This window comes from Achromobacter sp. 1012554356, assembly GCF_059760815.1.
The window spans coordinates 1-57137 of record NZ_JCBANC010000017.1 but is presented as its reverse complement, the minus strand read 5'-3'; the positions used below and the strand labels follow the sequence as shown (position 1 = coordinate 57137).

The following is a 57137-nucleotide window of genomic DNA, read 5'->3' as shown; positions in this document are numbered from 1 at the left end:
CGAACGCGCCGAACTGGGCGAGGCCAACGTGTTCATCGTGACCGTGCCCACCCCCATCGACGAGTACAAGCAGCCGGACCTGACCCCGCTGGTCAAGGCCAGCGAAACGATCGGCGCGGTGCTCAAGCGCGGCGACATCGTCATCTATGAATCCACCGTCTACCCTGGCGCCACCGAAGAAGACTGCGTGCCGGTTCTGGAGCGCGTGTCGGGCCTGAAGTACAACGTGGACTTCTTTGCCGGCTACAGCCCCGAGCGCATCAACCCGGGCGACAAGGAACACCGCGTCAGCACGATCAAGAAGGTCACGTCGGGTTCCACGCCCGAAATCGCCACGCTGGTGGACCAGTTGTACAAGGAAATCATCACCGCCGGCACGCACAAGGCGTCCAGCATCCGCGTGGCCGAGGCCGCCAAGGTGATCGAAAACACGCAGCGCGACGTGAACATCGCGCTGATCAACGAACTGGCCCTGATCTTCAACAAGATGGGCATCGACACCGAAGCCGTGCTGCAGGCTGCCGGCACCAAGTGGAACTTCCTGCCGTTCCGGCCGGGCCTGGTCGGCGGTCACTGCATCGGCGTGGACCCCTACTACCTGACGCACAAGGCGCAATCCATCGGCTACCACCCCGAGATCATCCTGGCGGGCCGCCGCCTGAACGACTCCATGGGCAGCTACGTGGTGTCGCAGCTGGTCAAGTGCATGACCAAGCGCCGCATCCACGTGCAGGGCGCCCGCGTGCTGGTGATGGGCCTGGCCTTCAAGGAAAACTGCCCCGACCTGCGCAACACGCGCATCGTGGACATCGTCCGTGAACTGGGCGACTACAACGTCGACGTGGACATTTACGATCCGTGGGTCGACGCCGACGAAGCCATGCACGAGTACGGCCTGACCCCCGTGTCCAAGCCCGAGGAAGGCAAGTACGACGCCGTGATCCTGGCCGTGGCGCACAACCAGTTCAAGGACATGGGCGCCGAAGGCATCCGCAAGCTCGGCAAGCCGCAACATATCCTGTACGACCTGAAGTACGTGTTGTCGCCCGCTGAATCCGACCTGCGTCTGTAAAAGGATTTCGCCATGACCACACGATTCGAGACTGTCACCCAGGAACTGGCCGCCGCGCCGCGCAAATGGCTGGTGACCGGCTGCGCCGGCTTCATCGGCTCGAACCTGCTCGAGACCCTGCTCAAGCTCGGCCAGTCCGTGACCGGCCTTGACAACTTCGCCACCGGCCACCAACGCAACCTGGACGAAGTCCAGGCTTCCGTTTCGCCGGAGCAATGGTCGCGCTTCACGTTCATCGAAGGCGACATCCGCGATCTGGATGCGTGCCGCCGCGCCGCTGAAGGCATGGACTACGTGCTGCACCAGGCCGCGCTGGGTTCGGTGCCGCGTTCGCTCAACGACCCCATCACGACCAACGACGTCAACATCGGCGGTTTCCTGAACATGCTGGTGGCGGCGCGCGACGCCAAGGTGAAGTCGTTCGTCTATGCGGCGTCCAGCTCCACCTATGGCGACCATCCGGCGCTGCCCAAGGTCGAGGAAAACATCGGCAAGCCGCTGTCGCCGTACGCCGTGACCAAGTACGTCAACGAGCTGTACGCCGACGTGTTCGCGCGTTCGTATGGCTTTGAGACCGTGGGCCTGCGTTACTTCAACGTGTTCGGCAAGCGGCAGGATCCGGACGGCGCCTACGCCGCCGTGATCCCGAAGTGGACCGCCGCGATGATCCAGGGCGAAGACGTCACCATCAATGGCGACGGCGAGACCAGCCGCGACTTCTGCTTTGTGGACAACGCGGTGCAGGCCAACATCCTGGGCGCGCTGGCCGCACCCGAGGCCCGCAACCAGGTCTACAACGTGGCCGTCAGCGGCCGCAGCACCCTGAACCAGCTGTACAGCTTCCTGGTGCAGGCCCTGGGCAACCAGGGCGTGGACTACGGCAAGCAGCCGGTTTACGGTGATTTCCGCGCGGGCGATGTGCGCCACTCGCAGGCCGACATCGGCAAGGCCAGCCGCCTGCTGGGCTACGCGCCCACGCATACGGTGCTGCAAGGCCTGGAAGTCGCCATGCCCTGGTACACGCAATTCCTGCGTTGAAAGCACTCGTCCGAAAACTCGGCAACATCCACCCGGATCATCAGCGCATCTTCAAGGGCGCGTTCCGGGTGGCGGTGTTTCTGCTGCTGGGCAAGGCAGCCGGCGCCATCAAGGAGATGGCGGTGGCGTACCGCTACGGCGTCAGCGACGCCGTGGACGCCTACCAGTTCACGATGACGATGGGCACCTGGCTGCCGGTCACGATCGTGGGCGTGCTGTCGGTGGTGCTGATCCCCGTGCTGGTGCGCCTGGCGCGCACCGGCGGGGCCGAGAAAGAACTCTTCATCCGCGAGCTTCAGGGCTGGGTCGCCGCCGCCGGCGTCGCACTGGCCTTGCTCACGTGGTTTGGCTGGCCGTACGTGGTGGATTGGCTGGGGCAGGGCCTGTCGGCGCAAGTGCGCGCCATGACGGGCGACCTGCTTGTCGCCTTCGCGCCCGTGTCGGCCTTGCTGCTGATCGCGGGCATCAGCGCCGCGCGGCTGCGCGCGCAGGAGCGCCACGTCAATACGCTGCTGGACAGTGTTCCGGCCGTGGCGACGCTGGCCTGGGTCATGCTGGCCGCCAGCGCCGAGAGCGTCGGCCCCCTGTTGTGGGGCACGCTGGTCGGCTACGCCATCCAGACCGTTTGGCTTGCTTGGCTGGCCGCGCGCGCCGATGGCGGCTTCTGGGGCGCGCCGCGCCTGTCGCTGACGTCGCCGCACTGGCCCGAGCTGATGAGCGCGGCCGGCGTGATGCTGATCGGCCAGGTCGCCATGAGCTTCGTCGGTCCGCTGGACCAATATGCGGCCGCCAACCTGGGCGCCAATGCCAACGCCACGCTGGGCTACGCCAGCCGGCTGCTGTCGCTGCTGCTGGGCATCGGAGCAGTGTCGGTGGGGCGCGCCGCGCTTCCCGTGCTGGCCGACGTGCAGGCGCGCGGCGATACGGCGCGCGCGCGCAGCATGGCGCTCAAGTGGTCGTTGCTGATGGTGGGGGCGGGCGCCGCCGCCGTGGCGCTGGGCTGGGTCCTGGCGCCGTGGGGCGTGTCGGTGCTGTTCCAGCGCGGCGCGTTTACCGCGGAAAACACCGAAGCCGTCGCCCACGTCTTGCGCTGGGGCCTGTTGCAGTTGCCGTTCTACTTTGGCGTGCTGATCCTGGTGCAGCTTCTGGCCAGCCAGAACCGCTACCGCATCATGGCCGCCATCGCGGTCGCCAATTTTGCGCTGAAGGCCGTGCTGAACACCGTGCTCGCGCCCCGCATGGGCGCGGCCGGCATCATGCTGGCCACCAGCCTCATGTATGTGCTGTCCTTCGCGTGCTACCTGGTGGTGGCGATGCGCAAGGCCGAACCCAAGGGGACCGATTGAATGTCCGTAGCCGACTCCGTCCGTCCGGCGCGCGTGTTGCTGTTCATCCATTCTCTGCATGGCGGGGGCGCTGAGCGCGTCGCCGCGGACCTGAGCGCTCATTGGGCCGCTGAGGGCAGCGAGGTCATGGTGGTCACGCAGGCCAGCGCCGACGGCGACGTGTACGCGCTGCATCCCAAGGTCCGGCGCGAGGTCCTGCACACGGCGGGCGAGGGCGGCGGGCTGCGCGGCATCCTCAGCAACCTGCAGCGCGTGCGCGCGCTGCGCCGCGTCGTCAAGTCGTTCCGGCCAGACATCGTGCTGGGCATGATGACCACGGCATCCGTGCTGTCCGTGCTGGCCTGCGCGGGGCTGAACTGCCGCGTCATCGCCACCGAACATACCCATCCACCGTCGCAGACCCTGTCGGGCTTCTGGCAGCGGCTGCGCCGGCTGACGTATCCGCGTGCCGCGCGCGTGGTCGCCTTGACGCGCGGCACCGCCGACTGGCTGGCACAGCACGTGCCGGGCTCGCGGCTGGCGGTCATTCCCAATCCCGTCCACTTTCCCTTGCCGCGCGCCGAGCCCATCGTGCCGCCTGCCGCGCGGGATGGCCGCAAGCGGCTGCTGGCGGTCGGACGGCTGCATGGCGACAAGGGCTTCGATCTGCTGATTCAGGCCTTCGCGCGTCTGGCGCCGTCGCATCCCGGCTGGGACTTGGTTATTCTGGGCGAAGGCAGCGAACGCCGGGCGCTCGAAGCGCAGGTGCGCGAGGCCGGCCTGGAATCGCGCATCTCGATGCCGGGACGCGCCGGCAATGTGGGCGACTGGTACGACAGCGCCGATCTTTATGTACTGACCTCGCGCTTCGAAGGCTTGTCCAATACCCTGCTCGAATCCATGGCCAGCGGCCTGGCTGCGGTGTCGTTCGATTGCGATACGGGCCCGCGCGAGATCGTGCGCGAAGGCATCGACGGCGTGCTGGTGCGGCCCAATGGCGACGTGCCCGCGCTGTGCAAGGCGCTGGACGCGGTCATGGGCGATGACAATGGCCGCGCGCGCATGGCGCAGGCGGCGACCGACGTGCGCGACCGATTCTCGGCCGCGCGCGTGCTGCAGAAATGGCAGGAACTTTTTGACGGCGTGCGGGCGACGGGCCGCTAGGGCCCCCCGCGCGCCGTTGCCACGGTGACCACGAGAACAACATCATGTGTGGAATAGTCGGAATTTGGGGCCCCCTGGGGAATAAGGCGCAGGTGCTGGCAGATAGCTGCCGGCGCATCCGCCACCGCGGGCCGGACAGCAATGGCTTCTGGGAAGACGCGGATGCGGGAATCGCGCTGGCGCACGTGCGCCTGGCGATCCTGGACCTGACCGAAGCGGGCCACCAGCCCATGACGTCTGCCTGCGGCCGCTACGTCATGGTGTTCAACGGCGAGGTCTACAACCACCTGGACATCCGCAAGCAGCTCGAGGAATCGGCGCTGGCGCCGGTGTGGCGCGGGCATTCGGACACCGAAACCCTGCTTGCCGGCTTTACCGCGCTGGGCATCGAAGCCACGCTGCAAGCCTCGGTCGGCATGTTCGCCATCGCATTGTGGGACAAGGCCTCGCGCAAGCTCGTGCTGGCGCGCGACCGCATGGGCGAAAAGCCGCTCTACTACGGCTACTCCAACGCCGAGCTGGTGTTCGCGTCGGAACTCAAGGGCCTGATGCCGATTCCGGGCTTCGGGCGCAACCTGAACCGCAACGCGCTTGCGTCGTTCATGCGGCACAACTACATTCCCGCGCCGCAATCCATTTACGAAGGCATCGCCAAGCTGCCGCCCGGCACGTGGGTCGAGTTCTCGGCCGACGACACGCGCAACCGCCACATGCCCGAGCCGCGCGTGTACTGGTCGGCCCGCGAGGCCGCGGATGCCGCAGGGCAATCGCGCCTCTCGTTCGACTCGGACGCGCAGGCCACCGACGCGCTGGAAAAGGTGCTGTCCAAGGCCGTGGGCGGCCAGATGCTGTCCGACGTGAGCCTGGGCGCCTTCCTGTCCGGCGGCATCGATTCGTCGACCATCGTGGCGCTGATGCAGGCGCAAAGCTCGCAGCCGGTGCGCACCTTTGCCATCGGCTTTCACGAAAAGGGCTACGACGAGGCGCAGCACGCAAAGGCCGTGGCCACGCACCTGGGCACCGATCACACCGAACTCTACGTCACCGCGGACGACGCGCTGGCGGTCGTGCCGTCACTGGCCGACATGTACGACGAACCCTTTGCCGACTCGTCGCAGATCCCCACATCGCTGGTCACGCGCATGGCGCGCCAGCACGTGACCGTGGCCTTGTCGGGCGACGGCGGCGACGAACTCTTCGGCGGCTATTCGCGTTACTTCCGCGTGGACAACTGGTGGCGCCAGTTCGAGCGCGTGCCAGGCCTGCTGCGCAAGCCGGCCGGCGCGATGCTCAGCGCCTCCACACATCTACCCGGCCGTGGCGCCTGGCGCGGCAAGGTCGGCAAGCTGGGCGAACTGCTGCGCGCCGATACGCGCGGCGAGTTCTACCGCCTGTTCGTGTCGTACTGGGCGGACCCCGCCCGCGTCGTGAAGGGGGGCGTCGAACCCGAGTCGGTGTTCGAACGCGCCATGCAGGGATCGTTCTTCGAGTCGATGATGAAGCTCGACACGGTGACCTACCTGCCCGACGACATCCTGGTCAAGGTGGACCGCGCGGCGATGGCTGTCAGCCTGGAAACCCGCGTGCCGCTGATCGACCACCGCGTCTATGAATTCGCCTGGAGCCTGCCGCACCAGTACAAGGTGCGCGGCAACACGGGCAAGTGGCTGCTGCGGCAGGTGCTGCATCGCCACGTGCCGCAGGCGCTGGTCGACCGCCCCAAGCGCGGCTTTGCCGTGCCGCTGGCCGCATGGCTGCGGGGTCCCTTGCGCGAATGGGCCGATGCGCTGCTGGATCCGGCGCGCCTGCGCCAGGAGGGCTGGTTCGAACCCGAGCCCATCCTGCGCAAATGGCGTGAACACACGTCGGGGCATCGCAATTGGGACAGCCATCTGTGGGGCGTGCTGATGATGCAGGCCTGGCTGGACCGCTACCGCGCGGGCATGGACCAAGGGGGACCGATTGAGGACCGTTGACGAATGAAAATACTGATGCTGGTCAGCTCCATGCACGCCGGCGGCGCGGAACGCGTCGCGGCGACCCTGGTCAACGCATGGTCCGAGCGCGGAGACACCGTCATCCTGACGCCCACCTACTCGTCCAAGGGCACCTGCTTTTATCCCCTGTCGGACAAGGTCCAGCTTTCCTGGCTGGCTGATCTGGCCGGCACCCGGGCGTCGGGTGCGATGGCGGCCTTCAAGCGGCTGCTGGCCCTGCGCAAGCACATTCGCGATTCACGGCCCGACGTGGTGGTGTCGTTCCTGACCAACGTCAACGTGGCCGCCATTCTGGCCACGCGCGGCCTGAACGTTCCGCTCATCGTCTGCGAACGCACCAATCCGGTCGCCGAAACCACCACGGGCTCCGTCTGGCGCAAGCTGCGCCGCGTGCTGTATCCGCGCGCCGACATGGTGACGGTGCAGGCGGAAGACACCGCAGGTCCGTTTGCGCGCCAGGTGCCCGGCATCCGGCGCCTGGCCGTCATCCCGAATCCGCTGCCCGCGCCGCTGCTCGATGCGCCGCTGGTGCAGCAGCGCCAAGAGGCCGGTCCGCGCGAGCTGATCGCGATGGGGCGGCTGGTGCCCGACAAGCAGTTCGGCCTCCTGATCGACATCTTTGCGCAGATTGCGCCGGAATTCCCGGACTGGAACCTGCGCATCTGGGGCGAAGGCCCCGAGCGCGAAGCGCTGCAGCAGCAGGTGGCGCGTCTGCGCCTGCAATCGCGGATCAGTTTGCCTGGGCGCACCGAAGCGCCTTGGGAAGAACTGGCGCGCGGCCAGGCCTTCGTGCTCAGTTCGCTGGTCGAAGGCTTTCCCAATGTGTTGCTCGAAGCCATGTCGCTGGGCTTGCCCTGCGTGGCGTTCGATTGCCCCAGCGGTCCGCGCGAGATGACGCGAGACGGCCAGGATGCGCTGCTGGTGCCGGCGGGCGACCGGGTCGCGATGACCGATGCCCTGCATCGGCTGATGGGCGACGTGTCCCTGCGCGAGCAGCTGGGCGCGCGCGCCGCCGCCGCCGTGCGCCAGCGTTATGCGCTGTCCAGCGTGCTGACCGAATGGGATGAACTGTTTGAAGCGGTGCGGGAGGGGCGATGAGCACCCGGCCGCTGCGCATTCTGCATGTCATCACGGGGCTGGGCCAGGGCGGCGCCGAATCGGTGCTGACGCGCCTGGCGACCTGGCCGCAGGTGGATGTCGAGCACACCGTCGTGTCGCTGACCGATGAAGGCCTGTACGGCGAGCGCCTGCGCGCGGCGGGCGTCGCGGTGCATGCCCTGGGCATGAAGCGCGGCCGCGTCAGCCTGGGCGGCTTCCTGGCGCTGCGGCGCCTGATCGCCACGTCCCGCCCGGATGCCGTGCAAACCTGGATGTACCACGCCGACCTGATCGGCGGCCTGGCCGCCCGCCTGGCGGGCGTTCGCGCCATCGCCTGGGGCATCCGTAATTCTGGCGCGCACCTTGAACGCAGCAGCCGCTCGGCGCGGCTGGTGCTGCGCGCGTGCGCGATGCTGTCCGGCAGCGTGCCGCGCGCGATCGTCTGCGCGGCGCAGAATGCCGCCGAGCGCCACGCCGAAAAAGGCTACCGCCGCGACCGCATGGTCGTGATCCCCAACGGCTACGACCTGTCGCGCTACGCGCCGGATCCGCAGGCGCGCTCGCGCGTTCGCGCCGCATGGGGGCTGTCCGAAGACGTGCCGGTGATCGGATGCGTGGCGCGCTGGGATCCGCTCAAGGACCACGCCAACCTGCTGCGCGCCGTGGCCGCGCTGGTGCGCGATGGGCGCGATGCGGGGCTGCGCTGCGTGCTGATCGGCCGCGACATGATTGACGGCAACGCCCAACTGGGCGCCTTGCTCGACAAGCTGGACTTGCGCGACCGCGTGGTGCTCAACGGCCCCAGCGACGACGTGCCCGCCGTCATGAACGGGCTGGACCTGCATGTGCTCTCGAGCTGCGCCGAAGGCTTTCCGAACGTGGTGGCCGAGGCCATGGCGTGTGGCGTGTATTGCGTGGTGACCGACGTGGGCGACGCCGCCTACATCGTCGGCGACACGGGTGTGGTGGTGCCGCCCGAGCAGGCCGAGGCTCTGGCCCGCGGCATCGAATCCGCGCTGGGCGACGTGGCTGCGCGCGGCCGCGAGCGCGCGGGCGAGGCAGGACGCGCCCGCGTCCTGGAACACTTTGATCTTGCACGCATGGTGCAAAGCTATATCGCCGTCTGGCGCCGCATTTCTGGAGTCCAAGCATGAGCGCCGGACGCTGCCTGCTGTTTGTCGTCAACAACCCGGCGTTCTTCATGTCGCACCGCGTCCCGGTCGCCTTGGCCGCACAGAAGGCGGGCTACGACGTCCATGTCGCGACGATGGAGGGGCCCGCCGTGGCTGACATCCAGGCGCTGGGCATGACCCATCACCCCATTCCGATGACGCGTAGCGGCAAGCATCCGTTGCAGGAGCTGGGCACGCTGCTGGCGCTGGTGCGCCTCTTCCGCCGGCTGCGCCCCGATGTGGTGCACCTGGTCACCATCAAGCCCGTGCTGTACGGCGGCATCGCTGCGCGCATCGCACGCGTGCCGGGCATGGTCGCGGCGATCTCCGGATTGGGCTTCGTGTTCCTGTCCAGCTCGCTGAAGATGCGGCTGGTGCGCGCCGTGGTGGCGCGCCTGTACCGCATTGCGCTCGGCCATCCGAACAGCCGGGTGATCTTCCAGAACGCCAACGACCGCGACCTGCTCAAGTCGCTGGGCGCGGTGCGCGAGGATCAGGTGGTCATCATCCGCGGTGCGGGCGTGGACCTGAACGCTTACCGTCCGGCGCCGGAGCCGCCCGCGCCGCCCGTCGTCGTTACGATGGTGGCGCGCCTGCTACGCGACAAGGGCGTGCAGGAGTTCGTGCAGGCGGCCAGGCTGCTGCGCGAACGCGGCGTGCCGGTGACGATGCAACTGGTGGGCGGGCTGGACCCGGGCAACCCGGCGTCCGCCACGCAGGCCGATGTCGATGCCTGGCAGCAGGACGGCTGCGTGCAGGCGCTGGGCGAGCGTTCGGACGTGGCGGCGCTGTATGCGGCCGCGCACATTGCGGTGCTGCCGTCCTACCGGGAGGGCCTGCCGAAATCCTTGATAGAGGCCGCGGCCTGCGGGCGGGCGGTCGTCACGACCGACGTGCCAGGTTGCCGCGACGCCATCGAACCCAACGTGACCGGCCTCCTGGTGCCGGTGCGCGACGCCGCAGCGCTGGCTGACGCCATTGCGCGCCTGGCCGACGACGCCACGTTGCGTCAGGCGATGGGCACTGCGGGCAGGGTGCTTGCGGAGCGCGAGTTCGACATCAATCAGGTCGCGCGCATCCACGTCGCGCTGTACGACGCGCTCAGCGCCTGATCGCGTCGATCCAGAAGCGCGTGGACGGATCCTGCTGGCTGGGCTGGGGCGCGTCCAGCTCGCGCATGATGTTCTTGGCCAACACCTTGCCGAACTCCACGCCCCACTGATCGAACGGGTTGATGCCCCAGATCACGCCCTGCGTGAACACCTTGTGCTCGTACAAGGCCAGCAGCGCGCCTAGCGTGTAGGCCTCAAGACGCGGCAGCACGATCAGCGACGACGGCCGTCCGCCCGGATGCACGCGGTGCTGCGCCAGCAAACGCGCGCGCGCCGGATCGCGTTCCGTGGTGGAGGTCTCGGCCAGGGCTTCTTCGAAGGTCTTGCCGCGCAGAAGCGCCGAGCGCTGCGCCAGGCAGTTGGCGACCAGCAGCTCGTGATGCCGGGCATAGGCATGGTCCGGCTGTTCGCACAGGATGAAGTCCACCGGCGCGCCGGCCGCGTCTTGGTGCAGCCATTGGAAGAACGTGTGCTGGCAATCCGTGCCCGGCATTCCCCACACCGCCGGTCCGGTCGGTACGCCGGCGGGACTGCCGTCGGCCGTGGCGACCTTGCCCAGCGATTCCATTTCAAGCTGCTGGGCCCAAGGCACGATGTGATGCAACCGGGAGTCGTAGGGCGCGATGACCAGCGAGTCGTAGCCCAGCACGCTGCGGTTGGCCACGCCGGCCAGCGCCAGCTGCACGGGCGCGTTTTCGGCAGGCGGCGCGGTGCGGAAATGGTCGTCCATGGCCGCCGCGCCGGCCAGGAGCCGGTCGAAGGTGTCGTTGCCGAACGCCAGGGCGATCGGCAGGCCGATGGCGGACCACAGCGAATAGCGCCCGCCCACCCAATCCCAGATCTGGAAGATGTGGTCGGGCAGGATGCCCAGGTTGAGCGCTGCCTCGACGTTGCAGGTGATTGCCACGACCTGTTTGATGGGATCGGCAACGCCGGCCTCGCGCAGCCAGTTCATCGCGACCTCGGCGTTGGCCAGCGGCTCGGTCGTGGTGAAGGATTTGGAGGCGACGATGACCAGCGTGTTGTGCGGGTCCAGGTGGCTCATGGCTTCAGCGACCGAATGCGAATCCACATTGGAGGCAAAGCGCACGTCGCGGCGCGCGCCCTCGTGGCGCAAGGCGCGGGTGACCAGGCGCGGTCCCCAGTCGCTGCCGCCGATGCCCAGATGCAGCACGCCGCTGTAGCGGCCGGCCGCGTCGGCGGTGCGCACGAAGTCGCGCAGGCGTTCGCGCTCGGCCAGCACCGCTTTCGCCACCATGGCGGGCGGCTCGGCCGCGCGCAAGGCGGTGTGCCAGGCGGCGCGTCCTTCCGTCCAGTTGGCCTGGCCGCCGTCAAAGAGCCGCGCGCGGCAGGCCTCGAAGTCCTGCTGCTCCAGCAGTGCCTGCGAGGCGGCCAGCAGTTCGGGCGACTGCGCCTGGGCGCTTAGATCCAGGCGCAGTCCGGGCGCATTGATAAGGCGCAGCTTTTGGCCGTCCCGGGATGCCGTGCGTGTTGCGGCGATGAACTGCTGCCACGCGGGGCTGTTGGCTAACGACATGGGCGGATCAGAAAGGCAGTGTGGCGTTCGGGGCGAGCTTGCCGAGTTCGCGGCGGAAGTCGGCCTGGATGCGCGCAAGCGCCGCTTCGCTTTGCGCTTCAAAACGCAGCACGACGACCGGCGTGGTGTTCGACGGCCGCGCCAGGCCAAAGCCGTCGGCGTATTCGGCGCGCACGCCGTCGATCGTGATCACGCGCTCGGCGCCGGGGAACTGGCCCTGGTCCTGCAAGGCCTTGACCAGCGAGAAAGGCTGGCCTTCTTCCATTTCCAGTTTGAGTTCGGGCGTGGACACGTCCTGCGGCAGGGCTTCCAGCGGGGCGCAGGCGTCGGCGAAGCGCGACACGATTTCGAGCAGGCGGGCGCCGGTGTACAGGCCATCGTCAAAGCCGTACCAACGCTCCTTGAAGAAGATGTGGCCGCTCATTTCGCCGGCCAGCGGCGCGCCGGTTTCGGCCAGCTTGGCCTTGACCAGGGAGTGGCCCGTCTTCCACATCAGGGCGGTGCCGCCGGCCGCTTCGACCGACAGGCCGACGTGGCGGCTGCACTTCACGTCATAGATGATGGTGGCGCCGGGGTTGCGCTCGAGCACGTCGCGCGCAAACAGGACGAGTTGGCGGTCGGGCCAGATGATCTGGCCGGACTTGGTGACCACGCCCAGGCGGTCGCCGTCGCCGTCGAAGGCCAGGCCAAGCTCGCAATCGGTCTCGGCGACGTGCTTGATCAGGTCCTGCAGGTTCTTGGGTTCGGCGGGATCGGGGTGGTGGTTGGGGAAGTTGCCGTCGACCTCGCAGAACAGTTCGTCGACCTCGCAGCCCAGCGCGCGGAAGAGCTGCGGCGCGACCGCGCCGGCCACGCCGTTGCCGCAGTCGATGGCGATCTTCATGGGGCGCGCCAGCTTGACGCCGGCGGCCACGCGCGCAATGTAGGTTTGCGCCAGGTCGAGCTGGCGGCGCGTGCCGGCCTCGGAAGCGGGCGCCGGCGCGTCGCCGTTCATGGTCTGCGCCAGTTGCTGGACGTCGTCGCCGTACAGCGCGCGGCCGCCCATCATCATCTTGAATCCGTTGTACTTGGGCGGGTTGTGGCTGCCGGTGATGGCTACCCCCGACCCGGTCTGCATGATGTTGGCCGCAAAGTACACAAGCGGGGTCGGGACCATGCCAACGTCCAGCGTGTCCACGCCGCCTTCGAGCATCCCTTCCTGCAGCGCAAGCGACAGCATTTCGCTGCTGAGGCGTCCATCGCGGCCGACCACGAGCGTCTGCACGCCTTGCTCGCGGGCGCGGGCGGCAAGCGCCACACCGAGCGAACGCGCGAAGGCGGCGTCGATCAGGTCCGGCACCGTGCCGCGAATGTCATACGCCTTGAAAACGGAGGCCGGAAATTGTGTATGGTTGCCCACGACGGTTCCTTGTTGAGGGGGACAGCGCGGCGGCTGCCGGGTAATGGTAAACCCGTACATCCAAACCGCTATGGCAAGGGTCAAAGCTGGATTATCCCCCATCGGCGAGGGGGGCTTCATCCTTCAGGCGGAGTAGGGCGCGGAGTAGAGCGTTTACCCGGTGCCGGCCTGCCCCGCCATGGTGCGGCGCACAGGGCGGCGCCGCCTGTTTCCGGTGCACACCCGCGCTCAAGACAGCCGCTTCCCGGGCTGCCGCGCATGGCACAAAAGTTGCTCGTCATCCGAAGGTGATACGCTTGCCGGGCAAGCAGAAAGACCAGGAGGGGCCATGGGCGCCAAAGTATCCACAGTCATGTCATCGGGCGGCGCCACAAGCAGGCGGGGACCACCCACGGACTTTGCCGGTCCGGCGGCCGGCCGCGAACGCAGGCTCGATATCCACGTCTTTGCCGCGGCAACGGGCGAACTGGCAACTGGCCGCGCCTGGGAACGCAGCGTCTGGCGCGATGCGCGCGTCCTGATCGCCGAGTGCCCGGCGCCGCATCTGGCGGCCTCGATCGAAAGCGCATTGCGCACGGTCGCCGCCAGTGTGGCGCGTGACCGCGGCTGGCCGGCCGCCGGCACCGTGTCCTTCTCGCTCGACGACCGCAGCGGCGTCTTCCGCGTCATCGACGCGCAGGCGCGGGCCCGCACGCCGGACATGCCGGTCGCCGAACACGATCCCATCGCGCCGCACGTGCTGGAAGTGCGCATCGACGGCTGCGGCGATCGCCGCCTGCCGTGCACCCATCTCATGGTCTGCGGCGCCACCCGCGGCGAAGTCCTGCGCCGCGCCTACCGCGCCTTGTCCGAATTGCCCGGCCCCGCCGGCGTGGACCGCGCCTTCCTGATGGAGCGCATCGCCTCCCGCGCCTTCTGCTCGGGCATGACGGGCACCCGGCTGGACCAGGCCGTCGGCTAGACAGGCCCAACAGACACCCGCAAGGGGGCTTCGGCAGGCGCCGCCCAGCCCCTACAATAGTCCGCACATCCCATGAACAGCGCCCGGTCCTGGCGGCCGGGCCGACTTTCTGTGCGGCATCCATGACTCTGCTGACCGATCTCCAGGCCCTCTTGGGCGACTCCCACGTGCTGACCGGCGCGGATGCGGATTCCTATGTGCTGGATTGGCGCCGCCGCTATCGCGGCGCGGCCTTGGCGGTGATCCGCCCGGGCTCCACGGCTGAAGTGGCCGACGCCATCAAACTGTGCGCGCGGCACGGCGTGCCCGTGGTGCCGCAAGGCGGCAATACCGGCCTGTGCGGCGGCGCCACGCCGGACGACACCGGCACCGCGGTCGTCCTCTCCACCGCCCGGCTCACCGCGGTGCGCGCGCTGGATACCGACAACGACACCATCACTGTCGAGGCCGGCTGCATCCTGCAGGCCGTGCAGGAGGCCGCCGCCGCCGCGAACCGGCTGTTCCCGCTGAGCCTGGCGGCCGAGGGCAGCTGCACCATCGGCGGCAACCTGGCCACCAACGCCGGCGGCACGCAGGTGCTGCGCTATGGCAATACGCGCGACCTGACACTGGGCCTGGAAGTCGTGACCGCCGAAGGCGAGATCTGGGACGGGCTGCGCGGCCTGCGCAAGGACAACACCGGCTACGACCTGCGCGACCTGTACATCGGCAGCGAAGGCACCCTGGGCATCATCACGGCCGCGACGCTCAAGTTGTATCCGCGCCCCGTGGCATCCTGCACGGCGCTGCTGACGCTGGACAGTATCGACAACGCCGTGGAGGTCCTGTCCCGCGCCCGTTCCGGCTTCGGCGCCTCGCTGACCGGATTCGAACTCATGAGCGGCGCCTGCCTGCAAGGCGTGGTGCGCCTGTTCCCGCAGCAGCGCCTGCCCTTCGAGGGCGAGTCGGCCGCCTCGCCGTGGTTCGCGCTGCTGGAGCTGTCCGACAGCGAAAGCGAGACGCACGCCCGCGAGCGCTTCGAGGCCGTGCTGGGCGACGCCATCGAGGCCGGCCTGGTGAACGACGCCGCCATCGCCGCCAATGTCTCGCAGAGCAAGGCGCTGTGGCACCTGCGCGAAAGCATTCCGCTGGCCGAGGCCGAGCTGGGCAAGTCGGTCAAGCATGACGTGTCCATTCCCATCTCGTCGATCGCCGGATTCGTGCACAAGACGAACGCCTTGCTGCAGGCGCGCTTTCCGGGCGTGCGCCACGTGATCTTCGGCCATCTGGGCGACGGCAACCTGCACTACAACGTGGCGCATGCGCCCGGCCAGACCGAAGCCGAGCTGCTGGCGCTGCAAGGCGAGATCTATGGCGTCGTGCATGACAGCGTGCACGCGCACAAGGGATCCATCAGCGCCGAACACGGCGTGGGCCAGCTCAAACGCGACGAACTGCCGCGCTACAAGAACCCCGTCGAACTTGCGCTGATGCGCCGGATCAAGCACGCGCTGGATCCACAGGGACTCATGAACCCCGGCAAGGTGCTGCAGGCATAACGCGGGCAGGATCGCAGACCATGGCAACCCCTCCCGCAGCGGGCGCGAATCACCGGGTGCTGATCGTCGAGGACGACCACATCATCGCCGGCAACCTGTACAGCTTCCTGGAGGCGCGGGGCTTTCTGCCCGACGTGGCCTACAGCGGACCCGCGGCCCTGCAACGGTTGCAGGAACAGCGCTTTGACGCCGTGCTGCTGGACATCGGGCTGCCCGGCATGGACGGCAACGCCGTGCTCCACGCCATGCGCACGGAACGGCGGCTGGATGTGCCGGTGCTGATGCTGACCGCGCGCGACAGCCTCGAAGACAAGCTGGCGGGCTTCTCGCACGGCGCCGACGATTACCTCACCAAGCCCTTCGCGCTGCTGGAAGTGGAAGCGCGCCTGCTGGCGCTGATCCAGCGTTCCAAGGGGGCGACGGTGGACGCCGCGCGCACCTTCGGCCCGCTTCAGTTCGACGCGCGCAGCCGCGTCGTGTCGGTCAGCGGCGTGCCGGTGCACCTGACCCGCAAGGCGAGCCTCATCATCGAAGTGCTGCTGCGCGATCCAGGCCGCGTGGTGACGCGCGAAGAACTGGAATCGGTGCTGTGGGGCAACGAGCCGCCCTCGTCCGATGCCCTGCGCAGCCAGGTCCACCTGCTCAGGCGCGCGCTGGCCGATGCCGGCTTTGACGGCATCGAGACCGTGCACGGCACCGGCTGGCGCCTGACGCTGCCCGGCGCCGCATCATGAGCCGCGCCGCCGCCGGCACACTGACCCAGCGCGTCGTCTGGGCGCTGACGGGCACGGTTGCGCTGTTCGTCACGGCGCTTGCCCTCCTGGCCTACCTGACGTTCGACCAGATGGAAGACGACCTGGTCAACGACATCCTGAACACCGAAATGGACCGCCTGGTCCAGCACGCGCGCACCAGCGACGAGTTCCTGCCGCGCCATGGCGCGCGCGAGCTGGGCGGGTCCATGCGCGCGTGGTTGAGCGTCGATGGCCAGCCGCCTGCCGGCATGCCGCCCGAACTGCTGGCGCTGGAAAACGGCCTGCATCTCATCGAACCGGGGTCCTACACCTGGCACGTGATGGTGGCGGAGACCGGCCGCGGCACGGTGTACCTGCTGTACGACGCGACCGACAACGAAGAGCGGGTGCACGACTTCGGGCTGATCGTGCTGGGCGTGGGCGCGATCTGCGTGGTGCTGGCGTATGCGCTGTCGCGGCGCGTGGCGGCGGTGGCGGTCGGACCGCTGCTGGAATTGACGGACCGGCTGTCGACGTGGGCGCCGGGGTCGCCGGACATGGCGGTCACGCGCGACGACGAGGCCGGTCGCCTTATCGAGGCCTTCAACCGCGTGCAGAACCAGGTGGACCGGTCCATCGCCCGCGAGCGCGAATTCGCGGGCAACCTGAGCCACGAGGTGCGCACGCCGCTGGCGGCGATCCGCTCGGACAGCGAGCTCATGCTGCTGACGCAGGCGTTGACGCCGGATCAGCACCAGCGCCTGACTCGCGTGGTCGACAACGTGGACGACGTCATCGTCAGCCTGGAAAGCGCGCGGGCGATGGCGCGCGACCAATTGCGCGCGCCGGAAGCGGTGGACATCGCCGAGTGCATGGAAGATGCGTGGCGCGGGTACGCCGCGCAGGCCCGGGTGGCCGACTTGCGCTTAGACAACCGGCTTCCCGCCGGGCAGGTGCTGACGCTGGACCGCTACGCCTTGCTGACCGTGCTGCGAAATCTCGTGCGCAATGCCATCGAACACGCCGCGCCGGCCACGCTGACCGTGGCGCTGGACGCGCAGGGCGGCCTGGAATTGCGCGATGACGGCAAGGGCATTGCCGCGAGCGACCTGCCGTTCCTGTTCCGCCGCTATTTCAGCGGCCGCCTGCGCGACTCGGGCGTGGCGGGCGGCGACGAAACGGCGCGCGGGCTGGGCCTGGCGATCGCCAAGCGCGTCTGCGACATGCAGGGCTGGTCGCTCAGCGTCGAATCCTCGCAAGCCGAAGGCCCGGCGCGCGGCACGCGCTTTTTGCTGCGTTTCGAGCCGGCTGCGTCGCCAGCGCCTGCCGCGCAAATTTGACGAATTTTCGACTGCCGGGCCCGTAAAGTGCGCTGGCCCGTATCGTCCGGAAATCCCGTCCATGCCGTCCCCTTTGCCACTGTCTCCAGTGCTGCCCGCGCCGCACGCGCCGACGCGAGCCGGTTATCTGCTCACCCACGTTGCGGGCGTGACGCTGCTGCTGGCTTGCCTGGCGTGGTGGATCCAGGTATCGGGACTGGACATGCGAATTGCGCGTGGCCTGTTCGACCCGCTGCTCGATGACTTTCCGCTGCATGGCAGCCGCTGGCTTGAACTGCTGGGCCACCGCCTGGTGCTGGCCTTGCCGGTCAGCGTGGGCCTTGCCGCGGCCGGCGTGGCGGCGGCCAGTTACCGTATCGCGGCCTGGCGGCGCTGGCGCGGCGTGGCGCTGGCCGTCGCGGCCACGTGCCTGTCGGGGCAACTGCTCATCACGCAGCTCAAGCATCACACCATGCTGCCGCGTCCCTACGATCTGGAAACACTGGGCGGCTACACGCCGTATCCGTTGCACTGGTGGACCTGGGCGCGTGCGCGCGCCGGAGGCGCTTTGCCCAGCGGCCATGCCGGCGCGGGCTACGCGTTGCTGAGCCTGTACTTCGCCGGATGGGCGCTGGGCCGCCCGGCATGGCGCTGGAGCGGACTGGCGATCGGCTTGGGGGCCGGTGTGGGGTTTTCCGTGGTGCGCATCCTGCAGGGCGCGCATTTCCTCAGCCAGACGATCTGGTCCGCCGCCTTGATGTGGCTGCTGGCGGCGGTCTTCTTCTATCCATTGATCGCGGGGCGGGCGGCCAGCCGCTCACCCCGCGCGTGCCGCATCAGTTGAGCAGCACGCCCGGCAGCCACAGCGAGAACGCCGGCACGTAGGTGACCAGCGCCAGCGCGGCCAGCAGCGCGCCGTAGAACGGCCAGATGGTGCGCATCACCGTGCCCACGGAGACCCCGCCGATGGCGCACCCCACGAATTGCGTGGTGCCCACCGGTGGCGTGTTCAGCCCCAGGGCGCAATTCAGCAGCAGCACCATGCCGAACTGCACCGGCCCCATGCCGTACTGCATGCAGATCGGCAGGAAGATCGGCGTGCAGATCAGGATGGTGGCGGCCATGTCCAGGAACGTGCCCAGCACGAACAGGATGATGTTGACCATCAGGAAGATGGCCCACGGCTCCGTCGAGATGGATGCCATCAGTTGCCCGGTCTTTTCGGCCACGCCATAGAAGCTGATCAGGTAGCCGAACGTCGCCGAGATACCGATCAGCAGCAGCACCACGCCGGTGGTCTTCACAGCCTTGCTGGCCGCGCGCACAAACTGATCCCACGTCAGCGATCGGTAGACGAAGATCGTCAGCGCCAGCGCGTACAGCACCGCCACGGCCGCGGATTCCGTCGCGGTGAAGACGCCGCTCAGGATGCCCGCGATGATCAGCACCACCACGAACAGCCCTGGCGCCGCCGCAACCAGCGAGCGGAACACGATGTTCCAACCCGGGAAGGTGCCCGCCGGATAGCCGCGGCTGCGCGCCACGAAGTAGGCGGCGGCCAGGTTGCACGCGGTCAGGATCAGGGCGGGAACCACGCCTGCCGCGATCAGCGCCGCGATGGACACCTTGCCGCCCGCGGCCAGCGTGTAGATGATGATGTTGTGGCTGGTCGGCATCAGCGCGCCCACCAGCGCCGCGTGCGTCGTGACGTTCACCGCGTAGTCGGCGTGATAGCCCTCGCGCTTCATCATCGGGATCATCACCGAGCCCATCGCCGACACGTCCGCCACCGGCGATCCGGACACGCCGCCGAACAGCGTGCAGGCCACCACGTTGGACATGCCCAGGCCGCCCCGTACATGGCCCACCAGCGATTTGGCGAAGTTCACGATGCGGTCGGCGATGCCCCCGTACAGCATCAGCTCGCCGGTGAAGATGAAGAAGGGGATGGCCAGGAACGAAAACGCGTTCATGCCCGAGGTCATCTGCTGGAAGGCCACCGCCAGCGGCAGGTCCTCGTACATGATGGCCGTGATGGACGACAGGCCGATGGCAAAGGCCACCGGCACGCCGATCACGAGGAACCCCATGAAGGTGAAGGAAAGCAATGTCAGCGCCATGCCGGGACCACCTTCTGGTTGCGCAGGATCGCGATGATGTGCTCGATGGAAAAGAGCGCGATCAAGGTGCCCGACAGGGTTGCAGGGATGTACTTCCACGCATTGGAGATGCCCAAATTGGGAATCTTGTAGGCCGCGACGGACTCGGCCAGCACGCCGCAATTCCAGGCCATCAGCACGCCGAACAGCAGCACGAGCAGATGGATGAAGATGCGCAGCCGCCGCTGCCCAGCGGCGGGCAGGGCGTCCAGCAGGGACTCGAAGCCGATGTGTCCGGCATCGCGCACGCCGACCGCGGCGCCCAGCATGGTGACGTACAGCACGAGCAGCAGGGCGAGGCTTTCCGCCCAGGTCGGCGTGCTGTTCAGGACGTGGCGGCCGAAGATCTGCAAAGAGACAGCGATGATCAGGCAGATCAGCCCGAAGACGCTGGTCCACATGCAAGCCCGCGCCAGCCGGGCGCAGGCGCGGGAGTAGGCATCCAGCGGGGCAGCCAGGGCTTGCGCCCGGCCCCCCGCGGCGACATCTGGTTCATTCGTGGGTGTGGCCAACATGATGTCCTCACTGCACGGCCTGGATCTTCGAGACCAGGTCCTTCATCTCAGGGGTGGTGACGAAGCGTTCGTACACCGGCTTCATCGCACCCTGGAAGGACGGCTTGTCGACCTGCGAGATCTGCGAACCGGCCTTCTCGACCACCGCGCGCGACTTCTGCTCGCGTTCGTCCCACAGCTTGCGCATGTACGGCACCGATTCGCGCGCGGCCTCGCGCAGGATCTTCTGGTCCTCCGGCGGCAGCTTGTCCCACTGGCGCTTGGAGAAGATCAGGATCTCGGGCGTCATGGTGTGCTCGGTCAGCGAATAGAACTTGGCGACCTCGTAGTGATGCGCGCTCTCGTAGCTGGGAAAGTTGTTCTCGGCCGCGTCCACCAGTCCGGTCTTGAGCGACGTGTAGACCTCGCCCATGGGCATCGGCGTGGCGTTGCCGCCCATGGCCTCCACCATCGCGACGGACAGGTCCGACTGCTGCACGCGGATCTTCAGGCCCTTGGCATCGGCCAGCGTCTTGATCGGCTTCTTGGTCGTGTACATGGAACGCGACCCGCTGTCGTACCACGCCAGTCCGACGAACCCCGCGGCCTCGCACGAGCGCAGGATCTGGTCGCCGATCTCGCTGTCCAGCACCTTGTGCAGGTGCTCTTTGGAGCGGAACAGGAACGGCAGCGACGGCACGCGCGTGGTCTGGCAGATATTGTGCATCGCCGCGCTCGACACGCGGGACATGGCCAGCGCGCCCAGTTTCACCTGTTCGATCGAGTCGTCTTCGTTGCCGAGCGCACCGCCGGCAAACACCTTCACGGTGATGCGGCCGTTGGTCCGTTGCTTGACCAGTTCGCCGAAGTGGCGCACGGCCTGCACAGTGGGGTAATCGTCGGGATGAATGTCCGCGGAGCGCAGCTCGGCGGCGTGGGTGGCGGGAATCAGCGTCAGCAAGGCGGCCGCGGCCAGAACGGCGCGGCTCAGGTGAGGGTGCAGCATGTCTACCTCCGGATGGGGTACGGCGTTTCGTTGAGGGCCGTGATGGCCCCGAAGCTCTTTGATATGCACTGCCTGCTCGGGGTGGGCGCGCGCGAAGCCGCCCGTCGGGTGCTAACCGGCGCTGGCGGTTTCCTCCAGGCCCTGCACGCCGGGGTGCAGGGCAAATACCGCGCCATCCAGCGCGCCGGTTGCGGCGTTCGCGGGGCGGATCGACGTGACGAAAAGGGTGTCCATGCCGGCGCCGCCGAAGGCGCACATGGCGATCTTCGCGGCGGGCACGTCCAGGGTGCGGTCCAGGCGTCCGTCGGGGGTGTAGCGGTACACCTTGCCGGCGTCGTTGCCGCAGATCCAGTAGCAGCCCGCCGCGTCCACGGCGGCGCCGTCGGGGCGGCCGGCGGGCAGGGCGGGGATGAAGACGCGGCGATTGGATGGCACGCCGGAATCGGTGTCGTAGTCAAAAGCCCAGACGGTCGCGCGCGACGGGTGCGAATCGGACAGGTACATGGTCCGGCCATCGGGACTGAAGGCCAGGCCGTTGGGCACGATCAGGTCGTCGAGCAGCACGGACGTGCCGCGCGCATCGTGGCGGTACAGCGCGCCGGCGGGCCGGGCAAGGCTCATGTCCATCACCATGGTGCCCGCCAGGAACCGGCCCTGCCGGTCACAGCGGCCGTCGTTGAACCGCATGCCGGGCGCGGTGTGGGCCACGGCGGCGAGTTGCCGGGGTAGGCAGGCCTCGCCCTCGCGCAGGGCGTCGCAGGCGTAAAGGCCGTCTTCCATGGCCAGCAGCCAGCCGTCGCCGCGCATCGCAATGCTGCCTGCCATCTGCGGCAGCGCCCAGTGCGCAAACGCGCCGGTTTCAGGTGTCCAGCGCCACAGCGTCTTGCCCGGGATGTCGGTCCAGTAGAACGCCTTGTCCGCGGGCCGCCAGAGGGGGCTTTCTCCGACGCCGCACAACAAGGTTCCAAGACGTTCGGCGGTGATGGACATGAAAGGCTTCAGGCGTTCGGGAAGGGGAAGGGGCCGGCCTTGACGAAGGCGCCGCCCTGATAGCGCGCCGCGGGATCGTCCGCGGCCAGTGGGGGCTGCGCCTCGACCTGCGCGCGGAACCGCTCGGAAGAATCCTTGGGCGCAAAGCCCAGCAGGGCTGCGCCGCTGTTGTCCCACCAGCTGTCGCGGTTGGCCGACGCGCCATACACGATGAGGTGGCCGACGTCGGGGGTGAAGAGCGAGCGGATGACCAGGTCGGTCAGGTCGTCATGGCTGAGCCAGGTGACCAGCATGCGCCGGTCCTTGGGTTCGGGAAACGACGAGCCGATGCGCAGGCACACGGTCTGGATGCCGTAGCGGTCGAAATAGAAGCGCGACAGGTTTTCGCCGTAGGCCTTGCTCAGCCCGTAATAGCCGTCCGGCCGCAACGGCACGCCGGCGTCCAAGGTCTGTCCCTGTTCATAAAAGCCGATGACGTGGTTCGAGCTGGCAAACACCACGCGGCGCACGCCGTGCAGGCGAGCCGCCTCGTAGACGTTGTAGACGCCCTGGATGTTGGCGGGAAGGATTTCCTCGAAGGGGCGCTCGACCGACACGCCGCCAAGATGCACGATGGCGTCCGTGCCGCGCACCATTTCCGATACCGCAGACGCGTCGGCCAGGTTGCATTGGACGACCTCTTCGCCGTCTTCCGCGGGGGCCATCGCCGCTACGTCGGAGACGCGCAGGATATCCGCATGGGCTTTCAATCGGGGACGTAGTACCAGGCCCAGGTTGCCGGCGGCGCCGGTCAATAACAAACGATGACACCGATAGGATGCAGGCATGTTGTTGACAGCTCGGCTCATGACGCAACGCTCTGTGATTGGCGCGGTGGAGTGGACTTGTCTGGTACGTTATCGTACAACTTTCGCAAAGTATAATGAACGCCATTTTTCAGCGTCAAGCGCTGAACAACCGCTTTCGGATAATCCCTGATGAACGCTCCCGCCGATACCCCTGTCTTGCCGCAGCGTCGTCCCCGCAACCTGGCGCAAGGCCTGGTCGAAAATATTTCCGAACGCATCCGCAGCGGTGAAATCCGCCCCGGCGACAAGCTCCCCACCGAATCCGCCATCATGCGTCAGTTCGGCGTCAGCCGCACCGTCGTGCGCGAGGCGCTGTCGCGTTTGCAGGCCTCGGGCCTGGTTGAAACGCATCACGGCGTGGGCACTTATGCGCTGGAGCCCAGCGGCGGCGGCGATTTCCGCGTGGATCCGGCCGACATTGCCACCGTGCGCGATGTGCTGGTCCTGCTGGAGCTGCGCATCTGTCTGGAAAGCGAGGCCGCAGGTCTGGCCGCCATTCGCCGCAGCGACGAACAATTGCAGGCGATGCGCCGGGCGCTCGATGCCTTCAAACAGGCGCTGGACACGGGCGGAGACACCATCACGCCGGATTTTCAATTCCATCTGCTGGTGGCGCAGTCCACCGACAACCGTTACTTCGCGGACCTGATGGCACACCTGGGTTCGGCCATCATCCCCCGCACCCGCATCAACTCCGCCAAGTTCGCGCTCGAAGACCGCGCAGCCTATCTGGCCCGCGTGAACCTTGAGCATGAAGACATTTACAGCGCGATCACGCGCCAGGATCCCGAGGCTGCCCGCGCCGCGATGCGCACGCACCTGAGCAATAGCCGCGAACGGCTGCGGCGTGCGCAGTAGCGCTCTCGCAGGGGTAATGGTTCACGTGTGATGTCGTACAACGTTTGAGCCGCTTGCGCCGCCATCGGCAAACCTGAAAACCGCGTTACTCTTGGCGCGGTTATTTTTTTGGCTATCGAAACGGCATGGTTCAGCGCGGCACATCAGGCAATACGCATTCTTCATCGGCACAGGCATTTCCCCACGCGCGGAGGGCCCTGGCATGCGTCGCCTGACACTTCGATTCATCGTTGCGATCCTCGCGCTGCTGACTCTGTCGCGGCTGGGCCTGGCCTTCTGGATGTGGGACCGCGTCGAAGCGGCCGGCGGCCTCGGGCCGCTCCTTTTTGGCGGACTGCGCATCGACGTGTGCCTGCTGTCGATGGTGATTGCGTTGCCGGCGGTGTTTTCGCCATGGTTCGGTCACCGTCCGCTTGCCGCGCGCATCACCGCGTGGTGGTTCCGCGTCTGGTGGATGCTGTATGTCCTGCTGGAAGTGTCGACCCCGCAGTTCATTGCCGAATACGACACCCGGCCCAACCGCCTTTACTTCATCTATCTGCTCAATCCGAAGGAAGTGGGCTCGATGCTGTGGCAGGGCTACAAGGGCGTCCTGCTTGCCGCCTTCGTGGCGCTTGTCCTGGCGGCCTGGCTGGCGGTCAAACTGTTCCCCACGCGCACGCGCGATCCGTTCATGGGCTGGTGGAAACGGCCCGTCGCGTCCTTCGTGATTCTTGCGCTGGTGTTCCTGGGTGCGCGCGGCACGCTGGAACACCGCCCCATCAATCCCGCCAAAGTGGCCTTCAGTTCGGACGCCATGGTGAACGCGCTGGCGCTCAATTCGCTGTATAGCGTGTTCGATGCGGCGTATCGCATGCGCGATGAGCGTTCGTCGGCGGCGATGTATCCGAAGATGGCGGTTGAAGAGATGAACACCATCGTGCGCGAGAAGGCTGGCATGACCGGCGCGCCCCTGGATTCGAAGCTGCCCAGCCTGCATGAGCAGAAGGCAACCGTGCGGCGGGACAAGCCGCTGAATGTGGTGATCATCCTGCAGGAAAGCCTGGGCGCGCAGTACGTCGGCAGCCTGGGCGGCCGCGACCTCACGCCAAACATCGACCGGCTGGGCAAGGAGGGCTGGATGTTCCACCGCGCCTACGCCACCGGCACGCGCTCGGTGCGCGGCATCGAAGCCGTCACGGCGGGCTTTTTGCCCAGCGTGGCCGATGCCGTGGTCAAGCTGCCGCGCTCGCAGACGGGCTTTTTCACGCTGGCGCAGTTGCTGGGCAAGCACGGCTATCACTCGCGCTTCGTGTATGGCGGCGAGTCCCACTTCGACAACATGCGCGCCTTCTTCCTGGGCAACGGCTTTGACGAAATCGTGGACCGTCCCAAGTTTGTCGACCCCGTGTTTGAAGGATCCTGGGGCGCCTCGGACGAGGACATGTTCAACCAGGTCGACCGCCTGCTGCGCGCGGACGGCGACAAGCCGGTGTTTACGCTGGCGTTCTCGGTGACCAACCATTCGCCGTGGGAATACCCGCCCGGGCGCATCCAGCCCGTGGGCGATCCGGCCACGGTGGACAACACGGTGCGCTACGCGGATTGGGCGTTGGGCCAGTTCTTCGACAAGGCGCGCAAGACGCCGTATTGGGACAACACGGTGTTCCTGGTCATCGCCGACCATGACTCGCGCGTCTACGGTTCCATTCCCGTGCCGGTGCGCCATTTCCAGATCCCCGCGCTGATCCTGGGTGCTGGCATTGCGCCGCGGCAGGACGATCGCCTGGTCAGCCAGATCGACATGGCGCCGACGCTGCTGTCGCTGATCGGCCTGGACAACGTGAACCCCATGCTGGGCGCGGACCTGACGCAACGCGATCCGAACCGCGCGATGATGCAGTACGCGGACAACTTTGGCTATCTGCGGGGTGATCAACTGCTGGTGCTGGAGCCCTCCAAGGCGCCGCGCCAGTTCCGATACCAGGCGGCGCCGGTCGGCAAGGACGAAACGTATGCGCCGGTGGAGCCGGCCGATCCGGCGCTGACGCAGGAGGCGCTGGCGCACGCGTTGTGGGCAAGCTGGGCGTATCGCGAAGAGAAGTACCGCCTGCCATGAAGCCGATGACGATCAGAGCGGCTACCCCGGCCGCCTGCCTTGATCCTGCTCAATCCGCATTCCGCGGGCCAATAGCACACTGGCGGCCATGACAACGCCCAACCCTTCCTCGGGAGCTCCCCGCAGCGCATCCCCGGCGCTTTCCAGTGCCCCACAAGCCGCGCCGCGCCAGCGGCCCCGTCAGGCGATCCCCGTGCCGCGGGGCCGCCTGGCATGGATCACCGGCGTATTCAGTTCCGTCTGGCTCGCCGCCAACACGCTGTTCTGGTGCCTGCTGCTGTTGCCGGTCTCGCTGCTGAAACTGGCGTTGCCCTTTGCCGCGGTCAGGCGGCGCATCGATCCCATCCTGAACGGCATCGCCACCGCGTGGGTGTCGTGCAACACCGGCTGGTTCGTGCGCATCCAGCCGCAGGCCTGGGACATCCAGGGCAACAAGGACTTGCGTTACGCCGACTGGTATCTGGTCAACTGCAACCATCAGTCGTGGGTCGACATCTTCGTGTTGCAGTACTCGCTGAACCGGCGCATCCCGCTGCTCAAGTTCTTTCTCAAACAGCAGCTCCTCTACGTGCCGGTCATCGGACTGGCGTGGTGGGCGCTGGACTTTCCCTTCATGAAACGGCACGGCAAGGCAGCCCTGCGCAAGAACCCGGACCTCGGGCGCCAGGACCAAGAGGCCGCGCGCCGAGCCTGCGCCAAGTTTTCACTGGTGCCCACCAGCGTGATGCTGTTTGCCGAAGGCACGCGTTTCAGCGAAGCCAAGCGCGCGGCGCAGAACTCGCCTTACCGCCATCTGCTCAAGCCCAAGGCGGGCGGGCTGGCGGTGTCGCTGAATGCGATGGGCGCGCGGTTCCGCTCGATGATCGACGTCACCATCGCTTATCCGGATGGTGCGCCGAGCTTCTGGGATTTTGCCTGCGGGCGCGCAGGGCAGGTGGTGGTGCGCATGCGGCAATTGCCCGTGCCGCCCGCCTTCTGCGAGGCCGATTACTCGCGCGACAAGGCGTTCCGCACCACATTCCACCAATGGCTCGGCCAGCAATGGCAGGCCAAGGACGACGAGATCGAGGCGCTGGTTGCGCGTCCGGGGGCGCCGGCCGCGAGGGCGCCCGCCGCGGGATCGCCCGCCGCGGGATCGCCCGCCTCCACAAACCCGCCCGTCAACTAAAAAAGCCACGCAGCGGGCGCGCCGCTGCGTGGCTTTGTCTATGCCGTTTACGCCTCAGACGCGCGCGGGCAGCACCACGCCCGAGCACTCGCCGAAGCCAATACGTGGATAGCCCGCCTTCACGCATTCGGCGCGGATGATGATCTGGTCGCCGTCCTGCAGGAAGGTGCGCTTTTCGCCCCACGGCAGATCGAACGCGGTTTTGCCGCCATTGCTCAGTTCCAGCAGCGACCCCGCTTCCGAAGGCTGCGGGCCGGACAGCGTGCCGGTGCCCAGCATGTCGCCCGGCTGCAGGTTGCAACCATTGACCGTGTGATGCGTGATGAGCTGCGCGATGTTCCAGTAGGCGTCGCGGAAATTGCTGCTGGACAGCTTCACCGGCGGCTTGCTGGCGGCGCGCGATTGCTCGGTGGTCATCAGCACCTGCATCTGCACGTCGTACGCGCCCTTGGCCCGGTTGGCATCCGAAGCCAGGTAAGGCATGGGCTGCGGCTCGCCCGCGCCACGGTTCCACTGCGTGCGGAACGGTTCCAGCGCCTCCATCGTGACGATCCACGGCGATATCGTGGACGCGAAGTTCTTGGACAGGAAGGGGCCAAGCGGCTGGTATTCCCAGGCCTGGATGTCGCGAGCCGACCAGTCGTTCAGGATGCACAGGCCAAACACGTGCGAGTCCGCTTCAGCCAGCGTGATGCGTTCGCCCTGGGCGTTGCCGGTGCCCACGAAGATGCCCAGTTCCAGTTCGTAGTCCAGACGTGCGCACGGGCCGAATTGCGGCGCTTCGCCTTCGTTGGCGGGGCGCGTCTGGCCCACGGGGCGCGGGAATTTCTGGTCCACGCCGATGCTGGAGGCGCGGCCGTGATAGCCGATCGGCACCCACTTGTAGTTGGGCAGCAGGGGATTGTCGGGACGGAACTGCTTGCCCACGGCGGTGGCGTGGTGCACCGAGATATAGAAGTCGGTGTAGTCGCCGATGCGGGCGGGCGTGGTGTATTCGGCGTCGGCCTGCGCGACCAGCAGCGGTTCCACGGTGGCGCGCAGGGCGGCGCCTTCGCGCAGCGCGCGCGACAGGGCCAGGCGCAGCGCGCTCCAGTGCGATTGACCCAGGGCCATCAGCGCATTCAGGCTGTCGGTGGCGCAGGCGGCCAACGCGTCCGCGGCCAGTCCTTCGAACGGCTGCTTGGCGGCCAGCGCGGACAGGTCCAGGATCTGGTCGCCGATGGCCACGCCGGGCCGGAAGGATTCCTGCGTGCCCTTGCGGCGGAATGCGCCGTACGGCAGGTTCTGCACGGGGAAATCCGACGTGTCCGAATTGGCGCTGGCGACCCAGCTCTTCAAGGACGGGTCGTGGGTTTCGTTGATCGTGGTGGTCATGGCTGCGTGTCTCTTTCGGTGTGTTTATGAGGGGCCGGCCCGGCGCATGCGCCTGCATGCGCCGGATGAATCAAACGCCAAACGGCGATGCGCTTATCGCGCATCGCCGCCGGCAACAAAGGCTGACGCGGTTGCGTCACGCCTTCGTGGGATCAAAGTGCTTTGCGATGCCCTGCCAGCACCGGTAGTAATCGCCCTGCAATTCTACCGACGCCAGCGCCTGCTCCGTCGGGCGGATAACGCGGCGGGTCTCGAACATGAACGCCATCGTGTCGCGGATGTAATGCGCCTTGCTGGTGTCCGCGTGCGACGCCTTTTCGAAGGTCTCTGCATCGGGGCCGTGGCCGCTCATGCAATTGTGCAGACTGGCGCCGCCGGGCGCGAACCCGTCGGCCTTGGCGTCGTACACGCCCTGGATCAGGCCCATGAATTCGCTGGCGATATTGCGGTGGAACCAGGGCGGACGGAACGTGTTTTCCATGGCCAGGACGCGCGGCGGGAAGATCGCGAAGTCCATGTTGGCCGTGCCCGGGGTGTCCGACGGCGCGGTCAGCACCGTGAAGATCGAGGGATCGGGGTGGTCGAAGCTGATCGATCCGATGGTGTTGAAGTGGCGCAGGTCGTACTTGTAGGGCGCATGCGTGCCGTGCCAGGCCACCACGTTCAGCGGCGAATGGTCGATCGACGCGCGCCAGAAGCCGCCCGTGAACTTCGCGATCAATTCAAAATCGCCGTCCACGTCTTCATACCAGGCCACCGGCGTCTTGAAGTCGCGCGCGTTGGCCAGACAGTTCGAGCCGATGGGACCCAGTTCCGGCAGGCGCAGCGCCGCGCCGAAGTTCTCGAGCATGTAGCCGCGCGCCGTGCCGTCCAGCAGCTCCACGCGGAATCGCACACCGCGGGGGATGACGGCGATCTCCAGCGGTTCCAGGTCGATGAGGCCCAGTTCGGTGGCCAGACGCAGCCGGCCCTCTTGCGGCACCAGCAGCAGTTCGCCGTCGGCGTTGTAGAAATAGCGGCCCTGCATCGAGCGGTTGGCGGCATACAGATGGATGCCCACGCCGCCCTGTTCGTCGGGGCCGCCATTGCCGCCCCACGTCTTCACGCCTTCCAGGAAGTCGGTGGGGGCGTCGGGAATCGGCATCGGGCTCCAGCGCAGCTGGTTCGGCGTGACCGGACCGTGGCCGAAGGTGCTCAGCCAACCCGTTGCGCCGTCGAACGCTTCAAAGGGCTTGTGCTGCGCGCCCGGACGGATGCGGTACAGCCACGAACGGCGGTTTTCCACGCGCGGCGCCGTGAAGGCGGTGCCGGACAATTGCTCGGCGTACAGGCCGTACGGACATTGCTGCGGCGAATTGCGACCGGCGGGCAGGGCGCCGGGCAAGGCCTCGGTGGCACATTCGTTGCCGAAGCCGGTCTGATATTGCAGTTCCATGGAATCCTCCTGGGTGGCGGGCGCGGTGCTTGGCCGCGCAGCTTGATGTGGTGGCGGGACGGGCGCCGCCCGAGCCGATGTGCCATTGTCGGAAAAAATTCCTGTTGCGGCTACGGGAATGCAAAAATAGCGACTATAAATTTCGTGAATAGTAGGGGCGCCGATGGCCGAACTGCGCGACGTGGATCTGAACCTGCTGCTGCTGTTTCAACACCTGCTGGAAGACCGCAACCTGTCCGCGGTGGCCCGGCGCATGGACCTGTCGCAGCCCGCCGTCAGCAATGCGCTGCGGCGTCTGCGCGTCGCGTTCGGCGACGAGCTCTTCGTGCGCACCGCGCAGGGCATGCTGCCGACGCCGCGCGCCCAGCGCCTGGCCGGGCCCGTCAGCGAGGCGCTGGGTCTGCTGTCGCAGGCGTTGCAGGACCAGGACGTGTTCGATGCCGCAACCAGCAGCCGGCGCTTTCGCGTCGCCATGACGGACGTCGGTGAAATCCACTTCATGCCGCGCCTCATGGAAGTCTGCGTGCAGAAGGCGCCGCAGGTGCGCATCGACTCGGTACGGGTGCTGGGGCCGGATCTGCCGCGCGAGATGGAGTCGGGCAGGGTGGATCTGGCGATCGGCGCGTTCGATGAAATGGGGGCCGGCACGCTGCAGCGGATGCTGTTTCGGCAAGGCTACGCCACGCTGTTCCGCCAGGCGCATCCCACCGCGCATGCGGGCATGGGGATCAAGGCGTTTCGCGCCGAGCGTCACCTGATCGTGTCGCGCGCGGCGCCTTATGGACAGGTCAATCAGTCGATGGAGCGCGCGGGCGTGGACCTGGCCGAGCACTTCAGCGTGCCACATTTTTCGGCGGTGCCCTACATCGTCAGCGCGACCGACCTGCTGGCCACCGTGCCGGAGAAGCTGGCGGCCAGCGCCGCCGCGCCGTTCGGCCTGCGCTTCATGACGCCGCCGCTCAAGGTGCCCGCACTGCAGACCAATATGTACTGGCAGCGCAGGGTGGATCGCGACGGCGGCAACCAGTGGCTGCGCGCATTGATCGTCAATACCTTCGCGGTCGGTTCATGAGGGCCCGCGCGGCGCGTTGACGCCGAGGCGGCCGGAGCCGCGCTGCCTCGATCGGGGCCGCAGTCCTTAAGCGGTCTGCGTCACGGACGCGCGGGCATGCTGTAACGCTTCCTTCAGCAGAGGCAGGTCGCCCAGGTGGTTCGCCAGCAGCAAAATCAGCGCCGCGTTCAGCTCCTGGCTCTGCTCGTTCGTCAGGTCGCGATGGGCGTCGATCAGCGCTTCATAGAAGTCGTCCGGCGCGCTCAGGTTGGTTTCGGTGATAAGCATGGTGACAACCTTTGGAATCACGTGCGGCCCGTCGCGCGCTGTACAGCGGCGGCAACGGCTTCGGCATTGAAAGCGCGCCAGCGCGCGGCGATGTGCTGGTCGGGGCGGATCAGGTAGGCGGTGCCGTCCTGCGCGTCGTAGCGCTTGGCCAGGCACCCCTCGCTGTCGCGCACCACGGCCACGTCCGCGGCCACGGCGGACAGGTCGCACTGGGTATCGGCCACCAGCACGGCCTTGACAGGCACCGGCGCCATCCGCAGCGCCTGCAACGCCAGCAGCGTGTCGCGGCCCGGCAGCGCGCCGCCGCAGAACACCGCCAGCACGAAGTCGCCATCCAGTTGCGACAGCCACCAGCCCGCTTCGCCCTGGATCTGCATCGGCGCATCCAGCGCCACCGCGCCCGGCGCCATGCGGCCGGTGAAGGCGTCGGCATCCGGCGTGTTCAGCGGCGATGCGGCATACGTGGCCGGCAGCGAAAGCCGGCCACTGTTTACGAGCGACCGCGCAAACGGGTGGTCCTTGGCCAGGTTGAGCACCGCGTTACGGAAGCTGCGGCTGATGTCGCTCTTGGGCGTGATGAAGTCAGTGGCGCGCGACGAGTTCAGAATGTTCTCGTCGGCCGCGAATTCACGTTCGGCGCTGTAGCTGTCGATCAGCGTGTCGGGCGCCAGGCCGGCCACGACGAGCTTGAGCTTCCAGGCCAGGTTCTCGGCATCCTGCACGCCGCTATTGGCGCCGCGCGCACCGAACGGCGACACTCGGTGCGCGGAATCCCCCGCGAACACGATGCGGCCATGGCGGAACTTGTCCATGCGTTCGCACGCAAACGTGTACACGCTGACCCATTCCAGTTCGAATTGCGCGTCCGGACCCAGCAGCGCGCGGATGCGAGGCAGCACGTTTTCAGGTTTTACGGCTTCGACGGGGTCGGCGTTCCAGCCAAGCTGGAAGTCGATGCGCCAGACGTTGTCGGGCTGGCGGTGCAGGAGCACGGACTGGTTCGGATGAAAGGGCGGATCGAACCAGAACCAGCGTTCGGACGGAAAATCCGCCGTCATCTTGACGTCGGCGATCAGGAAGCGGTCGCGGAAGATGCGGCCGTGGCTTTCCTGGCCGATCAGCTTGCGCACCGGCGAGCGCGCACCGTCGCAGGCGATCAGCCAATCGGCATGCAGCGTGTAAGGCCCTTCGGGCGTTTCGACGGTCAGCGTTACGCCGTCATCGCCCTGCATGACGCCGGCGACCTTGTTCTTCCAACGCAGCTCGATGTTGGGCTGCTGGCGGGCCTGCTCGTACAGATAACCTTCGGCGTAATACTGCTGCAGATTGATGAAGGCCGGTCGGCGGTGGCCGGGTTCAGGCAGCAGGTCGAAACGCCAGACTTCCTGTTCGCGGAAAAAAATCTTGCCCACGTTCCACGACACGCCCTTGTCGATCATGCGCTGGCCGACGCCCAGGCGATCCCAGATCTCCAGCGTGCGCTTCGAAAAGCAGATGGCGCGTGATCCTGTGGACAAGCGGTAGTCGTCGTCCAGCACCACCACACGCACGCCCTGGCGCGCCAGGTCCAGCGCCGTGGTCAGGCCGACAGGGCCGGCGCCCACCACCACGACCTGATGGCGGGCCGGGTCGGCTGCCGTCTGGTCCGCGTGCTTTTCATAGGCGAACTCCATCGCCTGAAAGTCGATGTCTCCCACGGTTGTCTCCTGTGTGGGTCATTTTCTAGTTATGCGGACACGCTGCGCCGCAAGGGGCGCGCGTGTCCGGTTCTTGCTTGTCAGGTCAGGGAGGGGGGTCAGCCTTCCAGCTGGGCCCACATCTCCAGGTCGCGCTTATCCGTCCAGATGCGCGGATGCGTGTGGCCCGAGGCCTCGTCAAAGGCGCGCGACACGTCGAACGGCATGCAGTGGTCGAAGATGACCCAGTCGCTGTAGCGCGGCTTCATGAAGTCGTAGACCTCGCGGTAGATCGTCTTCAGGTCCTTGCCCTCGGCCACGCCGCGGTTCACCGCGCCGTACAGGTCCGTCAGGAAGGCGCGCGTGCCGGCCAGACCCTGGCGAACTTCGGTGGCGTTCTTCAGTGCCGGGCCTCGGCCGGGCACCATCTTTTCGGCTTCAAAGCCCGACAGCGCGTCCAGCGTGGTGGGCCAATCGCGGAAGTAGGCGTCGCCGCAGTAGGGCGTGGACTGGTATTCGACCAAGTCGCCCGCGAACAGGATCTTCTGTTCGGGCAGCCAGGCGATGGTGTCGCCCTTGGTGTGGCCGCGGCCGACCTGCAGCAGCTTGACTTCCAGGTTGCCCAGGTTGACCGTCATTTCGCCCTTGAATGTCATGGTCGGCCAGACGAGACCCGGGGGAATCGATTCGGCGTTGCGGAACAGGCGGGGGAAGCGGCCGATCTCGCTGGCCTTGTCCTGTTCGCCACGCTCGGCGATCAGGTCATAGGTGTCGCGGCTGGCCAGGATTTCCTGGGCGTTGTAGGCCGACGCGCCGAACACGCGCACGGCGTGGTAGTGCGACAGCAGGATGTACTTGATGGGCTTGTCCGTGACTTCGCGGATGCGGCGGATCACGTCCTGGGCCATGACCGGCGTGGCCTGGGTGTCGATCACCATGACGGCCTCGTCGCCAATGATCACGCCCGTGTTGGGGTCGCCTTCGGCCGTGTAGGCATAGGCGTTGTCGGACAGTTTTTCGAACGAGACGACCTTGTCGTCCATGTCCGCGTGCGAGGCGAATTGCTTGCTCATGGAGGCTCCTTCCACTTTTATAGGAATAGGGTGTGTGGAAGGAAATATAGCCCTGCGTTAGTTTTCGTGCAATACGTTTGCTATAAACGAATTCCCGAGTTGTAACGGTGATTTCCCCAGGCGCGGCGGACCGGCAGAAGTCAATTCCGCTGGCATTTCGGGCAGTAGTAGGTGGCGCGCTGCCCCTGGACGAATCGGCGGATCGGGGTGGCGCAGACCCGGCAAGGCAGTCCTTCGCGCTCGTACACGGCCGCGTGGATCTCAAAGTAAGCGCCCGGCTCGCCGCTGGCGCCCACGTAGTCGCGCAGCGTGCTGCCGCCGGAGGTCAGCGCGTCGGCCAGCGTGGCTCGCACCATGTCGGCCAGCCGCTCGCATCGGGCCAGCGACAGCTTGTTGGCGGGTGTCTTGGGATTGATGCGGGCGCGAAACAGGCTTTCCGACGCATAGATGTTGCCCACGCCGACCACCGCCATGCCGGCCAGCAGCACCTGCTTGATGGCGGCGGAATGGTTCTGGAAATGCCGGTGCAGCCAGGCCCCGTCGAACCGCGGGTCGAAGGGTTCGATGCCCAGCTTGGCCAGCAGCGGGTGCGCCTCGATGGGACCGGCGGCGGCGTCGTGCCACAGCACCGCGCCAAAGCGCCGCGGGTCGTGCAGGCGCAGCACCGCGCCGTCAAAGATCCATTCGACATGATCGTGCTTGCGCAGGAATTCCCCGGGCGACACGCTGCGCAGCGAGCCCGACATGCCCAGATGCACGATCTGGGTGCCATGTTCGAAGCGCAGGAGCAGGTACTTGCCGCGCCGCGCGCATTCCAGCACCGTGCGTCCGCCGATCAGGGACGGCAGCTCCGGCGGGATGGGCCAACGCATGCGGGGTTCGTGGACAACCAGTCGCGACAGCGTCTGGCCGGTGATGATGGCGTCGATTCCTCGGCGCGTGGTTTCGACTTCAGGCAGTTCCGGCATGAGCCAGTGTAAGATCATCAATTGCGTGTACGAAGATTGTGCCATCAACCGGACGGGCCGCGTGAAGTCGTCTTTTAAACAAATGAATATCGGGATCGCCGCGTTGGGGCTTGCGCTGGCAGCAATCATGGCCCCGCCGGCCCAGGCCGCCGACGGCCGGACGCGTGACGCGACGGGGCCCCGGATGGCCCCGCAAAGCCGCCAACCTGAAACCGAAGTCATCCGCCTGCGCCCAGGCCAGCTTCCTTATGTATCGCTGACCGGCGATATCTTCTACCGCGTACTGGCTTCCGAAATCGCCGCCCAGCGGGGCATGTACGGCACCGCCGCCACCACCATGGTCGGTCTGGCCCGTGACACCGGCGATCCCCGCCTGGCCCGCCGCGGCCTTGAGTTCCAGCTTGCCGGAGGCAACCTGCCCGGCGCGCTGGACGCGGCCCGCGTCTGGGCCCGCTTGGCTCCCAACGACGTCGAAGCCAGCTCCACCGAGCTGGCGCTGGCGGCCGCCAATGGCCAGACCAAGGGCCTGGCCCAGGCGCTGCGCAAACGCATCGATTCCTCGCGCGACAAGCCGGCCGCCATTGGCCAGGCGCTTGCCGTGCTCAGCCGCCTTAACGACCGCCGCCTCGCGCTCCGCATCCTGGACGAGTCCCTGAGCGACAGCGTGCGCAAGCTGCCCGCGGCGCACCTGGCGTTGGCCGACGTGGCCTCGGCCGCCGGCGACTACGAACGCGCCGCGCAGGAATCCCGCGCCGCGCTGGCCGCCGATCCCAAATCCGAAGGCGCCGCCCAGCGCGTGCTGGAGTACGGTTCCAAGGTCGACCCCAAGCGCGCCCAAACCGAGGCCCGCGCATTCATCAACCGCAACCCGGGCGCCCGCAAGGTGCGCCTGATGCTGGCCGGCCAACTGGCCGACAGCGGCGATTACGACGCCGCCCTGGCCGAACTGCAAGCCATGTCGCGCCGGTCGCCCGAAGATTTCGACCTGCTCTTCATGCAGGCGCAACTGGCCTACAAGTCCGGACAGCTCCCGCAGGCCAAGACCCTGCTGCAGCAGTACCTGGATGTCCAGAACCAGCGCCAGCGGGCCACGGTCCCGGGCGCCACGGATGCCGGCGCGGCCGCCGCCGATGCCCACGTGCTGCTGGCGCGCATTGCCGAAGATCAGGGCAATTACGACGAAGCCATCGCAGAACTCGGCCGCATCGACGACCCCACGCTGCGCTATTCCGTGCGCATGCGCCAGGCCGCGCTGCGCGCCAAGAGCGGCCGCGTGGATGACGCGCTGGCCATGATCGACTCGGCCGGTCCGCAGGACGAAGAAGAACGCGCCCTGGGCGCGCTGACCAAGGCGCAGATCCTGCGCGACGCCGACCGCATCGGCCAGGCGGTCACCGCCCTGGAAGCCGCGGACCAGGCGCTGCCGGACACGGTCGAAATCAAATACGAACTGGCGATGCTGTACGAACGCCAGAACCGCCTGGCCGACCTGGAGCGCATGCTGCGCCAGGTCATCGCGCTGGATCCCGACCACGCCCATGCGTACAACGCGCTGGGCTACACGCTGGCGGACCACAATCAGCGCCTGCCCGAGGCCCTGGACCTGATCACGCAGGCGCTGGAGTTGTCGCCCAACGATCCGTTCATTCTGGACAGCATGGGCTGGGTCAAATTCCGCATGGGCGACACGACCGCCGCCGCGGATTATCTGCGCCGCGCCTACAGCGTGCGTCCCGAAGCCGACATCGCCGCGCATCTGGCCGAAGTGCTATGGGCGCAAGGCAAGCGCGATCAGGCCACGGACCTGCTTCGCGCGGCCCTGCGCAAGGATCCCAAGAACAAGACGGTTCAAGATGTCGTGAAGCGCCTCGGAGTCAGTCTGTGACGGCAGTATTTGCAGGGTTGCGCGGCGCCGTGGGCGGCTTGCGCTGGATGGCGCTGGCGTTGTTGGCCTTTACGCTGGCGGCGTGCACGTCCTTGCCCAAGCCGATCGAAGGCGCCAGCGCCGACGCGTTTTCGCGCATTGGGCGCTTTGCCATCACCGTCAACGAAGAAAGCGGCAAGCAGAACGCGGTGCAGGGCGGTTTTTCCTGGTCCGACGATGGCCGCCGGTATGTGCTGGACCTGACCAACCCGCTGGGCTCGACCGAAGCGCGCGTGGAAGGCACGCCCGGCGCCGCCAGCCTGACCAAGGCGGACGGCACCCGGCTGGTCGCCGACAACCCCGATGCGCTGGCTGAAGACGCGCTGGGCAGCAGCATGCCGGTCTCCGGGCTGCGCGACTGGCTGCGCGGCAAACTGCCCGCAGATCCCGAAGCCACCGACGTGACCCGCGACGAACTGGGCCGTCCCGTGGCATTCGAACAGGGCGGCTGGCGCGCCAAGCTCTCCCGTTACGACGCGAAGGGCCCGCAACTGCTGGTGCTGGAACGCCAGGAGCCGGGACGCCGCATCCTGGTGCGGCTTGTCGTCAACCAGTCGTGACGCCGCGCGCCGCCAAGCGCCGCGCGTTGTGCTTAAGGGTAAACCCCTATCACATCCCTGCAATTTCAATCAAGCAAACAACCGCCGCAAATTGGGCCGTGTTACCGCTTGAAATATATTGACTTGACTGAATAATTCTCCCTGCGCCGCGCCCAGTTCGCGCGCGGCGCAGCAATTCGGGGTCGACGCTCGTCTGCCGCCACCCTTTTGGAGAATGGCCAATGTTCAGGAACACACGCATCGCGACGGTGCTGTTGGGAATCATCGCGATCTTTTTCACCTTCCAGTTGGTGATTGGCGGCATGGGCTTCGTTGCCCTGCGGCAGACCAACCACGATGTCGAGCAGCTCTATCGCCTGTCGGCGCAGCAGGTCAACGCGGTAAATGCCGCGTCGCTGTCGCTCGTCGCGGCCCGTACGGACCTGAGCCGCTACGCCACGCGCGTCGCGCAGGGCAACACCGACGACAAGAGCTCGCTTCAAGCCGCGCGCCAGCGCATCGTGTCGGCCGACCGCGCCTTCCAGGGCTTCTCCGGCAGCCTGTCCGCTGAAGAAAAGGCCGAATCCGCCGCCATCATCGACGCCTACACCAAGCTCAGCACCAACCTGCAGAACGTGGGCCGCGTGCTTGAGGCCGGCGACATGGACGCCTACTTCAAGCAGGGCACCCAGTCCGTGCAAGAGCGCCTGATGAGCGAACGCGACGCGTTCGTCCTGCGCGCCGAGGGCGCCGGACAGACGGTCATGGACGAAATCTCCATGTTCCACACCCTGTTCAGCTCGCTGCTGGCCGGGTTGCTTGCGTTGGGCCTCTTGATGGCCGTGGGTGCGCACGTCCTCATCCGCCGCATGATCGTGCGTCCGCTGCTGGAAGCGGGCGAGGTCTTCCGCCGCATCGCCGAAGGGGACCTGACGCGCCGTGTGGCGGATCTGGGCAAGAACGAAATCGGTGCGCTGATCGGAGCCCTCAAGGCCATGCAGGACAGCCTGGTGCGTACCGTGTCGGCCGTGCGCCGCGGCGTTGACGAGATCAACGTCGGCGCACGCGAAATCTCGTCCGGCAACGCCGATCTGTCCAGCCGCACCGAAGAGCAGGCCGCTTCGCTCGAAGAAACCGCGGCCAGCATGGAAGAGCTGGCCACGACCGTGAAGCAGAACGCCGACACCGCACGCGAAGCCAACCGCATGGTGGCCGCGTCGCAGGCGGTTGCACAGCGCGGCGGTGAGGCCGTGTCCAGCGTGGTGGAAACCATGCACGCGATTTCGGGCAGCTCGTCGCGTATCGCCGACATCGTGGGCGTGATCGATGGCATTGCGTTCCAGACCAACATCCTGGCGCTCAACGCCGCGGTCGAAGCCGCGCGCGCCGGCGAGCAGGGCAAGGGCTTTGCGGTCGTGGCCAGCGAAGTGCGCACGCTCGCGCAGCGCAGCGCCGCCGCCGCCAAGGAAATCAAGCAGCTCATCGAAGACTCCGCGCAGAAGGTCGGCGTGGGCTCGGAGCAGGTTGAAAACGCCGGCGCCACGATGCGCGAGATCGTCGAATCCGTGCAGCGCGTGACCAGCCTGATGGCCGAGATCTCGGCAGCCTCGGAAGAGCAGGCCACCGGCATCGACCAGGTCAATCGCGCCGTCTCGCAGATGGACAGCGTGACGCAGCAGAACGCCGCCCTCGTCGAAGAAGCCGCCGCCGCGGCTGGCGCACTGGAAGAGCAGGCGCGCCAACTGGCCGGCGCCGTTTCGGTGTTCAAGCTGCCGGACGGACAGGTCATCGACGCGCCCGCTGCCCGCCTTGGCGGCAGTGTGACGCCGCAATTGGCGTAATGCCGCCGGTGCGTGGCGCTGCCGCACGCGTAATGCCACGCATCGCATAGCGCCTCGGTCCGCCGCGGGCGCGCCAATCCGACGCGTCCTCACACGCGTCCTCACGCGTGTTCTCTCACGGGCTGGCCCGCCGCTTTTCACGGCGCGCCGGCCTGTCTCGCTAGAATGACGGATTGATCCGCTCCGGTTGTCTTTCGTGACCCTCTACGACGTTCCCGCTCCCGCCAAGCTGAATCTCTTTCTGCACGTCGTGGGCCGCCGCGCCGACGGCTATCACCTGCTGCAGACAGTGTTTCGCTTCATCGACCTGTGCGACACGCTGCACTTCGATGTGCGGTCCGATGGCGTCATCAGCCGCGCCACCGACCTGCCGGGCGTTCCCGAAGACCAGGACCTCACCGTGCGCGCCGCGCGCGCCCTGCAGAAGGCCACGGGCACGCGCCAGGGCGCGCAGATCAGCCTTGAAAAGCGCATTCCGCAAGGCGGCGGATTGGGCGGCGGGTCCAGCGATGCGGCATCCGTGCTGATCGCCTTGAACAAGTTGTGGAACACGGGACTCTCGCGTCAGGAGCTGATGGCGCTGGCCCTGCCGCTGGGCGCGGATGTGCCTGTCTTTGTCTTCGGCCAGTCGGCATTTGCGCAAGGCATCGGCGAAGATCTCACCGCCGTGACGCTGCCCGAACGCGCCTATCTGGTGGCGCAACCTGATGCCAGCGTGCCGACTGTTGGAATATTTTCCGCACCCGATTTGACAAGGGATTCTTCTTACATCACAATAGCGGACTTTCTTGCTTCGCAAACATTTTTGCCAAGCGAATCCAGCGGTGAGTTTGCCAAAGGATGCGCGCTTTACGGAAAAAATGATTTGGAGCCGGTGGTCTACCGTCTTTATCCTGAAGTGCTTGGGGCATCGCGGTGGCTTGCTGAACGGGGTTTTCCTGTTCGCATGTCGGGATCGGGCGCATGTTTATTCGCCGAATTTTCCGAAACATCGCAGGCTCTTTTGGCAGAACAAGAAATTACCGCTATAATGCGCGGCGCTGATAAAACATTCAGCCAAACGCATCCACGGTTTCGGTTAGTGCAGGCATGTACTGGGTTAGCTGAACATCCGTTGCGGAATTGGATTGCAAGATAGTTGGGGAGTCGCCAAGCTGGTTAAGGCACCGGATTTTGATTCCGGCATGCGAAGGTTCGAATCCTTCCTCCCCAGCCAACCGAATACATAAAAAAGCTGTTGAACACGCCTGTAAGACACTGGCCCGGGTTCAGCAGCTTTTTTATTTTCCGGATTCGCTGGTGCAAGTTGAACGCGCTGCACCAGGTATCACCCCGCAGGTGTCTCACCCGCATCAATCGTTAGTGTCTCAAACGACCATCGCATCATCCATCATGGCAAACGATAGCTTCATGATTTTCACGGGCACCGCCAACACTCGGCTGGCCGTGGACGTAGTCAACCACCTCGACATGTCCCTGGGAAAGATGACCGTCGGTCGTTTTTCGGACGGCGAGGTGATGGTCGAGATCAACGAGAACGTGCGCGGCAAGGACGTCTTCGTCCTGCAGCCCACCTGTGCTCCCACCAATGACAACCTGATGGAAATCATGGTGATGGTCGATGCCCTGCGCCGCGCGTCGGCCGGCCGCATCACCGCCGCGATTCCCTACTTTGGTTATGCCCGCCAGGACCGCCGCCCGCGTTCGGCGCGCGTGGCCATCTCGGCCAAGGTCGTGGCCAACATGCTGCAAGTGGCTGGCGTTGACCGCGTCCTGACCATGGACCTGCACGCTGACCAGATCCAGGGTTTCTTCGACATTCCCGTGGACAACATCTACGCCGGTCCGATCTTGCTGGGCGACATCTGGCGCCGCAATTTCTCGAACCTGGTCGTGGTGTCCCCGGACATCGGCGGCGTGGTTCGCGCCCGCGCGCTGGCCAAGCAGCTCGAAGCCGACCTGGCCATCATCGACAAGCGCCGTCCGCGCGCCAACGTGTCGGAAGTGATGAACATCATCGGTGAAGTCGACGGCCGCACCTGCATCATCATGGACGATATGGTCGACACCGCCGGCACGCTGTGCAAGGCGGCCCAGGCCCTGAAGGACCGCGGCGCCGGCGCCGTCTACGCCTATTGCACGCACCCCGTGCTCTCGGGCGGCGCCATCGACCGCATTGAAGCGTCGGAACTCGACGAACTCGTCGTCACCGACACCATTCCGCTCTCCGAGCAAGGCCAGGCCAGCAGCAAGATCCGCCAGCTGTCGTGCGCCGCGCTGTTGGGCGAGACCATCCTGCGTATTTCCAACGCCGAATCGGTCAGCTCGCTGTTCGTCGATTGACGCGTAGGCGTTGATCGGGCCACAGCCCAAATTTGCAGTTCTTTGCGCCTCGCTGGTCGCGGCAAGGCGCAAGCAAGCACGTCGCGCCCTTTGCGCGCCGTGAATTCAACCGGTGAAGTTGCTTCACCTTTATTGTTTCGGAGTTATCCATGAAATTTACTGCCACTGCGCGTAGCGTCCAGGGTTCGAGTGCGAGCCGCCGCCTGCGCCGCGCGGGCCGCGTTCCCGCCATTGTTTATGGTGGTACGGCTGCCCCCCTGAACATCGAACTCGACCACAACGAGATCTACCACGCGCTGCGTAAGGAAGAATTCCACGCATCGATCCTGCAAATGCAGCTCGAAGGCGCCAAGGATGAGCAAGTTCTGCTGCGTTCGGTTCAATGGCACGCCTACAAGCCGCAAGTCCTGCACGTTGACTTCCAGCGCGTTGACGCCAACCAAGCCCTGCGTACCAAGGTGCCGCTGCACTTCGTGAACGCTGAAATCTCGCCGGCTGTGAAGCTGAGCGGCGCCATCATCAGCCACGTGACGACCGAACTGGAAATCACCTGCCTGCCGTCGGCTCTGCCCCAGTTCATCGAAGTCAACCTGGCTGACGTGCTGGCTGGCGGTTCGGTCCACTTGGCCGACATCAAGCTGCCCATGGGCGTGACGTACGTCCCCCACGGCGGTGAAGACAACCCCCTGCTGGCCGCCGCGGTCACCAAGGGTGGCGCTGCCGCTGCCGACGACGCCGAAGAAGCTGCTCCGGCTGCCTAAGTCCTGCAGGAAAGCCCTTGCGGCTTTCCCGCGGCTTACGCCCGAAACCCTGCGTGTGCATTTGCATGCGCAGGGTTTTTTGGTTTAAACACCCCCATCATGTCTACTCCCATACGCCTCATCGTGGGACTGGGTAATCCAGGTCCCGACTACGAAACCACCCGGCACAACGCTGGCTTCTGGCTGGCCGACCATCTGGCGGACGATCTGCGCACTTCTTTTGCGCTCGAGAAGTCCTTTTTCGGCATGGTCGCCAAAGCGCGCCTGGGCGCGGACAACATCCTGCTGCTCAAGCCCAACACCTACATGAACCGTTCCGGCCAGGCGGTCGGCGCGCTGGCGCGCTTCTACAAGCTGACGCCCGAGGAAGTGCTGGTGCTGCACGACGAACTGGACCTCATGCCCGGTCAGGTCAAGCTCAAGCAGGGCGGTGGCCACGCCGGCCACAATGGCCTGAAGGACATCCAGGCCGCGCTCGGCAGCCCCAACTTCTGGCGCCTGCGCATCGGCATCGGCCACCCGCGCACGCTGGGTCTGGCGCAACAGGTCGCCGACTTCGTCCTGCACCCGCCGCGCCGCGAGGAACAAAAGGAAATCGAAGCCGTCATCGACCGCTGCCGCGCCGTCGTGCCGTCGATGCTGGCCGGCGACTTCGCACTCGCCACCCGCCAGCTGCATAGCGGCAACGAGTCCTGATGAAACAAGGCCAGCCCACCGGAAAGATGCGCTTTCGCAGCGAGATCGCCGACTTCTGGCGCTTCCTCCGCCGTCCGCATCCGCTGTCGCGCCTGCCGAACCGCGCCGGGGGCAGCGGGCTGCTTGCCGACTGGTGGCCTGGCATCGGACCGGGACGTCTGTTGGCCTGGGCCGCGGTGCTGTGGGCCATCAATCTTTTTGCGCTCGGGCCAGTGGCCGTTGTCGCGGCGGGATTGGGCGGCGTCTCGCATCGCCTGGATCCCCACAACATTCCGTGGCTGACCGCGGTGCTGTGGGCGCCGCTGGTCGAAGAGATGCTGTTCCGCTACGGCCTGCGCCGGCCGCGCCAGGCGCTGTGGCTCATTCCCGCGCTGGTGCCCGTCGTGCTGTGGGGACCAAAGCTCTGGACGGGCCTGCTGCTGGCTGCGTTCATCCTGCTGGCGGTGTGGGGCCTGCGCCGGCGTCCCGAGCCGCTGAAAGGCTGGGATACGAGCTGGCGCAGGTATTACCTGCAGCACTTCGGCGTGGTGTTCCATCTGATCGCGCTGACGTTTGCAGCGGTTCACCTTACCAACTTCGTCTACAGCAAGACCCCATACTGGCTGCTGCCGCTGCTGGTGCTGCCGCAGTGGCTGACAGGGCTGGTGCTGGGCTGGATCCGCATTCGTCGGGGCATCGGGGCCGCGATCCTGCTGCATTCGGTCTTCAATGCCGGGCCAATCCTGATGATCTGGCTGGTCATGCGCTACGCGCCGACGGCGGCTGGTTAAGTCTCGCGGCGCCGCCACATCGGGGCCACTTTGGGGCCGCATCACCCCCGCCCATCAGGCGTCGTTTCACCCTGCCGGGGTAAACTACGCCGTTAACGCTCAATACCGTACTTACACAGGATTCCCATGGCTCTGCAATGCGGCATCGTCGGCCTGCCCAACGTTGGCAAATCGACACTCTTCAACGCTCTGACCCGCGCCGGCATCGCCGCCGAGAACTATCCGTTCTGCACCATCGAGCCCAACGTCGGCGTTGTCGAAGTGCCGGATCCGCGCCTGCAGAAGCTGGCTGAAATCGTCAAGCCCGAACGCATCCTGTCCGCCACCGTCGAATTCGTCGACATCGCGGGCCTGGTCGCCGGCGCGAGCAAGGGCGAAGGCCTGGGCAACCAGTTCCTCTCGCACATCCGCGAAACCGACGCCATCGTCAACGTCGTGCGCTGCTTCGAAGATCCCAACGTGATCCACGTTGCCGGCAAGGTCGACCCGATCGCCGACATCGAAGTCATCGAAACCGAACTGGCCCTGGCCGATCTGCAGACCGCCGAAAAGGCCCTGCAGCGCCACCAGAAGACCGCGCGCTCGGGCGACAAGGAATCGCAACGCCTCGTCGCCGTGCTGGAAAAGTGCATCGCCCAGCTCAACGAAGCCAAGCCCATTCGCGCGCTGGACCTGACCACCGAAGAAAAGGCCGACATCGCCCAGCTCTGCTTCATCACCGCCAAGCGCGCGATGTACGTGGGCAACGTCGCCGACGACGGCTTCACCAACAACCCGCTGCTCGACCGCCTGACCGAATTCGCCGCCGCCCGCAACGCGCCTGTCGTGGCCATCTGCGCCGCGATCGAATCCGAAATCGTCGACCTCGACGACGCCGACCGCGAAGCCTTCCTGAAGGACATGGGCATGGAAGAACCGGGCCTGAACCGCCTGATCCGCGCCGCCTTCAAACTGCTGGGCCTGCAAACCTACTTCACCGCCGGCGTAAAGGAAGTCCGCGCCTGGACCGTGCCGATCGGCGCCACCGGCCCCCAGGCCGCCGGCGTCATCCACACCGACTTCGAACGCGGCTTCATCCGCGCGCAAACGATCTCGTACGAGGACTACATCACGTACAAGGGCGAGCAGGGCGCAAAGGAAGCCGGGAAGATGCGCGCGGAAGGCAAGGAATACATCGTGCAGGATGGCGATGTGATGAATTTCTTGTTTAACGTCTGATTCCGCCAGGACACAGAATCTGTGTAGCCCGCTCTGATGGGCAATGCCAAAAACAAAAACCCTCGCGCCGGCCGGCCGAGGGTTTTTGTTTTTGGATGGAGGCGGGTTGCCGCTGATCTCGTGACCGAAGGCCGCGCCTAATTGCCTCGATCCCCCGCCGCCCTTACAAAATTCTCCTCCAACACGCTCAACACCCGATTCAGCGTATCCACATCCGCCGCTGACAGCCCTTTAAGCGACTCCTCAAAAAACTGAGCCCGCTTCGGCAACGCCTCATTCACCACCGCCTGTCCCGCAGCCGTCAGCGTGGCATTCGTCAGCCGGTTGTCGTCGGCATCCACCGCCCGCGAAATCCATCCCAGCTTCTGCATCGCCTGCAACTGCCGCGTCAATGACGCCGGATCCAGCCGGCAGCGCTCGGCCAGATGCTTTTGCGAGCACTGCCCGTTCTCATGCAGCGCCAGCAATATCCGCCACCGCGGCAACGCATGACCCACCTTGCTGCTGAAGGCGCTTTGCATCACGCGGTACGTCTGGCCCATGTGCTGGATGACTTGCAGGCCTTGTTGTTGTTTGGGCAAAAGCTACTCTCCGACGCCGGCGGGCTCCGGTTTGGATGGCCGGACCAGTTGCACCAGGGGCACGCGCCGCACGCACCAGAGTGCGAAGACGGCGACGGCGAGGGCGATGAGTTGCCCTTCGTGAATGGCGCCCACCAGCGCGACGCGCGCGATCTCGATGAGTGACGTTCCATCCTGGCCTTGATGGGCCAATTGTGCCAGGAACTCGGTCTGGGCCGCCGGGTTGACCAGCATCTGCGGGTCGTTGAGCTTGGGCAGCCACTGCGCGGAGGCGCCGCGCAGGGTGGACTCGACGCCGCTGAAGTAGCTGTGGCTGACCATGGTGCCGACGATGGCAGTGCCCAGCATGCCGCCGATCATGCGCAAGGATTGCAGAAGCGCGGTGGCGATGCCCAGGTGGCTGCGGCCGGCGGTCTGTTGGGCGAACACGGTGAGATTGGGCATGATGAAGCCCATCCCTAAGCCCGCCATCGTCATGTAGGCGCCGATCAGCAGGTGCGACGTGTAGCTGTGGGTGGTGACGATGCCCAGGCACGAGAACGCCATGAGGAGGAAGCCGGCGTACAGCATGCGGTTGGGATTGCGGATGCGCGTGATGATGCGGCCGTTGACGATGCTGCCGACGGTGATGAAGACGACCATGGGCGTGATGAGCAGGCCCGCCTGCTGAGGCGACAGCCCGAAGCCGCCTTGCAGGAGCAGGGGCGCGTAGAAGAGCAGGGAATACATCGTCACGCCGACCAGCAGGGCCAGGGTGAAGAGCATGGCCAGGCCGCGGTTGCGGAACATGTCCAGCGGCAGCAGCGGATGGGGACAGCGGCGCTCCCACCAGATCAGAGCGGCGAAGGCGGCGATGCTGCCGGCGCCAAGCATCACGAGGGAGGGCGTGAAACCGTCCTTGGGCAGGAGTTCCACGAGCAGCTGCATGGTCCCCAGCGCCACGGCGATCAAAATCGCGCCTTGCCAATCCAGCCGGACCTTGCCGGGACTCTGGTTGCGCAGGTGGGGCAGGTAGCGGGCGACGAACCAGAGGCCCAGGATGCCGATGGGCAGGTTGACGTAGAAGACGGAGCGCCAGCCGTAGTGTTCGGTCAGGGCGCCGCCCAGGGTGGGACCCACGGCGTTGGCGATGCCGAAGGCGGCGCTGAGCATGACCTGCCAGCGCAGCCGGACGTGGGGATCCGGGAAAAGATCGGGAATACAGGCGAAAGCGGTGCCGACGAGCATGCCGCCGCCGATGCCTTGCAGCGCCCGCGCCAGCACCAGTTCGAGCATCGTGTCGGCCGCGCCGCACAGGACCGAGGCCAGGGTGAACAGCACGATGGCGGCCACGACAAAGGGTTTGCGTCCGTAGTAATCGCCCAGCCGCCCGAAGATGGGCACGGTGATGACCGAGGTCAGCAGGTAGGACGTGGCGACCCAGGCGTAAAGCTCGAAGCCCCGGAGTTCCGCCACGATGGTCGGCAGCGCGGTGCCCACCACGGTCTGGTCGATGGCGACCAGCATCATCACGAAGCACATGCCCAGCATGGCCAGCAGGGTTTGCCGAAAGGGCAGGATCTGGCCGGGCGAGTGTGGCGGAGTGGGGGCGGGCGCGGACATTGTTGGACGCATCAATAATTGATAGATCAATCATTCTAGCCCTACAATCCGTCGATCAGGAAGCCGTCAGCTTGGCCGATCCCGCTTGTCGGCCTGATTTGTTACGATAGCGGTTATCTGCACGCTGGATTACCGGCGTCCTCAGCAGACCTTCCTCGGTAGCACCTTCCTTTGGCGCCAATGCCGCAGGCTCGGCAGGAGCGAGGACACGCCCCATAGGCATGCCCGAAAAGGCAAGCCAGCAAGGCAAGCCCTGCAATGCAGACAGTTCAATAGGCCAGCGGTCTTCCGCCGGCAACGCACCTTCCCCGCGCGTCGCGCGGTGGGCGGTATCAAGGATTTCCAGTCGAGGTACCGACGGGGCAGCAATGAAAACGTGGTTCAAGCGCATTTTGATAGGCCTGGTAGTGTTGGTTGTCGTGGCCGTCGTCGGCCTGGCCATCTTCTTGCTGACATTCGATCCCAACGCGTACAAGTACAAGCTGGAAGAGCTTGTCCAGGAACGCTATCAGCGCACGCTGACGATCGACGGCGAGATCGAGCTATCGCTCTTCCCGCGGATCGGCTTGTACGTGCAGGGCGTATCCCTGTCCGAACCCAATAGCACGGACACGTTTGCCTCCATCGAGAGCACGCGGCTTGCCGTGGCCGTGTGGCCGCTGCTGTCCAACAGCTTTGTCGTGGACCACGTCGCAATCAGCGGGCTGAAAGCGCGCGTGGTGCGGGACAAGCAGGGCCAGTTCAATTTCAGCAATCTGGTGGGCGGCACGCAGCCGGTCACCGATGCGCCCAGCAATCCGGCCGAGGCCCTGGTGGGCGCGGCCCAGACCGCCGCGCAGGCGATCACCAGCGGCAACATGCCGCCGTCGCGCAACAACATGCAGATCGACATCGCGGGCTTGGACCTGAAGGACGGCGAAGTGCAGCTGCAGGACGAGATAACGGGCATGGCTGTGGCGGTTACCCGTATCAACGCCAACACCGGCCGCGTCACGTTCAATCAGCCGTTCGATGTGCGCATGACCGCGCGCGTCGAAGGCGGCTATCCGCGCGTGGATGCCAACCTGACGGGCCAGGCATTGCTGACGCTGGATCCTTCGGCCAAGCGCTATGCCGCCCAGCGGCTGGACCTGCGCATGGACGGCAAGCTGCCCGGCGCCGAGGCCAAGAGCCTGGTGATGCGCGGCAATCTGGCGTTCAACGGGCAAAAGTCCGCGCTGGACGTGGGCGGCCTGGAACTGCTGTTCCAGGGCGACGTGACCGAACCCTCGGCCAAGGCGACCAATGTGGAAGCCAGCGTGGCGATCCCCAAGTTGGCGATCGACCCGCACAAGAGCCAGCTCCAGATCGAAAAATTGGCCGTGCGCGCCAAGGGCGGCGTGGCCGATGGCCCCTTCGAACTGGCTGTCGATGCGCCGGCGCTCAATATCTCGCCCGCGTCGGCCACCGGCGAGGCCCTGACCGGCCGGGTGCGGATCAGCGGGCTGGACGCCAGCTTCGGCCTGAACGGCATCAGCGGCAACGCCGGCGAACTGGACATCAAGGAAGCCAAGCTGGACAGCACGTCCAAAAAGGGCGAACGCGTGGTGAAGCTGAACTTTGCTTCGCCGCTCAGCCTGAATTTGCTGATGCGCAGCGGCGCCATGTCGGCGCTGCGTGGCGACGTGAACATCACCGATCCCGGCCTGCCCAAGGGCAGCCTGCAGATTCCGGTGATCGGCAGCCTGACGGTGGACCTGCTCAAGGATCAGGCCACCAGCAAGATCAACGCCGTGCTGGAAGGCGGCAAGTTCGACCTCAGCGCCGACATCACGAAGCTGTCGGAGGCGCCGCAGATGAAGTTTGCGCTGGCCGTGGATACGCTGGATCTGGACAAGCTGGTGCCGCCCGTGGTGGCCGCGCCGCCCAAGCCGCCCGCGGACGGCAAGAAGGACGACAGCAAGCCCGCGCCGGCTCCGGCGCCCGCCGCGCCCGTCGACGATACGATCAACCTGTCGGCGCTGGTCGGCCCCAGCGTCAACGGCACGCTGAAGGTGGGCAAGCTGGTCGTGCGCGGCCTGAAGGCCGATGAAGTCTCGGCGGCGGTCAAGCTGGACAAGGGCAAGCTCGACATCTCCGATCTCGCGGCAGGCCTGTACGGCGGCAAGCTGGCGGGGGCGCTGTCGGTGGACGCGGCGCAGGGCAATCAGATCGCCACCAAGATGACGCTGGCCGGCATCGCGATCGAACCCCTGCTGGTGGACCTGGCCAAGCGCAACGTCCTGAGCGGCACGGGCAACCTGACGCTGGACCTGAAGACTGGCGGCGCCAACATCTACGCGATGAAGAGCGGCCTGGGCGGCACGCTGCAATTGAAGCTGCGTGATGGCGCCGTCAAGGGCATCGACCTGACGCAGACGTTGCGCGACCTGAAGGCGCGCTTTTCGCCGGATGCGCAGAACGAAACGGTTCACGCCGACACTGCCAAGCAGACGCAGTTCTCGGAACTGGACGCGGACTTCGCCATCGCCAAGGGCATCGCCACGGTGAAGCGGCTGAACTTCGTGTCGCCGCTGCTGCGCGTCACGCAAGGCGATCCGGCCACCATCGACTTCGTCAAGAGCGAGCTGGATCTGGTGGCGCGCGCGCGCGTCATCAACCCGGCGGCTAATCCCGACGGCAAGGAACTGATCGATCTGAAGGACGTGACCATTCCCGTCCATTTCAAGGGCCCGTTCGACAACCCCTCGTACACGTTGCTCTGGAAGGACGCCATTGGCGGCATTTTGAAGCGCAGCCTGGAGAACAAGCTCAGGGAAGCGGTCACCGGCAAGGGCAAGAGCGGCGCCGCAGTGGACAAGGCCTTGAAAGGACTCCTGGGCAAATGACCGACGGCCAATTCCAACCGATCGCCGAATGCGGCGTGACGACGCAGACGCAAGCGGCCGGCTACCACCGCCAATGGCTGGTGGCCAATGATTCGGGGCAGTGGTTGAATCGCGAGCTATGCCCCAGGCTGGCTGAGGTGTCGGTAGAGCTGCGCCTCGGGTACCTGGTGCTGAAGGCGCCGGGCATGCTGCGCATGGACATTCCGCTGGACGTGATCGAAGACGACGACAGCGTGCGCTACAGCATGTTGGTGGGTGATCAAACCATCGACGTCGTTGACGAAGGCGAACTGGCCGCGGCCTGGATTTCAAATTTTGTGCAGGTGCCTTGCCGCATCATGAAGGTGCACCCGGACACGCCCGTGTCCGCCTGGCCGGCCTGAACGCGGCCGGCGCCGGTTTTCAAGCGCCGGCGCGGGCGCGCCTGTATTCGAAAGCGGTGTGAGCCAAGAGGCCCGCCGCGAGGCCCCAGAAGGCCGACCCAATTCCCCAGAAACTGAATCCCGACGCCGTCGCCAGCAGCGTGATGAGTGCGGCCTCGCGCCGTTGCGGGTTGGCCATGGCCGCCGCCATGCCGCCCATGATCGTGCCCAGCAGCGCCAGGCCGGCCAGCGCTGCGAGCAGGGCGGCGGGCAGGGCCTGGAAGAAGACCGCAACCGCTCCCGCGACGATGCTGAGCGCGACGTAGCTGACGCCGTAGGTGGCAGCGGCGATGTAGCGCTTGCCCGGGTCCGGATGTGCCTCGGGGCCGGTGCAGATTGCCGCGCTGATGGCGCCCATGGTGACGCTGTGCGCGCCGAAGGGGGCGGCTACAAGGCCCAGCAGGCCGGTGGCCGCGACCAGGCGTGACGCCGGGGGACGGTAGCCTGCGGCCTGCAGGATGGCCAGGCCGGGCAGGTTCTGCGACGCCATGGCGACGACGAAAAGAGGAATGCCCAGGCTGACCGCTGCCTGCGCGCTGAAGGCGGGCGTCGTCCACACGAATTCGGTCAGGCGCCAATCCAGCTGGTCGACCTGCATGAGGCCCATCCCGGCCGCCATGGCCACCGCCACGGCCATCACCACCAGAACGGCGTAGCGCGGCGCCAAGCGGCGGCACAGCAGGTACGCGGCGCACATGGCCAGCACCAGCGCGGGCTGCTTGTTGATGTTGCTGAAGATGCCCATGCCGAAATTGAGCAGCACGCCGGCCAGCATGGCGGCGGCGACCTCGCCGGGAATGCGGCGCAGGATGGGATCGATCCAGCCGAACAGCCCGCAGGCCAGCGTCAGTCCGGCCGCCAGTACAAAGGCGCCGACGGCTTCATTGAAGGGGACGCCCGCCAGCGCGGTGACGAGCAGCGCCGCGCCGGGCGTGGACCAGGCCATGACCACGGGCAGGCCCGTGCGTAGACTGTAGAACGCGCCGCCCAGACCCAGCACCAGGCTCAGCGAGCCGATCCACGAGCCGATGCGCGCGGCATCCAGGCCCGCGGCGTGGCCGGCCTGCACCATCAGCACGGCGGTGCCGCCAAAACTGACCAGAACGGCCACCAGCCCGGCAGCGACCGCGGACGCGGAGATGTCGCGTCGGGCGTGGTGCGGGGAGGGGGAAAGGTTGATGCTGGGCGGCGCCGCGTCGCTCATGCGGCACCGGTAAGACGGCGGTACTTGGCCATGAGCTGCTCCTGGCCTTCATTCCATTGCGGGTGCAGCTCGATGCATTCCACCGGACAGACGACCTTGCATTGGGGCTCGTCATGATGGCCGACGCATTCCGTGCACCGGTCGGGGTCGATGACGTAGTAGTCCTCGCCCATGGAGATCGCGTCGTTCGGGCACTGGGGCTCGCAAACGTCGCAATTGATGCATTCTTCGGTGATGGTCAGGGCCATGATGGGCTGCGAAAAGGCGATTGGCCCGGCCATTGTAGCGCCGGGCGGCCGGGGCCCGAAAAGCGCGAAAAGGGCGCCTGCGCGCCCCTTCGGGGAGGTTGCGGACGGGGCTTCAGCCCGGCCAGGACTGTTCGCGGCGTTCCTTGGCCTTTTCCTGAAGCCAGCGCTCCACGGAAGGGAACACGAACTTGCTGACGTCGCCGCCAAGCTGGGCGATTTCGCGAACGATGGTGCCCGAGATGAACTGGTACTGGTCGGACGGCGTCATGAACAGCGTCTCAACGTCGGGAAGCAGATGGCGGTTCATGCCGGCCATCTGGAATTCGTATTCAAAGTCGGACACGGCGCGCAGCCCGCGCACGATGACGCGGCCATTCTGTTCGCGCACGAAATCCTTGAGCAGGCCGCCGAAGCTTTGCACTTCCACGTTGGGGTAGTGGCCCAGCACTTCGCGCGCGATGTCCACGCGTTCGTCGATACTGAAAAAGGGCTTCTTGTTGCGGCTAATGGCGATCCCCACCACGACTTTGTCGAAAAGCGTGGCTGCACGGCGAACCAGGTCCTCGTGGCCCCTGGTCAGCGGGTCGAAAGTGCCGGGATAAACAGCGATGATCATGCGAGCTCCGTACCGTTATTAGTGGTGTACACCATCCTCCGAAGCCCGGATTATTGATCTATTTCCGCAACGCAGCAAATTCCAGAAGATGGAAGTGGACGGCGCCGGCCTTGTCCTGCCTCAGAATCTGGAATCCTTCGGGAGCTTCGATGGCGGATTCCGCCTCGACATAGACTAGTCCATGATCGGTCAGAATGCCTGGCAGGATCGGCCACAGGCGCGGCAGCCAGCCCTGTCCAAAGGGCGGATCCAGCAGAATGAGGTCAAACCGGGACGCATCCATCCGTTCGGCGACCTGCATCGCATCGCCCACATGGATGCGTATCATGTCGGCTTTGAGCTTGTCGCGCAGTGTCCGCAGCGCGGACGCGGCGGTCTTGTCCCGCTCGACCATCTGCACATGCGCCACGCCGCGCGAGGCCGCCTCGAAGCCCAGGGCGCCGCTGCCGGCAAAAAGATCCAGCACCTGCTTGTCGGCGAACTCGCCGCCCCACAGGTGCGTAAGCCAGTTGAAAAGCGTTTCGCGGACCCGGTCGGGCGTGGGACGCAGCGTCTCCACGTCGGGCACGGCGATGGGGGTGCGCCTGTATTGGCCCCCGACGATACGAATATACTTGTTACCCATGTTTAGCCGCTTCTTCAAGAAAAAATCCCCTCCGCCCGCCACGCCGGCTCAGCCTGCGTCGCCGCCGGAGGTTGTCGACGCGCCAGTCGCGCCCGCGGAGCCGTCTTCGGCTCCATCCAGCACGACGCCTGCGCCGCCTGCACCCGAGCTTCGCCAGGAACCTATTGCGCCGGTTGCTGCGCCGGTTTCTGCCCCGGTTTCTGCGCCGGTTTCTGCCCCGGTTTCTGCGCCGGTCGCCGCGCCTGTGACGGCGCCAGTGACCCCGCCGGCCCCGGCGGTGCCTACGCCAGCGCCGTCCGTCTCGGTGGCACCTACGCCAGTAGCGACGCCCCCGCAGCCCGCGCCGTCCTCGACACCGGCCGCGCCGTCTCTCACGCGTACCGCACCGGTCGCGGCGCCCGCAGCAGCCGCTGCCGCCGCGCCAGCAGTGGAGCCATTCCGCGCACCGCAGCCGCCCGTCCCGGCGCCTGCACCCGTCGTCGCGCCCGTCGCCGCACCCGAACCCGTGGTCCCGGCACCTGCACCAGTATCGACGCCTGCGCCTGTCGCGGCACCTGCGCCGGCCGTCCCTGCCGTGCCAGAACCCGCACCCGCCGACGCCCCTAAGAAAGCCTCCTGGCTGTCGCGCCTGAAGCAAGGCCTGTCCCGCACCGGGCAAAGCATTGGCGGCATCTTCGTCGGCGTGAAGGTCGACGAGAACCTGTTCGAGGAGCTCGAATCGGCCCTCATTATGGCCGATGCGGGCCTGGAGGCCACCGAGAAGCTCCTGACCGCGCTGCGCGCGCGCGTCAAGAAGGAACGCATTGAAGACCCGGCCAAGGTCAAGACTGCCCTGCGCGAGCTTCTGGCCGATCATCTGCGTCCGCTGGAACGCGACTTCGATCTGAAGCGCACGAAACCGCTGGTGGTCATGATTGCCGGCGTGAACGGCGCGGGCAAGACCACGTCCATCGGCAAGCTGGCGCATACGTTCCAGCGTCAGGGCGCCAGCGTGCTGCTGGCCGCCGGCGACACGTTCCGCGCGGCCGCGCGCGAACAGTTGGTGGAATGGGGCAGCCGCAACAACGTCAGCGTGATTTCGCAGGACGGCGGCGACCCGGCCGCCGTGGCGTTCGATTCCGTAAATGCAGGCCGCGCGCGCGGCATGGGCGTGGTGATGGTGGATACGGCCGGCCGCCTGCCCACGCAGCTGCACCTGATGGAAGAACTGAAGAAGATCCGCCGCGTCATCGGCAAGGCGGATGCCACGGCGCCGCACGAGGTGCTGCTGGTGGTGGATGGCAATACCGGCCAGAACGCGCTGGCGCAGATCCGCGCGTTTGACGCCGCGATCAACCTGACTGGCCTGGTCGTGACCAAGCTGGACGGCACCGCCAAGGGCGGCACGCTGGCCGCCGTTGCAGCCGGCAGCCAGGGCGTGCGTCCGGTGCCTGTCTACTGGATCGGTGTCGGCGAAAGCCTGGAGGATCTGCAGCCCTTCGTGGCGGACGAGTTCGCGGCGGCGTTGCTGGCTGACTGAACGCGTCCATCGAGCAGCTGCCCATAGCCGACAAAACGGGACGACGCGCAAGCGTCGTCCCGTTTTCCTTTCCGCGCCGGAAATAGCAGTAGAACTGGCGCCAGCCTTACCCGGCCTGTCCCATCGCCGGATCGCTGATCAGATCCTTGCCCGTCTCCATCCGTCCGGCAAAGCGCCGCTGAAATGCCGCATAGCCTTCGCAAGCAACGGCGAAGTCATACCAGTGGCCGCTGTCGCTGATCGGCCAGGCAAGTTCGCCGGTCTGTCCGGGTTCGACGGTTGCCGTCCACGGGCCGTCGCCGTGATACGCCAGCGCTTTGACGCTGAACGTGCAAGCCTTCGCGCCGGTGTTGTGCAGCTTGACCTGCACCTGCGGATCATCACAAGGCACGTAGCAGACCTGGATCTCCGGCTGGGCGCCGCCCGCCTGCATCAGGTCGCCCGCGAAGGCGCGGTGAAAGCCGTTGGGCCCGAGCACCCACAGGTCGTACTTGCCCGCGTCGCCCCCCACGTCCCACGCGTCGTCCAGCGACTTGCCCGCTTCCACGACGTAACGGCGCGGAATGCGGTCCAGATGCAGCTTGTCGTACACGTGGAAGACGGCGCCGGTCTTGGCCGAGCTGGCGTTGGCGAACAGCAGCCGAACTCGGCTTTCACGGGCGTCTTCGCGGGCGCTGGCGTGCAGTTCGTACGGCAGTGCGCGCGAGGGCCGTGTGCCTTTGACCTGCGCGGCAAGCGTCTGTTGCGCCGGGATGGCGATGGCCGGCTGCGCTTCCTGCCAGGTCGTCAGGCCGTCGGCGTCGGTCTTGGTGCTGCGGCCGGACAGCGTGGGCAGCGGGGCGCTGTTGGGCGACACGAAGTTCAGCGTGGACGTGAGGTCGCCGCACACGGCGCGGCGGAATGCGCTGATGTTGGGCTCCATGACGCCGAAGCGCTGCTCCAGAAAGCGCAACGCCGAGGTATGGTCGAACACCTGCGAGTTGACCCAGCCGCCGCGGCTCCACGGCGAGATCACCCACATCGGCACACGCATGCCGGGTCCGTAGGGTTTGCCGTCCGCGGTCAGCTGCTTGGGCGTGGCGGGCGGATAGGTGTAGTACTCGAAGGCCATGTCGGCGTCGGTCAGCGTGGACCCGCCGGCCAGCGTGCCGTCGTCGTTGCGCGAGGGCGCGCTGGGCGTGGGCATGTGGTCGAAGAAGCCGTCATTCTCGTCGTACGTGACCAGGAACACGGTCTTGCTCCAAACCTCGGGCGACTGCGTCAGCGCGTCCAGCGCGGCCTGGATGTACCACGCGCCCTTGGCGGGGCTGGAGGGGCCGGGGTGCTCGCTGTATGCCGCCGGCGGGATGATCCACGACACCTCGGGCAGCGTGCCGTTCATCACGTCGTCGCGCAGGCTTTGCAGCAGGCCGCCGTCCGGCATGGTGTTGCCGAAGCCCTTGGCAAAGGCGCTGAACTGGTCGTCGATGGCCGGGTTGTACGCGGGACCGCCCTGGTTCGTGACCTGGCGGTCCGCGGGCATTTTTTCGATCTCGGCGCGCCAGTGCCGAAAGCTCATCATCTCGTTGCAGCCGTAGTTGTCCGGGATGTTCTGGTAGACCTTCCAGCTCACGCCGGCTTGTTGCAGGCGGTCGGCGTAGGTGGTCCAGGTCCAGCCCTCGGTGGACGGCCCGACGTCGGCGCCCTCGTTCATTTCATTCATCACGACGGACACGTTGTCGCCGCTGGGGCCGTTGGTGCCGGTCCAGAAGAAGAGGCGGTTGGGAATGGTGCCCGCGTGCATCGCACAGTGGTAGCTGTCGCACAGCGTGAAGGCGTCGGCCAGTGCGCGGTGGAACGGCACTTCAGCGGTCTCGTAGTAGCCCATCGACAAAGGCTGCTTGGCGCTGGGCCAGCGGTTCATGCGACCGTGGTCCCAGGCGGCCTGGCAGTTCGGCCACGAGTGCGGCGTGCTGCCTGCGCGCTGCGCGTTGCCCAGCCGCGCGTCCAGGTGATAGGGCAGTTCCAGCGTGCCGTCGCTGCGCGTCTGATGGAATACCGACTTGCCGTTGGCGAGCGGAATCGGGAAGCGGTCGCCGAAGCCGCGCACGCCGGGGAACGTGCCGAAGTAGCCGTCGAATGAACGGTTCTCCAGCATCAGCATCACGACGTGCTTGACGTCCTGGATGGTGCCGGTGGGGCTGTCGGCCTCGATCGCGAGGGCGCGGCGGATGCTGGGCGGAAACATCGACAACGCGCTCATGGCCGCGGTGGCGCCGAGCGTGGTCGTGAAAAACTTTCTCTTGGAGGCGTCGATCGTCATTGGCTGGTCTGTCTGGAGTTTGCAGGAAAGGGCAGCACTGCCGGCATCATGGCGCACAATGCGCCGCGCAGGTAGGCGGGGCGGGCGTGGTGGGCGGCGTGGTGGGG

At 66.5% G+C, this 57137-nt stretch carries 49 protein-coding genes and 1 tRNA gene (1 of these 50 running past the window's edge); 30 read left to right on the top strand and 20 right to left on the bottom strand.

What is annotated here, in order from left to right; all coding sequences use genetic code 11:
• The 8 genes in view from tviB to AC6LJW_RS11010 are tightly spaced (at most 44 nt apart) and all read left to right on the top strand, a layout consistent with a single transcriptional unit that may run on beyond the window.
• A protein-coding gene (gene tviB / locus AC6LJW_RS11045) for a Vi polysaccharide biosynthesis UDP-N-acetylglucosamine C-6 dehydrogenase TviB (protein WP_156395054.1) crosses the window boundary here: on the top strand, nucleotides 1–1072 show its 3' portion. The gene continues 206 nt to the left of window position 1, outside the view; only the last 1072 of its 1278 coding nucleotides appear in the window; its start codon lies beyond the left edge, outside the window; its stop codon occupies nucleotides 1070–1072.
• 12 nt (nucleotides 1073–1084) lie between these two features.
• The gene (locus AC6LJW_RS11040; RefSeq protein ID WP_056558999.1) at nucleotides 1085–2110 is read left to right on the top strand and encodes an SDR family oxidoreductase; all 1026 of its coding nucleotides are present in this window, start codon (nucleotides 1085–1087) and stop codon (nucleotides 2108–2110) included.
• Nucleotides 2107–3456 (top strand): murein biosynthesis integral membrane protein MurJ, encoded by a 1350-nt coding sequence (gene murJ, locus AC6LJW_RS11035; protein ID WP_056558996.1) that lies wholly within the window; start codon nucleotides 2107–2109, stop codon nucleotides 3454–3456. Before AC6LJW_RS11040 ends, murJ begins: the two co-directional genes overlap by 4 nt.
• Entirely contained in the window at nucleotides 3457–4599 is a 1143-nt protein-coding gene (locus tag AC6LJW_RS11030; protein WP_056558993.1) for a glycosyltransferase family 4 protein, read from the top strand. It abuts the gene before it with no gap.
• Nucleotides 4600–4643: 44 nt separating this feature from the next.
• Complete coding sequence (asnB, locus tag AC6LJW_RS11025; RefSeq protein ID WP_056558990.1) at nucleotides 4644–6575, top strand: asparagine synthase (glutamine-hydrolyzing); 1932 nt, start codon at nucleotides 4644–4646, stop codon at nucleotides 6573–6575.
• A gap of 3 nt (nucleotides 6576–6578) precedes the next feature.
• Nucleotides 6579–7694: a glycosyltransferase family 4 protein gene (locus AC6LJW_RS11020; protein WP_498087245.1), complete on the top strand. Its 1116-nt coding sequence runs from the start codon at nucleotides 6579–6581 to the stop codon at nucleotides 7692–7694.
• The gene (locus AC6LJW_RS11015; protein ID WP_498087244.1) at nucleotides 7691–8848 is read left to right on the top strand and encodes a glycosyltransferase family 4 protein; all 1158 of its coding nucleotides are present in this window, start codon (nucleotides 7691–7693) and stop codon (nucleotides 8846–8848) included. Before AC6LJW_RS11020 ends, AC6LJW_RS11015 begins: the two co-directional genes overlap by 4 nt.
• Entirely contained in the window at nucleotides 8845–9978 is a 1134-nt protein-coding gene (locus AC6LJW_RS11010) for a glycosyltransferase family 4 protein (RefSeq protein ID WP_427987676.1), read from the top strand. The genes AC6LJW_RS11015 and AC6LJW_RS11010 overlap by 4 nt, the downstream gene beginning before the upstream one ends.
• Here the strand turns inward: AC6LJW_RS11010 and pgi are convergent.
• Nucleotides 9968–11515, bottom strand: coding sequence for a glucose-6-phosphate isomerase (gene pgi / locus AC6LJW_RS11005; protein WP_498087243.1), 1548 nt, complete (start codon nucleotides 11513–11515; stop codon nucleotides 9968–9970). The genes AC6LJW_RS11010 and pgi overlap by 11 nt on opposite strands.
• Before the next feature lie 7 nt (nucleotides 11516–11522).
• Complete coding sequence (locus AC6LJW_RS11000) at nucleotides 11523–12914, bottom strand: phosphomannomutase/phosphoglucomutase (RefSeq protein ID WP_056558975.1); 1392 nt, start codon at nucleotides 12912–12914, stop codon at nucleotides 11523–11525.
• Between the two features lie 328 nt (nucleotides 12915–13242).
• Between AC6LJW_RS11000 and AC6LJW_RS10995 the strand changes: the two genes are divergently transcribed.
• The 5 genes from AC6LJW_RS10995 to AC6LJW_RS10975 all read left to right on the top strand — a co-directional run bounded on the left by AC6LJW_RS10995 (nucleotide 13243) and on the right by AC6LJW_RS10975 (nucleotide 18310).
• Nucleotides 13243–13875 carry a BPTD_3102 family carboxylase-like protein gene (locus AC6LJW_RS10995; RefSeq protein ID WP_056558971.1) on the top strand — a complete coding sequence of 211 codons (633 nt, stop codon included), beginning with the start codon at nucleotides 13243–13245 and terminating at the stop codon, nucleotides 13873–13875.
• A 122-nt stretch (nucleotides 13876–13997) separates the two neighbouring features.
• Nucleotides 13998–15413 (top strand): FAD-binding oxidoreductase, encoded by a 1416-nt coding sequence (locus tag AC6LJW_RS10990; RefSeq protein WP_056558968.1) that lies wholly within the window; start codon nucleotides 13998–14000, stop codon nucleotides 15411–15413.
• 20 nt (nucleotides 15414–15433) lie between these two features.
• On the top strand, nucleotides 15434–16147 hold the full coding sequence (locus tag AC6LJW_RS10985) for a response regulator transcription factor (RefSeq protein WP_498087242.1): 714 nt from the start codon (nucleotides 15434–15436) through the stop codon (nucleotides 16145–16147).
• Nucleotides 16144–17487: a sensor histidine kinase gene (locus tag AC6LJW_RS10980; RefSeq protein WP_056558962.1), complete on the top strand. Its 1344-nt coding sequence runs from the start codon at nucleotides 16144–16146 to the stop codon at nucleotides 17485–17487. Before AC6LJW_RS10985 ends, AC6LJW_RS10980 begins: the two co-directional genes overlap by 4 nt.
• 61 nt (nucleotides 17488–17548) lie before the next feature.
• Entirely contained in the window at nucleotides 17549–18310 is a 762-nt protein-coding gene (locus AC6LJW_RS10975; protein WP_498087241.1) for a phosphatase PAP2 family protein, read from the top strand.
• On the opposite strand, the gene AC6LJW_RS10970 is transcribed toward AC6LJW_RS10975, so the two are convergent.
• The 5 genes from AC6LJW_RS10970 to AC6LJW_RS10950 form a co-directional block, all read right to left on the bottom strand.
• Nucleotides 18303–19586, bottom strand: coding sequence for a TRAP transporter large permease (locus AC6LJW_RS10970; RefSeq protein ID WP_498087240.1), 1284 nt, complete (start codon nucleotides 19584–19586; stop codon nucleotides 18303–18305). The two genes, AC6LJW_RS10975 and AC6LJW_RS10970, sit on opposite strands and share 8 nt — an antisense overlap.
• A complete protein-coding gene (locus AC6LJW_RS10965) occupies nucleotides 19577–20140 on the bottom strand; it encodes a TRAP transporter small permease (RefSeq protein WP_082578748.1) in 564 nt (187 codons plus the stop codon). Before AC6LJW_RS10965 ends, AC6LJW_RS10970 begins: the two co-directional genes overlap by 10 nt.
• A gap of 7 nt (nucleotides 20141–20147) precedes the next feature.
• On the bottom strand, nucleotides 20148–21125 hold the full coding sequence (locus AC6LJW_RS10960) for a TRAP transporter substrate-binding protein (RefSeq protein WP_056558957.1): 978 nt from the start codon (nucleotides 21123–21125) through the stop codon (nucleotides 20148–20150).
• 111 nt (nucleotides 21126–21236) lie between these two features.
• Nucleotides 21237–22115 carry an SMP-30/gluconolactonase/LRE family protein gene (locus tag AC6LJW_RS10955; RefSeq protein ID WP_498087239.1) on the bottom strand — a complete coding sequence of 293 codons (879 nt, stop codon included), beginning with the start codon at nucleotides 22113–22115 and terminating at the stop codon, nucleotides 21237–21239.
• Nucleotides 22116–22123: 8 nt separating this feature from the next.
• Entirely contained in the window at nucleotides 22124–22942 is an 819-nt protein-coding gene (locus AC6LJW_RS10950; RefSeq protein WP_498087238.1) for an NAD-dependent epimerase/dehydratase family protein, read from the bottom strand.
• 150 nt (nucleotides 22943–23092) lie between these two features.
• Here AC6LJW_RS10950 and AC6LJW_RS10945 point away from each other — a divergent pair, with 150 nt between their 5' ends.
• From AC6LJW_RS10945 to yihG, 3 genes are all read left to right on the top strand, one after another.
• Nucleotides 23093–23821, top strand: coding sequence for a FadR/GntR family transcriptional regulator (locus AC6LJW_RS10945; protein ID WP_056558946.1), 729 nt, complete (start codon nucleotides 23093–23095; stop codon nucleotides 23819–23821).
• A 202-nt stretch (nucleotides 23822–24023) separates the two neighbouring features.
• Complete coding sequence (locus AC6LJW_RS10940) at nucleotides 24024–25919, top strand: LTA synthase family protein (protein WP_498087237.1); 1896 nt, start codon at nucleotides 24024–24026, stop codon at nucleotides 25917–25919.
• Nucleotides 25920–26112: 193 nt separating this feature from the next.
• On the top strand, nucleotides 26113–27087 hold the full coding sequence (yihG, locus tag AC6LJW_RS10935; protein ID WP_498087236.1) for a 1-acylglycerol-3-phosphate O-acyltransferase, YihG family: 975 nt from the start codon (nucleotides 26113–26115) through the stop codon (nucleotides 27085–27087).
• 54 nt (nucleotides 27088–27141) lie between these two features.
• Here yihG and fahA read toward each other — a convergent pair whose 3' ends face one another.
• Together fahA and hmgA are read right to left on the bottom strand one after the other, a co-directional pair.
• The gene (gene fahA / locus AC6LJW_RS10930; RefSeq protein ID WP_427984629.1) at nucleotides 27142–28461 is read right to left on the bottom strand and encodes a fumarylacetoacetase; all 1320 of its coding nucleotides are present in this window, start codon (nucleotides 28459–28461) and stop codon (nucleotides 27142–27144) included.
• 136 nt (nucleotides 28462–28597) lie between these two features.
• Complete coding sequence (gene hmgA, locus AC6LJW_RS10925; protein WP_056558931.1) at nucleotides 28598–29896, bottom strand: homogentisate 1,2-dioxygenase; 1299 nt, start codon at nucleotides 29894–29896, stop codon at nucleotides 28598–28600.
• 163 nt (nucleotides 29897–30059) lie between these two features.
• On the opposite strand from hmgA, the gene AC6LJW_RS10920 reads away from it, so the two are divergent.
• Complete coding sequence (locus tag AC6LJW_RS10920; RefSeq protein WP_056558928.1) at nucleotides 30060–30968, top strand: LysR family transcriptional regulator; 909 nt, start codon at nucleotides 30060–30062, stop codon at nucleotides 30966–30968.
• A 66-nt stretch (nucleotides 30969–31034) separates the two neighbouring features.
• On the opposite strand, the gene AC6LJW_RS10915 is transcribed toward AC6LJW_RS10920, so the two are convergent.
• The 4 genes from AC6LJW_RS10915 to mutM all read right to left on the bottom strand — a co-directional run bounded on the left by AC6LJW_RS10915 (nucleotide 31035) and on the right by mutM (nucleotide 34952).
• Nucleotides 31035–31235 (bottom strand): DUF2783 domain-containing protein, encoded by a 201-nt coding sequence (locus AC6LJW_RS10915; RefSeq protein WP_056558925.1) that lies wholly within the window; start codon nucleotides 31233–31235, stop codon nucleotides 31035–31037.
• 17 nt (nucleotides 31236–31252) lie between these two features.
• Complete coding sequence (locus AC6LJW_RS10910; protein ID WP_498087235.1) at nucleotides 31253–32932, bottom strand: FAD-dependent oxidoreductase; 1680 nt, start codon at nucleotides 32930–32932, stop codon at nucleotides 31253–31255.
• 98 nt (nucleotides 32933–33030) lie between these two features.
• Nucleotides 33031–33984, bottom strand: a complete 954-nt coding sequence (locus AC6LJW_RS10905) for an MBL fold metallo-hydrolase (RefSeq protein WP_056558918.1) — start codon at nucleotides 33982–33984, stop codon at nucleotides 33031–33033.
• A gap of 140 nt (nucleotides 33985–34124) precedes the next feature.
• Entirely contained in the window at nucleotides 34125–34952 is an 828-nt protein-coding gene (mutM, locus tag AC6LJW_RS10900; RefSeq protein WP_056558915.1) for a bifunctional DNA-formamidopyrimidine glycosylase/DNA-(apurinic or apyrimidinic site) lyase, read from the bottom strand.
• Here mutM and AC6LJW_RS10895 point away from each other — a divergent pair.
• From AC6LJW_RS10895 to ychF, 10 genes are all read left to right on the top strand, one after another.
• Nucleotides 34951–36837, top strand: coding sequence for a tetratricopeptide repeat protein (locus tag AC6LJW_RS10895; protein WP_056558912.1), 1887 nt, complete (start codon nucleotides 34951–34953; stop codon nucleotides 36835–36837). The genes mutM and AC6LJW_RS10895 overlap by 2 nt on opposite strands.
• A gap of 47 nt (nucleotides 36838–36884) precedes the next feature.
• Nucleotides 36885–37436: a lipoprotein insertase outer membrane protein LolB gene (gene lolB / locus AC6LJW_RS10890; RefSeq protein ID WP_427987071.1), complete on the top strand. Its 552-nt coding sequence runs from the start codon at nucleotides 36885–36887 to the stop codon at nucleotides 37434–37436.
• 221 nt (nucleotides 37437–37657) lie between these two features.
• Nucleotides 37658–39256 carry a methyl-accepting chemotaxis protein gene (locus AC6LJW_RS10885; RefSeq protein WP_056558911.1) on the top strand — a complete coding sequence of 533 codons (1599 nt, stop codon included), beginning with the start codon at nucleotides 37658–37660 and terminating at the stop codon, nucleotides 39254–39256.
• Nucleotides 39257–39452: 196 nt separating this feature from the next.
• Nucleotides 39453–40394: a 4-(cytidine 5'-diphospho)-2-C-methyl-D-erythritol kinase gene (gene ispE, locus AC6LJW_RS10880; protein ID WP_427987068.1), complete on the top strand. Its 942-nt coding sequence runs from the start codon at nucleotides 39453–39455 to the stop codon at nucleotides 40392–40394.
• Between the two features lies 1 nt (nucleotide 40395).
• Nucleotides 40396–40472 (top strand) — tRNA-Gln (locus AC6LJW_RS10875).
• A 176-nt stretch (nucleotides 40473–40648) separates the two neighbouring features.
• Nucleotides 40649–41599, top strand: a complete 951-nt coding sequence (locus AC6LJW_RS10870) for a ribose-phosphate pyrophosphokinase (protein ID WP_056325372.1) — start codon at nucleotides 40649–40651, stop codon at nucleotides 41597–41599.
• A gap of 149 nt (nucleotides 41600–41748) precedes the next feature.
• Complete coding sequence (locus tag AC6LJW_RS10865; protein ID WP_056558908.1) at nucleotides 41749–42360, top strand: 50S ribosomal protein L25/general stress protein Ctc; 612 nt, start codon at nucleotides 41749–41751, stop codon at nucleotides 42358–42360.
• A gap of 99 nt (nucleotides 42361–42459) precedes the next feature.
• Complete coding sequence (gene pth / locus AC6LJW_RS10860; RefSeq protein WP_056558906.1) at nucleotides 42460–43056, top strand: aminoacyl-tRNA hydrolase; 597 nt, start codon at nucleotides 42460–42462, stop codon at nucleotides 43054–43056.
• Nucleotides 43056–43826 (top strand): CPBP family glutamic-type intramembrane protease, encoded by a 771-nt coding sequence (locus AC6LJW_RS10855; protein ID WP_056558903.1) that lies wholly within the window; start codon nucleotides 43056–43058, stop codon nucleotides 43824–43826. Before pth ends, AC6LJW_RS10855 begins: the two co-directional genes overlap by 1 nt.
• Before the next feature lie 126 nt (nucleotides 43827–43952).
• Entirely contained in the window at nucleotides 43953–45044 is a 1092-nt protein-coding gene (gene ychF / locus AC6LJW_RS10850; protein ID WP_056558900.1) for a redox-regulated ATPase YchF, read from the top strand.
• A 137-nt stretch (nucleotides 45045–45181) separates the two neighbouring features.
• On the opposite strand, the gene AC6LJW_RS10845 is transcribed toward ychF, so the two are convergent.
• A complete protein-coding gene (locus tag AC6LJW_RS10845) occupies nucleotides 45182–45625 on the bottom strand; it encodes a MarR family winged helix-turn-helix transcriptional regulator (RefSeq protein ID WP_056558892.1) in 444 nt (147 codons plus the stop codon).
• Between the two features lie 3 nt (nucleotides 45626–45628).
• Nucleotides 45629–47227, bottom strand: a complete 1599-nt coding sequence (locus AC6LJW_RS10840; RefSeq protein ID WP_056558889.1) for an MDR family MFS transporter — start codon at nucleotides 47225–47227, stop codon at nucleotides 45629–45631.
• Between the two features lie 368 nt (nucleotides 47228–47595).
• Between AC6LJW_RS10840 and AC6LJW_RS10835 the strand changes: the two genes are divergently transcribed.
• Together AC6LJW_RS10835 and AC6LJW_RS10830 are read left to right on the top strand one after the other, a co-directional pair.
• A complete protein-coding gene (locus AC6LJW_RS10835) occupies nucleotides 47596–50094 on the top strand; it encodes an AsmA family protein (RefSeq protein WP_498087234.1) in 2499 nt (832 codons plus the stop codon).
• Complete coding sequence (locus tag AC6LJW_RS10830) at nucleotides 50091–50477, top strand: MOSC N-terminal beta barrel domain-containing protein (protein ID WP_056558883.1); 387 nt, start codon at nucleotides 50091–50093, stop codon at nucleotides 50475–50477. The genes AC6LJW_RS10835 and AC6LJW_RS10830 overlap by 4 nt, the downstream gene beginning before the upstream one ends.
• 19 nt (nucleotides 50478–50496) lie before the next feature.
• On the opposite strand, the gene AC6LJW_RS10825 is transcribed toward AC6LJW_RS10830, so the two are convergent.
• From AC6LJW_RS10825 to rsmD, 4 genes are all read right to left on the bottom strand, one after another.
• Nucleotides 50497–51720 (bottom strand): benzoate/H(+) symporter BenE family transporter, encoded by a 1224-nt coding sequence (locus tag AC6LJW_RS10825; protein ID WP_498087233.1) that lies wholly within the window; start codon nucleotides 51718–51720, stop codon nucleotides 50497–50499.
• On the bottom strand, nucleotides 51717–51968 hold the full coding sequence (locus tag AC6LJW_RS10820) for a YfhL family 4Fe-4S dicluster ferredoxin (RefSeq protein ID WP_006391351.1): 252 nt from the start codon (nucleotides 51966–51968) through the stop codon (nucleotides 51717–51719). The genes AC6LJW_RS10825 and AC6LJW_RS10820 overlap by 4 nt, the downstream gene beginning before the upstream one ends.
• A 112-nt stretch (nucleotides 51969–52080) precedes the next feature.
• Nucleotides 52081–52584 (bottom strand): pantetheine-phosphate adenylyltransferase, encoded by a 504-nt coding sequence (coaD, locus tag AC6LJW_RS10815; RefSeq protein ID WP_056558877.1) that lies wholly within the window; start codon nucleotides 52582–52584, stop codon nucleotides 52081–52083.
• 58 nt (nucleotides 52585–52642) lie between these two features.
• A complete protein-coding gene (rsmD, locus tag AC6LJW_RS10810; RefSeq protein WP_056558875.1) occupies nucleotides 52643–53209 on the bottom strand; it encodes a 16S rRNA (guanine(966)-N(2))-methyltransferase RsmD in 567 nt (188 codons plus the stop codon).
• A gap of 427 nt (nucleotides 53210–53636) precedes the next feature.
• On the opposite strand from rsmD, the gene ftsY reads away from it, so the two are divergent.
• A complete protein-coding gene (gene ftsY, locus AC6LJW_RS10805; RefSeq protein ID WP_498087232.1) occupies nucleotides 53637–54728 on the top strand; it encodes a signal recognition particle-docking protein FtsY in 1092 nt (363 codons plus the stop codon).
• Nucleotides 54729–54834: 106 nt separating this feature from the next.
• Here ftsY and AC6LJW_RS10800 read toward each other — a convergent pair whose 3' ends face one another.
• The gene (locus AC6LJW_RS10800; protein ID WP_498087231.1) at nucleotides 54835–57030 is read right to left on the bottom strand and encodes a phosphocholine-specific phospholipase C; all 2196 of its coding nucleotides are present in this window, start codon (nucleotides 57028–57030) and stop codon (nucleotides 54835–54837) included.
• Nucleotides 57031–57137 lie beyond the last annotated feature (107 nt).

Coding starts and splice junctions, on each gene's coding strand:
- AC6LJW_RS11040 (WP_056558999.1), top strand. CDS start 1,085: ATGACCACACGATTCGAGACTGTCACCCAGGAACTGGCCGCCGCGCCG.
- AC6LJW_RS11030 (WP_056558993.1), top strand. CDS start 3,457: ATGTCCGTAGCCGACTCCGTCCGTCCGGCGCGCGTGTTGCTGTTCATC.
- asnB (WP_056558990.1), top strand. CDS start 4,644: ATGTGTGGAATAGTCGGAATTTGGGGCCCCCTGGGGAATAAGGCGCAG.
- AC6LJW_RS11020 (WP_498087245.1), top strand. CDS start 6,579: ATGAAAATACTGATGCTGGTCAGCTCCATGCACGCCGGCGGCGCGGAA.
- AC6LJW_RS11015 (WP_498087244.1), top strand. CDS start 7,691: ATGAGCACCCGGCCGCTGCGCATTCTGCATGTCATCACGGGGCTGGGC.
- AC6LJW_RS11010 (WP_427987676.1), top strand. CDS start 8,845: ATGAGCGCCGGACGCTGCCTGCTGTTTGTCGTCAACAACCCGGCGTTC.
- pgi (WP_498087243.1), bottom strand. CDS start 11,515: ATGTCGTTAGCCAACAGCCCCGCGTGGCAGCAGTTCATCGCCGCAACA.
- AC6LJW_RS10995 (WP_056558971.1), top strand. CDS start 13,243: ATGGGCGCCAAAGTATCCACAGTCATGTCATCGGGCGGCGCCACAAGC.
- AC6LJW_RS10990 (WP_056558968.1), top strand. CDS start 13,998: ATGACTCTGCTGACCGATCTCCAGGCCCTCTTGGGCGACTCCCACGTG.
- AC6LJW_RS10985 (WP_498087242.1), top strand. CDS start 15,434: ATGGCAACCCCTCCCGCAGCGGGCGCGAATCACCGGGTGCTGATCGTC.
- AC6LJW_RS10980 (WP_056558962.1), top strand. CDS start 16,144: ATGAGCCGCGCCGCCGCCGGCACACTGACCCAGCGCGTCGTCTGGGCG.
- AC6LJW_RS10975 (WP_498087241.1), top strand. CDS start 17,549: ATGCCGTCCCCTTTGCCACTGTCTCCAGTGCTGCCCGCGCCGCACGCG.
- AC6LJW_RS10970 (WP_498087240.1), bottom strand. CDS start 19,586: ATGGCGCTGACATTGCTTTCCTTCACCTTCATGGGGTTCCTCGTGATC.
- AC6LJW_RS10965 (WP_082578748.1), bottom strand. CDS start 20,140: ATGTTGGCCACACCCACGAATGAACCAGATGTCGCCGCGGGGGGCCGG.
- AC6LJW_RS10960 (WP_056558957.1), bottom strand. CDS start 21,125: ATGCTGCACCCTCACCTGAGCCGCGCCGTTCTGGCCGCGGCCGCCTTG.
- AC6LJW_RS10955 (WP_498087239.1), bottom strand. CDS start 22,115: ATGTCCATCACCGCCGAACGTCTTGGAACCTTGTTGTGCGGCGTCGGA.
- AC6LJW_RS10950 (WP_498087238.1), bottom strand. CDS start 22,942: ATGCCTGCATCCTATCGGTGTCATCGTTTGTTATTGACCGGCGCCGCC.
- AC6LJW_RS10945 (WP_056558946.1), top strand. CDS start 23,093: ATGAACGCTCCCGCCGATACCCCTGTCTTGCCGCAGCGTCGTCCCCGC.
- AC6LJW_RS10940 (WP_498087237.1), top strand. CDS start 24,024: ATGCGTCGCCTGACACTTCGATTCATCGTTGCGATCCTCGCGCTGCTG.
- fahA (WP_427984629.1), bottom strand. CDS start 28,461: ATGACCACCACGATCAACGAAACCCACGACCCGTCCTTGAAGAGCTGG.
- hmgA (WP_056558931.1), bottom strand. CDS start 29,896: ATGGAACTGCAATATCAGACCGGCTTCGGCAACGAATGTGCCACCGAG.
- AC6LJW_RS10920 (WP_056558928.1), top strand. CDS start 30,060: ATGGCCGAACTGCGCGACGTGGATCTGAACCTGCTGCTGCTGTTTCAA.
- AC6LJW_RS10915 (WP_056558925.1), bottom strand. CDS start 31,235: ATGCTTATCACCGAAACCAACCTGAGCGCGCCGGACGACTTCTATGAA.
- AC6LJW_RS10905 (WP_056558918.1), bottom strand. CDS start 33,984: ATGAGCAAGCAATTCGCCTCGCACGCGGACATGGACGACAAGGTCGTC.
- AC6LJW_RS10895 (WP_056558912.1), top strand. CDS start 34,951: ATGAGCCAGTGTAAGATCATCAATTGCGTGTACGAAGATTGTGCCATC.
- mutM (WP_056558915.1), bottom strand. CDS start 34,952: ATGCCGGAACTGCCTGAAGTCGAAACCACGCGCCGAGGAATCGACGCC.
- lolB (WP_427987071.1), top strand. CDS start 36,885: ATGGCGCTGGCGTTGTTGGCCTTTACGCTGGCGGCGTGCACGTCCTTG.
- AC6LJW_RS10885 (WP_056558911.1), top strand. CDS start 37,658: ATGTTCAGGAACACACGCATCGCGACGGTGCTGTTGGGAATCATCGCG.
- AC6LJW_RS10870 (WP_056325372.1), top strand. CDS start 40,649: ATGGCAAACGATAGCTTCATGATTTTCACGGGCACCGCCAACACTCGG.
- AC6LJW_RS10865 (WP_056558908.1), top strand. CDS start 41,749: ATGAAATTTACTGCCACTGCGCGTAGCGTCCAGGGTTCGAGTGCGAGC.
- pth (WP_056558906.1), top strand. CDS start 42,460: ATGTCTACTCCCATACGCCTCATCGTGGGACTGGGTAATCCAGGTCCC.
- AC6LJW_RS10855 (WP_056558903.1), top strand. CDS start 43,056: ATGAAACAAGGCCAGCCCACCGGAAAGATGCGCTTTCGCAGCGAGATC.
- ychF (WP_056558900.1), top strand. CDS start 43,953: ATGGCTCTGCAATGCGGCATCGTCGGCCTGCCCAACGTTGGCAAATCG.
- AC6LJW_RS10840 (WP_056558889.1), bottom strand. CDS start 47,227: ATGTCCGCGCCCGCCCCCACTCCGCCACACTCGCCCGGCCAGATCCTG.
- AC6LJW_RS10835 (WP_498087234.1), top strand. CDS start 47,596: ATGAAAACGTGGTTCAAGCGCATTTTGATAGGCCTGGTAGTGTTGGTT.
- AC6LJW_RS10830 (WP_056558883.1), top strand. CDS start 50,091: ATGACCGACGGCCAATTCCAACCGATCGCCGAATGCGGCGTGACGACG.
- AC6LJW_RS10825 (WP_498087233.1), bottom strand. CDS start 51,720: ATGAGCGACGCGGCGCCGCCCAGCATCAACCTTTCCCCCTCCCCGCAC.
- AC6LJW_RS10820 (WP_006391351.1), bottom strand. CDS start 51,968: ATGGCCCTGACCATCACCGAAGAATGCATCAATTGCGACGTTTGCGAG.
- coaD (WP_056558877.1), bottom strand. CDS start 52,584: ATGATCATCGCTGTTTATCCCGGCACTTTCGACCCGCTGACCAGGGGC.
- rsmD (WP_056558875.1), bottom strand. CDS start 53,209: ATGGGTAACAAGTATATTCGTATCGTCGGGGGCCAATACAGGCGCACC.
- AC6LJW_RS10800 (WP_498087231.1), bottom strand. CDS start 57,030: ATGACGATCGACGCCTCCAAGAGAAAGTTTTTCACGACCACGCTCGGC.